We start from the raw sequence: 45824 nt of genomic DNA, 5'->3' as shown, positions 1-45824 counted from the left end.
TAGCGGTTGGTAGTTTTTTGTTGGGCCCCTTTAAGGGGCTTTTTGCGTGTGGCAAGCCCTTCTAGGGCTAATAAAAAGCCACCAGCTAAGCTGGTGGATATTTACTTTAAAGGCTTGCTTAATTGAAAAATCCTTACCATTTTGGTAAGATAAATTGTAACTAAAATGTGGCGGTGACTTACTATTAAGTTGAAATATGCAACCAAAAAAGTCGAGAAAATGTGTACAAACTTGAAAAAGTCCAGAAAAGAGTTAGGTGCAAGAACGGCTGAGGCGTTATTTGGATTAATAAATCTTCTTGAGAGTTCCGCTTCATTGGAAGATATTAATGCTTTAAGAATATACAAAGTTCATAAGTTGACTGGAAATAGAAATAACCATTATGCCTTAGATATTGATGGCAGAGCCAGTAGTTATCGATTGATTATACAGCCAATTGATTTAGATAATGAAGTGGTTATAAATAGAGAAAATCTTAATATTCAACTTTTTTATAGTAGTATTAATATTGTCAGAGTTGAGGAGGTGTCAAAACATTATGCTTAAAATAAGTAATGATAATTTAATTGCTTTTCATCCTGGATATTATGTTAAACGATATCTTGACGATCAAGATATGAAACAAAGTGAATTGGCAGATAGGCTCAATACTAACGAAAAAAGAGCTAGTGAACTGGTGAATGGTAAAATTGAATTAGATGATAATTTAATTGAAGGATTGGCATTAGTTTTTGGTACTTCTGAATCAATGTGGAAAAATCTTAATGACAAATATTTAAAAATAAAAGAACAGATTAATAGACAAAATCAACTGGAAGAAGAAAAGAATATTCAGAAGCAAATGGACTATAAGTTTTGGGAAAATTTGGGATTAGTTAAGCAAACAAGTAATACCATAGATAAGATTTCTGAATTAAGAAGAATCTTTCATATATCAAGTTTAAAAGTATTGGAGAATAGGGACTTTTTGGTTCAATACAAAACAGCTGTGCCAGAAGTAAAAAATAAAAATGTAATAAATTCTAATGCATGGGTACAAACGGCACTTAACATTGGACACTTAAAGGAAGTCTCATCAATTGATTTAGAATATTTGAGATCAAAGCTTCCAGAAATTAGAAAAATGACTAGGGATGATCCTGAGAAGTTTATGCCAAAATTGAATAACATTTTTAGTAAATCAGGAGTTGCTTTTGTAATTATTCCTAATTTAAAAAATTGTGGTGTAAATGGTGCGGTTAAATGGCTTGGAAAGGATAAGGTCCTACTTGCCATGAATGATCGTAGAAAATATGCAGATGTGTTTTGGTTTGCACTTTTTCACGAAATTAGACATGTCTTTCAACAGAAGAAAGGACATATAATTATATCATCTGATAAGAATATTGGACTTAGGAGTGTTTTAGACATAGATACTCTTGAATATGATGCAAATACTTTTGCACAAGACTATTTGATTAATCAAAAACAGTATGAGGAGTTTGTAGCGAAAAATAATTTTTCAAGTACCTCTGTTAAAGAATTTTCCGATAAAATTGATATCCATTCAGGTGTGGTTGTAGGTAGATTACAGCGTGACAATTATATTGAATATAATCAATTAAATAATTTGAGACAGAAATACAATATAATTGCAAAAAATAGTTAATGAAAAAGATAGTAGTTGTTATCAAAAATAGAAAACCAAAGACTGTACATGATATGCAGTCTTTTTTTGTGTACTCTTCAAAACCTCATTGCACTTTATACATGACTGTTTTACAATAAAGTTGTGATTGGAAACGTTTTCATAATATATTTAATTTATTTTTTTCAGACATAAAGGGAGGTAATTTCATGAGCGATCGTGATGAAGCAAATGTTCTATGGTTCAACGAATTACACCGCAAAGATGTTAACTTGGTTGGAGGAAAATCCTCTTCACTTGGAGAGATGACTTCTTCAATGGACTTGCCAGTACCATATGGTTTCGCAACTACTGCTAAAGCATACCGATATTTTATGAAAGAAACAGGATTAAATGATAAAGTTACTGATCTTCTTAATGGTATCAAAGATTATGAAGATTCAGACGAACTTGGATCAACTTGTAAGAAGATCCGTGACATAATTGTTGGCGCTAAGATGCCAGATGATTTAGCTGAGGATATTAAGAAGGCATACGCAGAACTTGCTAGTAAGATGGACCAAACAGATCCATTCGTTGCTATTCGTTCATCTGCCACGGCCGAAGATTTACCAGATGCATCATTTGCTGGTCAACAAGAGTCATATTTGAACGTTAAGGGTGCGGATGACGTAGTAACTAGTGTGCAAAAATGCTACGCTTCACTATTTACAGCTCGTGCAACATACTATCGTAACAAGCAACAATTCCCATATGACAAAGTTGCTTTGTCAGCAGCTGTTCAAATGATGGTATTCTCTAAGGCTTCAGGAATTATGTTCTCTGTTAATGTTTCTAACGGGGATGATACTAAGATTGTTATCGATGCAATTCGTGGATTGGGTGAGTATATCGTATTAGGTAAAGTAACACCAAATCACTTTGTAATAGATAAGAAGTCTCTAAAGATTGTTGAAAAGAATGTTGTTAAACAAACAATTCAATTATCTAGAATTCCTGGTGGTGGTACTAAAGAAGAGCCAGTCCCAGAAGAGTTACAAGACAAACAAGTTATTACTGATGAACAAGTAATTGAATTAGCCGGATATGCTAAGAAAATTGAAGAGCATTACGGCTGCTACATGGATATGGAATATGCTTTGGACGTTAATACCAACCGTCTCTGGATCGTACAAGCTCGTCCTGAAACATATTGGTCACAGAAGAATAAGAACCAAGATACTGATACTGGAGATGATAATGTGGTTGCAGAATCAGATGCTAAAGTTGTTGTTCGTGGATTACCAGCAAGTCCAGGTTTAGCTAGTGGAGTTGTTCATGTAATTGACGATCCAAAGGATATTGATCAATTCAAGAAGGGTGAAGTTCTTGTTACGTTGATGACATCACCTGATTGGGTTCCAGCTATGAAGAAGGCCGCAGCTATTATCACTAATAATGGTGGTATGACTTGCCACGCCGCAATTGTATCTCGTGAGATGCAGATTCCATGTATTGTTGGTACAAAGAGTAAGAAGGTTGCCGCAACAGATGCTCTTCACGATGGCGATGTAGTAACTGTTGATGCTAAGAATGGTGTTGTATATCAAGGTAAGGTAGCAAGTCTTCTTAAGAAACCAGAAGCAAGTGGTCAAGCAGCTGGTCAAGTTGTTGCCGCAGAAACATTTGCTCCAACAGCAACTGGAGTAATGATGAACTTAGGTGATCCAGACTTAGCTGACAAATATTCATCACTTCCAGCTGACGGAATTGGTTTGATGCGTGAAGAGTTCATCTGGACATCATACATTCATGAGCATCCACTATACTTGATCGAACAAGGTCGTTCGGACAAAGTCGTTGATATGCTTGCAGACGGAGTATCAAAGGTAGCACGTGCAATGGCACCAAGACCAGTTGTTCTACGTCTATCTGACTTCAAGTCTAGTGAATATCGTAACCTTAAGGGTGGAGATAAGTATGAACCACATGAGCCATCTGACTTGTTAGGTTGGCGTGGTGCTTCACGTTACTACGATCCTAAGTACATTGAAGCCTTCAAACTTGAGTTGGCAGCTGTAAAGAAAGTTCGTAACGAATTCGGATTGAAGAACTTAAATGTTATGATCCCATTTGTTCGTACAGTTGACGAAGCCAAGAAAGTTACTGAAATTATGAAGGGTCAAGGATTAGTTAGAGGTGCAGACTTCAAAGTTTACATGATGGCTGAAATTCCTTCAAACATTATTTTGGCAGATCAATTCAATCAATTCGTTGATGGATACTCAATTGGATCCAACGACTTGTCAATGTTGATTCTTGGTTGTGATCGTAATAATGATACTGTTGCTCCATTGTTTGATGAACGTAATCTTGCCGTTAAACGTGCAATTCGTCATTTGATCAAGGCAGCACATAAGGATGGAAGAACAGTTTCAATCTGTGGACAAGCACCTTCTGAGTTCCCAGAATATACTAACTTCTTGATTCAAAGTGGCATTGATTACGTATCTGTTAACCCAGATATGGTCAAAGAAACAAAACGTAACGTTGCTCACTTTGAACAAAGAATCATGTTGGACAGGGCTACTGGACGTGGATTACAAGATCCAACTAACTATGATTGGGAATAAGTTCAATTTAAGATCACACTTTAATGTGTGGTCTTTTTTTGTCAAAAGACACAATCGAGTACAAAACTATCTAATTATGGGATACTAATAATAAGAAGGAGTTAAATATGGCACTAAAATCTCATAAGATAGTTAAGTTATTAAAGCAAAATGGATTCATAGAAAAATCCCAAAATGGTTCACATTTAAAGATGTACAATCCGACGACTAATGTTACGTTACCTGTTCCAATTCATAATGATAAAGAGCTGGAACATGGTATTGAAAGTAAGATATTAAAGCAAGCTGGCATTAAGCAATCGTAAATTGACAGATTGTCCAAAGGGCAACTTTAGAATGTAAAAAAGACACATATCATGACATATGTGTCTTTTTTGCTGTTTAAACTATTATTTTTGAGATTTTTTTTGCAAAAAGTGAATTTTGTAGCTTTTATTTGTAGATAAAAAATGATTTTTACTATGCGAGTTATAGTTGGGATTATCGCAACTTGCTTATTTGCCATGATATATTGAATATAAAAATAAGACTCCTATAATTATATTTATGGAAAGGCTAAAAACACCTAGTTTAAAGTGATTTGGGGATTACATAAATAGTCTTTTTTATTTTGCGCGTTAACTTAGAGGTTAATGTTATGAATCAAGAATTTTTGAGCTCATCGTTATTAAGTAATGAGTCCATAATATGGAAAATATTAGATCACTAATTATCTAGTATTCAAGCAAAGGGGATTTTTGTTTTGAGGCAAAAAGTATCTAATTACGAAATCAAAAAGAGATTCATATTATATAAGGGACATACGGGATGGAAAATTAAAACTCGTATTTTTGGTAGCTTGATTATAGGTCTTTCGGCTTTTACATTTGCTGAAAATATTGGAACTATCAACGTTCATGCGGCAGATGCTACGTCGGTTGAAACTCAAGCTACAGGAGGTACACCGACGACGGTACCTGCCGGATCAACAACACCATCAAAGCCAACTGTTGAGACCAGTAATGGTGATGCAGCAGGGAAAGACCAATCTACAGATTCAACTGAAGATTCAATGGTTGATACAAATAAGGGTGATGCCGAACAAGAGCAACCGACAAATTATACAGCAGAACCAACAAAAACAGTTCAAGAAAAAGAATCAGCACCGGAACAAGGTCAACCAACATTAGCCAAGCCTGAATTAATGAGAGCTGCGGCTGTTCCAAATGCTGAATTAACAGCTCAACCAGATACAACTCAGACTGTAGATACTGCGGCTGCAACTGCTGATAAGTATCCAGTACTATCTCCAGATAAGGATGTTAATGTTGGGGTGGATACTACACAGGTAGAGTTGTCTGCAAAGGAAATAGCCAATCATTTTACAGCTAATGTTGAGAATCGTGACGGTGGAGATAATGATGATGATCCAGCCGATAATATTGTCAAAATACCCATTGGAGCTGACGGTACGGTTAAGTTAACAAGTAATGATCCACATACGTATTACACCTCACCAGGTAATCCAACTAGTATCACCGGCCATCAGGCGGCACATGTATCATTTGAGCACGAAATTGACTTCAATCATAATTTTTCTATGTCAGGAGCTTTAGGTATTGGTAGTAAAACTTCTGGTGGTGCAGATAGTGTTGGCTTTATCTTTGCGCCAGGTGATCCATCAAAAGCTACACAAGGTGGATCTGGCGGCAAGTTGGGGCTTCAAGGATTAGATGATGCTTTTGGATTTGTATTTGACGAATTTGATAATAGAAATGATTATAATGATCCTGAAGTATCATCAGGTGGGTTGTTTCCTAGATATAGTTTCTCACCATATGTTGGTTGGCGTACGACTGGTGCAGATGGAAAATTACAAAAGACAAGTGATAGTGACTGGAAAAAGACAAGTAATCTTACATTAAATCGCAGCCAAGGAAATACATTAAATGAGTTTACCTTGGATTATACTGAGAGTACTAAAACATTAACTGTTAAATTAGGTGGACAAACATTTACAAAAACTATCTCAGATGTAAGTTCAGGATATTCCATCTCTGTTGCGGCTTCTACTGGTGGTTCATGGAATGATTATTCAGCAAGAATTGATGACTTCAAGTACACGCCTAAAACTATTCCATTAAATGTGAACTTGGTTGATGATGCAGATCAAGATGCATTGTTGAATAAGGTAAATGTAAGTGCTGTTGCCAACATTGGTGATACTATTTCGATTTTCTCAACTCAAGAAGCAGCAGATCGTGCTGTTAAGGAAGACCATTTGGATCCTAGTCTTGTCGCAGTTATACCAACGGATTCAGCGGGCAATATTTATGTTATCGATGGTGACAAAAGTATCACAGATGAAACCGGTACGGTAAAACACATTGGTGGCGATACCACTGTTGGAGACGGAACATATTATAGCTATACCGTTAAGGATGGCGATGGCCAGAATATGATTGTTCCAGTTAGATTGGCTTATAAAGCAGTGGTAACTCCAGTTGATTCAAAAACTGGTCAAAAAATTGACGGTCTAGATCCAGTAACTGTCGTTGCTGTCGCAGGTAAACCATCATTAGTTCAGATTCCTGGATATACAACAACCAAAGTTACTTTGACTACTCCTGCTGAGGGACAAGCAGTTGCTCAGGATACTCTGGCAATAGATCAAGGAAATACGGTTAAAGATCCCACAACTACAACTGCAGACGAATCTAATCCAATAGGACATTATTATACGGGTAATGGTAAGACTGTTGATGGTCATGATGTGGTGACAAAAGCCACAGTTGGTACTGGCAAATCTGTTGCTGATGATTTGAATAAACAACCATTAGATGATCCTAATGGAAATCTAGCTGTGAGTGGGCAAGATAAAGATTCCAAGCCTATTACTAATACTGATTACTATTGGTCAAGTGTAGGAAATGCCACGGCAACTGATTCTACTGATGAAACAACACCTAAGGACAGTGGTAGTGTTCTAGTTCCAACGGCTTCCACTCTGGACTATTGGAAGGGTGTCGCCGCGGACAATCAAACTAAAGCTGATAAATATAAAAAGGATTCACAAGCCATGTATGACAAGTTTGTTGGTATAACTGGCTTAACGCAAGCACAAAAAGATGATGCCGATGCATTATTAAAATCAGTTGTTGATATTTATGCAAATGTTTCTGATAAAAATGGTAAGGCTAAGACGGCATTTGAAAATGCAGGTACAGCAACTGACGCCACAACTATATACAATGATGGTCAAGATGGTTATGCATCTTTGGAAGAGGTTCAAAATTTATTAGTTAAATTTAATGACGATTTAGGTGCGTTAACAACTAAGAATGATGATGTTAAAAGCAGTCTGGCAACTTTCAAGTCACCTGATAAGCATTATACATATGGGGATAAAATTGATTTTCCACCCGTAAGTTTTGGTGAAGGATTTGGAACAGTTACGGATGATCAAGTTAAAGGATTCGATAATCCAGATTATTACAAATATTACGATACTAATGATACTGGTGATAAAAATCCAATTCAAACACCTAAAGACGTTGGTTCTTATATTTTTAAATTAACTGATGCTGGTAGAACGTATTTGAAGAGTTTAACACCGGATAATTTACAAGCAGGTCTTTATGTTTCTGCCATTTTGACTATTGATCCTAAGAAAGTTACGGCAAGTGTTAATGATGCAACTGTAACTTACGGTGGGGATGAAAATAAGCAAATGCCTGCCTTTAGCGGAAGTATAGATGGTACAGCTGCTGATAGCAGTGATTTCGAAGTCACTGATGCTAGTGGCAAAACTGTTTCTGTTGATAAATTACAGGTCGGAGGCAACTATACTATAAGTTATACACAAGATGCCCAGACTAAATTAAAAGCCAATAAGAACTATGATTTCACAGATGAACAAGGTAAAAGTACATTTGGTACAGGTACATTAACAGTTGAAAAGAGAAAAATATCAGTTACTGCAAATGATCACAATAAAACATATGGTACAACTGATGATCCTACCCTTGATTTAACAAGTAAATCAGCAGATGGACTTGTTAATGGTGATGATATTAGTGATTTGAATGTTCATTTGACAAGAGCTGAAGGGGAAAATGCCGGCGAGTATAAAATTACTGGAACAGGTAGTAGTGATAATTATGATGTAACGGTTAATTCAGGTACGTTCACAATTGCTAAGAAACCAGTGTCTGTTAATGTAAAAAGTCAAACAATTACCTACGGTGATAGCATTCCAGATCCAACTTTTACTTATGATAATTCAAGCTTGGTAGGTAAAGATACGGTTGACGCGCTTGGAGTAAATTTGACCAATCCTACCGGTATTAAGGATGTTGGAACTTATCAGAATGCTATAACTGGAACTGCCAATGATTCTGGAAATTATGCAGTTACAATTAATCCTGGAATATTAATAATTAATCCAAAGGAAGTAACAGTAAAAGCATCCGATATTGATAAGACATATGGCAATGATGATCCTGCATTAACATTGGAGGATCCATCAAGTGTATTAGTAGGCGATGATAAGGTTGATGCTTTGCATGTCAAATTAACCCGCGAAGGTGGAGACACCGTTAAAGACGGCGGTTATCAAATAACCGGAAAACAAATTGAAACGGGTAATTATGAAGTAACAGTTGAACCAGGTACATTTACAATAAAAAAGAGACCAGTGACCGTTACTATAAATAATCCAGAAATTACTTACGGTGACGATATTCCAACACCGACGTTTAAGATTACCAATGGAAACTTGGTTGGTAATGATAAAAATACCGATTTAGGAGTAAAGTTATCTGATATTTCCAATATTAAAAATGTCGGATCTTATAAGATAACCGGTAGTACCTCAGATACAGGCAATTATGCAGTTAAAATTATTGACGGAACTTTAAAGATTGATCAAAAGAAAGTAACAGTTACAGCAAATAATGCAGGTAAGACATACGGCAATGAAGATCCAGAACTAACATTGAAGGATCCAACTGATGTGTTAGCTTCTGGTGATACAGTTGATGATCTCAATATCAAGTTGAAACGTACAATTGGAGAAGACCAGGGCGAGTATCCTATAAAAGGAATAATTGCGGATCCTACTAAGAGTAGTAATTATGACGTAACAGTTAATCCAGGTAAATTTAGTATTTCTAAGAAAAATGTGACTGTTACTATAGACGATTCTTCGATGACTTATGGTGATAAGAATATTCCAAAACCAACATTTAAGATTACTGACGGTTCATTAGTTAATGGAGACATTGAGGGTAAATTAGGTGTTACATTAATAAATCCTACAAATGTAAAAGATGCTACTGATTACAAGATAACAGGTACTACTACAGATACCGGTAATTACAAGGTTGAGATTATTGATGGAAAATTAACGGTTAATCCAAAAGCAGTAACAGTAATGGTAGACCCACAGACAAAAGTATATGGAGAAAAGGATCCTGAATTAACATATACAGTACCAACAGGATCAATAGTGGGAAACGATGATTTAGGAATAACATTGAATCGCGAAGATGGAGAGGATGTCGGAACTTATAAAATAGGTGGTACATCAAGTAATAAGAATTATTCAGTAACAATAAAACCTGAGAATTTAACAATAGCTCTAAAAGCAGCAACAGTAACGGTATATCCACAGGAGAAGGTGTATGGGGAAAAGGATCCTGAATTAACATATACAGTTCCAGAAGGATCAGTAGTAGGAGCCGATGATTTAGGAATAACACTAAGTCGAGAAAAAGGAGAAGATGTAGGCAATTATGAGATAAGCGGTACATCAAGTAATAAGAATTATTCAGTAACAGTAACACCGAATAATTTAAAAATAACTCCAAAAGAAATAACGGTAACAGCAGACCCGCAGACAAAAGTATATGGAGAAAAAGATCCTGAATTAACATACACAATACCGACAGGTTCAGTAGTGGGAACTGATGATTTAGGAATAATACTAAGTCGAGAAAAAGGGGAAGATGTAGGCACTTATGGAATAAGCGGCACATCAAGTAATAAGAATTATTCAGTAACAGTAACACCGAATAATTTAAAAATAACTCCAAAAGAAATAACGGTAACAGTAGACCCACAGAAGAAAGTATACGGAGAAAAAGATCCTGAATTAACATATACAATACCGACAGGTTCAGTAGTAGGAACTGATGATTTAGGAATAACACTAAGTCGAGTATCAGGAACTGATGTAGGGGATTATACAATTTCCGGCATATCAACCAATAAGAACTACACAGTGGACTTTAAAGATGGAAACTTTAGCATTATCAAACGTCCAGTAACGGTCAAAGCAAAGAGCTATAAAAAAACATACAATGACCCAGATCCAAAATTTGAACTTACTGATTATGCTTCTAAAGTTCTTGTTAATGGAGATACTTTAGATAAACTTGGTGTAAAACTAACTAGATTAAACAATGATCAAAATGTTGGTACTTATGATATATCTGGTACATCAGATAGCAAGAATTATAATGTTACGATTACTAATGGATCGTTGACCATTAAACCTGCTGCAGCAACACCAACAACTTCAACAACTGAAATAACATATGGAGATACACCTGAGATAACTAGAACTACAAATGCAGGTGCTAAGTCAATCAAACTCAATCCAGAAGATTTTAAGATTGTTAATCGAAATAGAGATACTGTAACACCAGCTGAGTTACAAGCTGGTGCTCCATACACAATCGAATTAACAAGTGATGCCGTTAAAAGATTGCAAGCTGCTAATCCAAACTATGATTTCTCTAAATTATCGTTTGGAAGATTGAATGTTCTAAAACGTAGCATCACAGTTCGTGTTAATGATCAGACTATGTATGCAGGAGGCAAAGCACCACAAAATACCGTCAAATTGGAAGATGGTACTAAATTACAAGATGGCGATAAGTTGAATGTTTCTTATCAAAATCCAAATTCTACGGATGTCGGAACTTATCAAATCGGTGCAACGATTAATAATCCAAACTACGATATTAAAATAGAACCTGGAGAACTGAAAGTTCTAGGCAAGGATGTTGATCCTGATGGAAATGTCACGATAACTGAAAAAGATAAAGATGGTAATGTTGTGAAAGTTACCAAAAAATGGAATGATGGAACCGATACTGTTTACACTGACGATCCAACCACTAACACTAAGGGTACAGATGAGTTGGACAAGGATGGTAAATCTTCGTCACATCAAACCATTGAGCCAGATTCTGCTAAGACGGTTTTGCCAAATTCTGATGGTTCAGCAACTGTTGTAACGATCGATGATTCTGGTCAACCAAAGTTCACACATTACGGAGTAGATCCAGATCACGATGGTATAACAAGTGCCGATGAATTGAAGAATGGTACGGATCCATTAGTTTATAATTCACGTGGTGGCAATCACGAAGGAGTAAATAATGGAACCGCGGTTAAGAAGGATCAAAATATTGCGACAACAACAAAGATAGTCAATCTCTATGATAAGAACGGCAAGAAGGTTAATAGTCAGGCCTTAGGTATCAATACTTGTTGGTATAGCGATGAGGAATATACCTTAGATGGTGTAATGTATTATCGTGTTGCTACTAATAAGTTTGCGAAGGCTAGCGATGTCTATCTGTATATTGATAAGAAGCCAGCGTTCATCAGAGTTTATAATAATAATCGAGGTGACTTGATCGATTATACTGGCGCCAAGTTAAATCGTGATTTATTGCCAAGTACAGAGTGGAGAACTGATAGAATTGCACTCATCAATGGCCAGCAATACTATCGTGTTGCAACAAATGAGTTTGTACCAGTTGATGAAGTGTATGAATACACATACGCTAATACTAATGTTGCAACTTATTCTGAAACTCCAATTTATAATGAACGTGATGAGAGATTAAATATTGCTTTACCAGCAAATCATAATTATATGGTCGATAGAATTGTCGATATTAATGGAATACAATACTATCGAGTAGCTACAAATATGTTTGTTAGAGTAGATGAATTAATGATATAAAATAAAAAGCAAGATTATGTACTCGATACATAGTCTTGTTTTTTTACGTAAAATGACATTATTATATAACTTGCTAATTAATTGCCCCTTTTAATCTGTCATTATTTAGACTAATATAGATTTTATTGTGTGAACAATTGTATAAATTAAATAATAAAGAGAGGTATGCTAATGACTTGGTCGACTTGGCAAATAGCACCATTTGTAACTAGTGTGTTCTTTGTCCTAGGAGTATTCACTCTTTATAGCGTTACTTTCAATTGGTTAACTTCAGGAACACACACGTGGAATATCAGTATTGATGATGATACTCTGAATTCTTGGTACGGTGTTTTGTATATGCTAGTGTTCGTATTCAGTATTCAGACATCAGTCGTAGGTACTAGCGTTTCCTGGGAGTTTATGAATTTCCAATTAATAGCAGTAACCTTTTGTGCGTACTTTTTAAATATTCATGTTCCGTATTATTCATTATTGCCAATAGTCCTTGTTTATATGGTGTTCAATCATTCGATTGGCTACTGGCAGTCGTGGGGACATGCCATTACCTTGATAATGTTTTTCTGGGCTCTCAATAAGATTCGTATGAAATATCGAGATGGACATAATGCTTTCTTTCAGTACATGTTAGTCGGTATCGTATTCGGCGGAATACTTTGGTTTTGGATGGTATTAAAATTTCATATTACATGGAGTACTTTTTGGCAAGAATGGATCTATCTAATTATCTTTGAGATTTTGCTGTATATGTACATCTCGATGCTTTCGCAGGATAGTGCTGTCAAGATTCGTTTAGCAAGGCTTGCTAGTCATGATACTTTGACTAATACTGAGAATTTTTCAGCCTATACTGGAGACATAGAGAAGTTATTTGATAATAATCGTAAGAATAATGTCCCACTGACAATGATGATGTTTGATATTGATCATTTTAAGTGGGTAAATGATACATATGGTCATCTGGCGGGTGATCGTGTTTTGCAACATGTCACTAAGGTTGTACAAGCAGTACTGGATGAAAATGATACTAATATTAGTCTGTATCGAACTGGTGGGGAAGAATTTAATATACTATTCCCTAACTATAAGTTGGAAGAAACAGAACGTGTCGTGTATCAGATCTTTTCAGCTATAAATCATATGGAAGTAAAATCTGATAATAATAAAATTAATATTTCAATTTCAGTTGGTGTGTCAGAAATAAATGACGATGACAAGTCTCCGTTAGACTTTTACAATCGTGTCGATCAGAACTTATATCGTTCTAAGCGTAATGGACGAATGCGGATTACTGTTGATTAAATAGAGCGCGACAAAGCACGTCTAACTTCTGAGTATAACCTAGAATGCCCCCGTATTTACGTAAGTAAATGCGGGGGTATTCGTAGTTAAACGGAAGAAGTTGTGCTTTGCCGCGCGTTTACGCTTTAAACATGCAGCATAAATGTGGAACCAAACATAGCTTTTTCCACTTAAAACAAATTACTCCAGCAATCCAAAATCGGATTACTGGAGTAATTTGCCTTAATGCTCGAAAGCTGCCCATGTTTTGTTCCGCTCTCTTGTTTGTCATAAAAATCATAATAGTTTACACTGACTTTGTAGTTTCACAACAAATGAGTTTCAGGAGGAATATAAAATGGCAAGTGAGAAAATTGAAGTTCCAGCATTAGGTCTTGGTACTAATAAAGTTGGTGGACATAATTTGTTCGACAACTTAAAGGATGAAGATGGCTATGCAGTAGTTAGGAAGGCGTTGGATTCAGGTATTAAGTTACTTGATACGGCATATATGTATGGCAAGGGTCGTTCTGAGGAAATCATTGGGGATGTTATTCAAGATTATGATCGCTCAAAAATCATGATTGCGACTAAATCAGCTCAAGATCCAGCCAATGACTTTAAGCCCAATAATGAGCCTGAGTTCTTGAAGAAGACAGTTGATGATGCTTTAAAGCGTTTGAAGACTGATTATATTGATATTTTTTACATTCATTTCCCAGATGAAACAACTCCCAAGTATGAATCAGTTGCTGCATTAAATGAGATGAAGAAAGCCGGTAAGATAAGAGCTATCGGTGTATCTAATTTTTCATTGGATCAAATCAAAGAAGCAAATCGTGATGGTCTTGTGAATATAGTTGAGGATAATTATAGTTTGGTTCATCGTGATGCCGAGAGGACGTTGTTACCTTACTTAGAGGAACAAAATATTGCTTTTGTACCATATTTCCCATTGGCTTCCGGATTGTTAACTGGTAAATATTCATTGTCTGATCATGATAAGTTCAAGCAATTCAATGATGATGAATTCAAGACTATTATTGATGCCTTAGCTGAAGTTAAGACTATTTCTGATAAGCATAATGCTACAATTGCTCAGATAATATTAGCTTGGTATATTGCTGATCCTGATATTAGTACCGTAATTCCAGGTGCTCGTATTGAGAAGCAAGTTGTATCTAATGCCGGTGCGATGAAGATCGACTTGAGTGATTCAGAGTTTGAGAAGATTGATGAATTGTTTGGTGGATTTAAGAATTAAAAAATGGTGATTTCAGTAATTTTGAACTGGAATCGCCATTTTTTAGTAAATATTAAGTATTTGTTCATGGATTCTTATTACTTCTGCAAATGAAGCATCATCTAGAATTGTGCTAGAACTTTGAATGTTTCTTCCTAAAATACTAAATGTGTGAAATTGTAGTGGATTCACGTAACCATCAACTTTATCATTATTATTAATTGGTATAAACATTGATTTTAACTTGTTATTTTTGCCATGGGTTATTGGAGAAACAGCAACCTGACCCGTTATCTTTGAATATCCGCTAGTACTTATAACTACAGCTGGGTGCCTACCACGTAATTCATTATCTTTGGAAGGTTGGAAATCTACCCAAACTATTTCTTGCTGTTCTGGGTAAAATTTCTTTCTTACACTAGAATTCATTATTCCTGATTTCTGTATCTACAAAGTCTGTATCTGATAAATCATTTTTATGATCTTTGATAAATTTAGAATCGGTAAAGGGATTTTTTTCTTGTGGTAAGAACACAATGGCACCATTTTTACCTGAAAAAACATCGTATTTTTCGTACTTTGCTTGAATACCTTTTGGAACGGTAAGGACCGTGGAAGTACCAACTTTTCTAGGTTTAACTGATAGCATTTTAATTCCTCCTTTAAATATATATTGAATATATATTTAAAACTTGTTTGTGTCAATTGTTTTGCAATTAAGCTAAATATAAGTTATAGTGTCCTAGTAAACTAATACACTATGTAGGAGGCAGTGAATTGAAGTTTGACGACAAAGTTCCAATCTATATTCAAATTAAGAATTATCTTTATCATCAAATCTTAACTGGCACCTTACAACCTGGAGATAAGCTGCCATCGGTAAGACAGTTGGCTCTGGATGTAACTGCTAATGTCAATACCGTTCAGCGAGCACTGACCGAGATGTTATCTGAAGATATTATTGAGTCTCAGCGTGGCAAGGGTAACTTTGTCACAACTGACGTTGATAATATTAAGCAATTGAGAAATAAATTAGTTAATGAACAACTAACTCTGGTATATCAAGAACTCCATGCTCTAAATTTGAGTAATGATGAGATATTATCCGAAATGAAGAGTTACATGGAAAGTAGGGATGAACAGCATGAGTGATTTATTAAAAATTGAAAATTTGATTTACAGTCATAGTTTAAAAAACATTTTGCACGATGTAAATTTGACGGTCAGTGATGGTAAGATTGTCGGTTTGCTTGGTGAGAACGGTGCGGGTAAGACAACTTTGATGCGTCTTATTACTGGTAGTGCTCATGGCAAGGGAACTATCACAGTTGCCGGAACTAGCAAACCGGCTGAGCGTAAGAGTCACGTCAGTTTTACAGAACACTTAGGTGGTCTCAGCAGTGGTATGAAGGTTGGTAAGGTTTTTGATTTTTATCAATCTGTCTATCCAGATTTCAATATTGCTCGTTCAAATTCATTGATTGAATTCTTAGATATTGATAAGAATTTGAAGCTATCAGCTTTATCAAAGGGTATGAAAGAGAAGCTTATCATTGCTTTGACATTGTCTCGCCAAGCTGATTTGTATTTGTTGGATGAGCCATTTGGTGGAATAGATAGTATGAGCCGCAAGAAGATAATTAATAGTATTTTGAAATGGAAACCAGAAGAATCAACGATGATTATTAGTGATCATTATGTGACAGAGATTGCTTCGATTTTGGATGAAATCGTTGTGGTTAAGGATAAGACTATCAATTGCCACAAACAAGCGGACGAAATCCGTGAAGATAATGATATGGGAATTGAAGAGTTCTACGAAAGTTTATATGAAGGAGGCAAACAAGATGACTAGTTTTGGAAGTTTGTTTAAAACTATGTTCAAAGAGAAGTTTCGTGATATGAACTTTTTCTTGATGATTAACTTGATAGCCATTGTAGTAAGTATTATTGTAACTGCATTTCAAGGTGGCATGAATCGGAGCGCATCATTGGCTATTACTATTGGTTGGTCAATGCTTGCCTATCTGATAGCTTTTGTGCGTTTGAGTATTCTTCAAGAACGTAAATTTGTGCGTGATAGTTATCGTCTGATTCCAATTAGTGATACGAAGCTCTATCTTGCTAACTTAGTAACATCATTGGTTAATTATATATATGTAGTTATTGCTCAGATTGTGTTCTATCTAGTTGCGGCAATACCTAACTGGTCAGAATACAGTGACGCGTTGAATATGATGGCAATGGTTAATGGACGTGCTACGTTCGATGCTCCAAATGCAATAATGGGTGTGATTGCTCTACTTTGCTTATCATTAGTGATTTTGATTTTGAGTTGGACGACCATTAGTTTGATTCATTTGGCATCACGTTCTGCAAGTAACTTCTTACCTTCAACTGGACGTAAGGTTATGAACATTGTTATTTATGTGGTAGTTATCTTGCTTGTGTTGAAAGTTGTAGGATTCGTTACGGATCAGTTGAACAATTCAGTTAATATGATATTTAACTCTAATTACACTGCCAACTTTGCCGTTACTATCTTGGTATTCTTAGTTGTTGCAGCAATTGAAGCAGCAATCAATATTTATTTGATGAGTAATTGGGTTGAGACTGTTTCTGAGTAAAAATCAAAATAGTTATAACTTTTCTATATTAAACGTATAATGACATTAATATGGAAGGAATGGTTTAAATGGCAACTATTTATGATTTTTCAGAAGTAGAAATGAACGGTGAGAAGATTGATTTCAACGACTACAAAGACAAAGTCGTTTTGATCGTTAACACCGCTAGTAAATGTGGACTAGCTCCACAACTTGAGGGTATCGAAGCGTTGTACAAGAAGTATCATGATCAAGGACTTGAAGTATTGGGTCTTCCTTCTAATCAGTTCCATCAAGAATTAGGATCTGACGAAGAAACAAGTGAATATTGTCAGATGCATTACGGTGTAACATTTCCAATGACTAAGCAAGTTAAGGTCAATGGTGATGATGAAGATCCATTGTTCACTTATTTGAAGGAAACAGCTGGTCACGGTCGTATCAAGTGGAACTTTACTAAGTTCCTGATTGGTCGTGACGGTCAGATAATCAGTCGCTATGCTCCAACTACTAAGCCTGATAAGGTTGAACCTGATATTGTTTCAGCACTTGGTAATTTATAATTTTAAATATTTTAAAAAAAGTTGTGCCTGTAAGAATTTTTTGATTCTTGTAGGTACAACTTTTTTGTTTAGTTAATAATATTCATTATTGATTTCTTTAGTTCAAAGAACGTTTTGGTGTCCAAAATATCAATATATTCGCAATGTCTTTTTTTATAATCGTAAGTAAAGAACTGAAGTGGATTAATAAACCCATTGATTTTATCGCTATTGTATGGAATGAAATAACCTTCTTTTTGCAAATTATTATTATTTGCGTGTGTAATTGGAACAATCACAACTAACCCAGTTAATTTGCTGTATCCTAAATTACTCATCACTACCGCTGGACGTCGTTTGGTTATTTCTTGACCTAGAGAGGGATCAAAATCAATGAACACTATATCTTGTTGTTGAGGAATGTATTTATTCATTGTCCAATTTTTCCTTACCAATTAGTGGTCCACCGAATTCTTCATCTTGAGTCCAGTCATGATTTTTAATGAATTCTTCATCGTGAAATGGATTCTTTTTTTTTGGTGAAAATACTATTACGCCGTCTCGCCCTTGAAATACATCGTATTCCTTTGCCATTGGTTTAATATTATTAGGAACAGTCAAAGTGTTAGAATTTCCAACTTTACGAATCTTTACGCTCATATTGTCAACCTCCTTACAGCTTTGTGTATACAAAGGATATACGGATTCGTTATTAATATCAAGCAAATTACATTGCCTCCTGTAGTTGTTATAGTTTATATTTGTAAATTACGCAAAAAATATATTTTTTTACGTTTAAATCAAAAAAGTCAGCAATCCAAAATGGATTACTGATCTTAATAAGTTTTATCCTTCGGCACCGTGAATGGCGTCTAGAATATTATCCTTTGAGAAATCATGCTTCATGTAATCTTTGTTGTCTGTAGGTAAGTGTTGTTCCAAACTATCGAACTGTTGGAAACTAACCATACCTGTGACTGATTCAAAGTCTAAGATGTGACCACCGAAGTCATGTTCATCTGACATGAAGTGGCTGTGGAATCCACCAACGGCAGCTCCATCGAAGATTTGTGGTGAATAGTAGCTTAATAGTGTTCCTTCAACAGAGTCTTTAGTGAAGATACTTTGTTTCTCAGCTGTTTCAGCTAATGACTTGTATGGCTGTGCAGATTTTTGAACAGCACGTGTTTTCATATTCTTAAAGGTACCAGTGACTTTGACCGAATAGAAGGTATTATCACTAGCGGCCGCCTCTGAAATTTGTTTTTTGAGATCATCACGACTGATATCTTCAACTTCTAGCATTTCAGCGTAGTCGGCAAAGTGGCTGTTAGCAAATGGTAGTGTAAAATCACTATCGACTAGATTGACATTGCCGTTGCTATCAACTTGATATGGTGTTCCATCTAAGATGATGAGTTCGCCGTCAAGTCCTTCTCCGGTACCAATTCCAGTGTCACCATGGTTTAACAATTCTTTCATTGTTAGTGTTCCATCCAGTAATCCGGGAACGAGTAATGCTAATGTTCCGTGTTGGTATAGTACATTTGAGTCTGACATAAATTTGAAAACATCCTTTCTAGATTAGTATTCTTCAAGAAGTGCTGATACGAATTTTGAGTTGTCACTGTAATCAACTGGGATATCGATTACTACAGGACCAGGTGTGGCGAAGGCCTTCTTCAAGGCATCTTTTAGTTCAGCGTTGGTTGTTGCATGCATACCTGTTGCTCCAAAACTTTCAGCATATTTGGCGAAGTCAACATTACCAATATTAACACCAGCATGACGACCGTACTTAGCTTCTTCTTGGAATTTAACCATATCGTAGTAACCATCATTCCAGATTAACTGTACGATATTTAAGTTAAGACGAACAGCAGTTTCGAGTTCTTGACCTGAGAACAAGAAGCCACCATCACCAGCAACTGATACGATTGGCTTTTCAGGACGTTCTAATGCGGCAGCAATTGCCCAAGGAAGTGCCACTCCGAGTGTTTGCATACCATTGCTAAATAGTAAGTGACGTGGTTTGTAACTTCTGAAATGACGGGCCATCCAGATGTACAAACTACCAACATCAACTGTAACGGTAGTATCGTCGTCAACTTGGTCTTGAAGTTCTTTGATGATTGCTAGGGGATGAACACCTTTTTCAGGGTTCTCGGCAGGTACTTCATCTTGAGATAGGAAGTTTACTTGCATTTCGTGGAGATGCTTCTTCATGTCGTCACTAAGTGAAATATCAGCAGGCAAGTTGTGAGCAATATCTCTCATAGTCTTAGCAATATCAGTTTGAACAACTAAGTCAGGTTGATATTCGTTTGAAATTTCTGGAGCAATACTGTCTAAGTTGACAACTTCGCCTTGACGATCAACGTTCCAAATTCTGGCTTCATATTCAACGGGATCGTAACCTACAGCGATAACAAGGTCACTTTCTTTAAGAATGGCATCACCAATTTGGTTTCTAAACAATCCTACACGTCCGTAGTAATTCTTTTCGAGATCACGTGAGATTACTCCAGCACCTTGGAATGTTTCAACAACGGGAATTGAGAACTTGTGTAGTAAGTGATGAATTGATTCAGTCACTTCTTCACTTGAAGAACGCATACCGGCTAAGATCACTGGTAATTTAGCATTCTTGATTTTTTCGATGATTGCGCTAACGATTTCGCTGCTAGCACTACCTTGCTTAATAGGAGCTAACTTCTTGATTTCGGGAACAGTTACTTCGTCGTCTAGGACATCCTTTGGAAGTGAAATGAATGTAGCACCAGACTTAGGAGCCATTGCTGTTTGGTAAGCATTCGCAAATGTTTCGGATAGGTTGTTAGAATCTTGAACTTCAACACTATCTTTTGTTGCGGATATCATTAATTCCTTACTTGGAATACTTTGGTGAGTTAATCTTGAAACGTCATTACGGGGAACTTGTCCACCTAATGCAACGACGGGGTCACCTTCAGATGTGGCTGTGATTAGGCCAGTGGCTAGGTTAGATACACCAGGGCCAGAAGTAGTTGCGACTACACCAGGTTTACCAGTTAAACGGCCGATACCAGATGCAATGAAGGCAGCGTTTTGTTCGTGATGAGTGATGATCAACTTAGGAGCCTTAGGATTATTGCTGTGCTCCATAAGATCGAATAATTTGTCTACCTTAGCACCAGGAAGTCCGAATACATACTTGACTCCTTGGTTGATCATTGAATTGAATAAAGCTTCAGAACCGTTTTTCTTCGTTGACATTAAGATGTCCTCCTTGAGATTCATTTAGTGTGATGTTATTGTTATTAACATAAATCGTTTGTGTTGATTTGTCAACACGTAAGACTTGGAGATAATTATGAAGAATATCGGATACCTTGCACAGGATATTTCTATCCTGCATAGACAATATTACAAAGATACAAGAGAACAATTTGATGAACTAAAACTCAATCCAACTGCTGCCTGTATCCTATTATCGATCGGTGATTATCCAGAAATAAGTCAGAATCAAGTTGCCAGATTATTGGTCGTCGATAAGGGATTAGCAACACGTGAGATTAACAAAATGCAAAAGTTAGATTACTTGAGTAAAATCGATGGAGCAGGAAAGGTTAAGAATTTGTTGCTAACAGAAACTGGCCATAAAGTTGTTGATAAGATTCAGCAGATTCGAATAGATTGGTGGGCTGAGAGATTCGCTGACACCGGCATTAGTGCTGACAGTCCTTTGGTTAGTGCAATTGAAACTGTTGTTGATGGAATAACTGATTCTAGGGATGAATGAATTTGTAGTGGTCCTTTGAGACAGATGTTAAAATATATTTATAGTAATTTACGAAATGCTAGATCAATTGAAATTTACTGAGAGGTGAATTTAATGGATAATACATTTGAAATCAATAAATCATTAAGAGAAAAAAGTAATCCTTGGAAAAATGGGGTATTAAAGAATCATGATTTTAGAAAAGATATAAAATTTCTGGAATCTGACATTAGGAATGAGAAATCAGTGGGAAAAGAAAAAATATCATGGACTTGTAATTCAGATATTTGACGAACAAAAAAATATCCTCTAGCCTTAATATATAAAATAGTTATTAAATCATATATAAATTAAGAATAGAGGAAATAAATTGACTGTTAAAATTGGTGTAATTCTTGGAAGTACTAGAACAAAATCTCTTGGTGGAAAGATCCTAAAATACTTACAAATAACGTTTAAGAGTGATAATGACGTAGAATATACTTGGTTAGATCTTCGTGATTATGAATTACCATTATATGATCACGAGGAGACACCTTTAGAAGAACACATACATGACTTGAACACAATTGAAGGTAAGTGGCTTGATGCTCTTGCCAAACAAGATGGCTATATTATTCTTGCACCTGAATATGATCGAGCAATTCCGGGTGGATTGAAGAATGCCCTAGATTTGGTAGGCCCAGAAACCGCTCGTAAACCGGTTCAAGTTATTGCTTATTCACATTTCAGTGATGGTGGAATCGTTGCCGCTAACTCCATCGTTGCAATATTGCAAATGTTGAAGATGATAGTATTACCTGATCCAGCTCTATTGTGGTTTGCGGATAACAACTTTGATGATAATGGTAAGTTGATTCCTTCAGATGATAATAGCGAACACTTTGCTAAGAGATTGGATGAGAAGTTCCATGAGGTTGAATTCTATAGTCGAGTTTTAAAAGAAAATCAGTATAAGTAGTAAAAAGCGTTACAAGAATCAAAATAAATTCTTGTAACGTTTTTTTTATACCAGTATACCTTCGAAATGATCCATCTCATGTTGAATTATTTCGGCCACGAAGCCATTGAATCTCTGTGTATGTGAATTAAAATTCTTATCAAGATACTTAACTTCGATATTTTGGTAGCGAACAGTTGAACGCTCACCGTCTAATGATAAGCATCCTTCTTCAGTAGTATATTTACCTGATTTTTTGGTGATAACCGGATTGATCATAGGAACTGGAATAGTACCGAGTTCGAAGACTAATATACGCTTATTGACACCAATCATATTGGCGGCCATACCCACGCAATGTTCCTTGTGGAATTCCAATGTATCTAATAAATCTGTAACGGTATTTATGTCTTGTTTAGTAGCAGGAGTGGATTTTTGCGATAGTAACGTTGTGTCACGATTGATCGGTTTAATCATAAGTTCACCTCATAAATTGATATATAGCAATGATACAATAACATTAATAACATAACGAGGGGGTACTACCATGAACCTACTATTCGCAATTGATGATAACGTGGTCGATCAACTGTTGACGACTTTGTATTCTATCCAAGAAAACACGCCTAAGGAATCACTATCCGTGTATGTGATTCAAAATCCTAAACTCAAACAGACTGATAAAATTAATGCATTTTGTGAGAAGAATAAGATTGAATATCATCCGATCATAATAGGGGATGAATTATTCAAGGATGCCCCAACAACGGATCGTTATCCTGCAACAATCTACTATCGATTACTGGCACAAGAATTCTTGCCCAAGGACATAGATAGAATATTGTATTTGGATGTCGATATTTTGGTTATTAACAGTTTACTTCCATTATATAATCTGAGCTTTGATGGTAATTTGTATGCGGCCGCTAGTCATTCCGCATTGACTAGTGATGTGACAGACCCTATCAATAAGTTGCGCTTGGGAAATTATGAAGCTGAGAGTTATTACAATTCAGGTGTTCTATTGATGAATCTTCCACTTATACGTGAGCAAGTACATGCAAAGGATATATTCAAATATATTGAAGATAATAAATTGGCATTATTCTTGCCGGACCAAGATGTATTAAATGGATTGTACGGACATCAATTCAAGCAGGTTCCTGATGAAATCTATAATTATGACGCTAGAATGAGCACTATCTATCAGGCACTTGGCGCTGGTGATTGGGACTTAGACTGGGTTATTAAACATACGGTAATACTACACTTTTGTGGTCGTGATAAGCCTTGGAAGCCAGAGTATCGAGGACGTTATTCTGGATTGTATAAACACTATGCTTATAAGGCTTCAAAAATATAGTTACATTTTTATAACAAAGATAATTATGTGGTCGTGTTGTGATAAGATTTAGGTAATTTGTATAATTTATAAATTATAAAAAAATGAATATAAGATACATATTATTCAAACTAATGTGTATAATATTACGTGTATGGTGACTGAATACATGCAATATTGCTTATTTTAATGTTTTTAAGACTGACTAACTTGGCAAACTGACAAATTTACCGTTGAGGCCATATTAGGTTGGTGATATTCTTAAACTAACACATTAATATTCATAATGTATATCGGGGGATTTCAGTGGGATCAGAACAAACAATAAGCATGGTGCAGATCATTGCCATACTTCGTAAACATATAAGAATGATTTTAGGGACAACGTTTGTTGTTACATTAGCGGTAGTATTCGTTACTTTCTTTGTGATGGCACCAAAATATCAGGCTACAACACAGCTATTAGTTAATAGGAAGTTATCTTCTGAAATGCAAGGTGCACAGTTGCAACAAACTCAAGCTGATGTGCAAATGATTAATACTTATAAGGATATTATTACAAGTCCGACTGTTCTTAAGACTGTGGACAAAGAAGTGAATAACTATCCAGGTTATCCTGGTTCAATGAGTGCTTTAAAGAATGAGATTTCAGTAAGTAGTCAACAGAATTCACAAGTGTTTTCAGTGACTGTTAAATCCACTGATCCATATACTGCTGCTGAAGTTGCTAATTTGACGGCGAAGACTTTTAAGAAAAAAGTCGGCAAGATTATGCGTATCGATAATGTTTCGATTGTTTCACCAGCCTCTATTAATAAGAAGCCAGTCAGCCCGCGTAAGACGCTCAATCTTCTAGCTGGAATTATAGTTGGGTTGTTATTAGGAATTGGGTTTGCATTTATTCGTGAAATTACTGATACAACAGTAACTTCAGAGAAGTTCTTAACAGATGAATTGGGTCTTACTAATTTAGGTATTGTTAATGAGATTGACCAAGAGGAAGTTAAGAAGCGTATTTACCGTAAGCAAGATCTTCATGGATCAAACAATTCTGGTTTGGCCACAGAATCTAGCCAAAGGAGAGTGTAGGCCATGACATTTAATTTGTTTAATCGTAAAAAACATAAAATTGATAATACCAGTTTGAAGTACGGTATCGGATTGGTCACATATACAGATCCTAAGGGTATGATTTCAGAACAATTCAAAACAATTCGTACTAATATTCAATTCTCATCAGTTGATAAGAAGTTAAAGTCATTGTTGTTCACTTCTTCTGATCCTTCTGAAGGAAAGTCGACGATTAGTAATAACGTTGCTGTGACTTGGGCCGATCAAGGATCAAAAGTTATTTTGGTTGATTCTGATTTGCGTCGTCCTACAGTACATAAGACCTTTGGCGTAAGTAATCGCAAGGGATTATCTAATTATCTTCTGGGTAATGCGACGTTAGATGAGATTATCCAATCTACTGTGGTCGATGGATTGTACGTAATAACGAGTGGACCAGTACCACCTAATCCCGCTGAATTGCTGGGAAGTATGCGTACACAAGATTTGATAGTTAGATTAGTAGACAAGTTTGACTTACTGGTACTCGATGCACCACCTGTAAATACTGTGACTGATGCACAAGTTCTAGCTGCACAAGTAGACGGTACGATTCTAGTAGTTCCACAAGGAATTGCGGATAAAGCTGGAGTACTTCATGCCAAAGAAGCACTAGAAACAGTCAATGCTAATATCTTGGGAGCAATAATGAATCGAGTAACCGAACAAAAATCCGGTGGATATTACGGCGGTAGTTATTATGGAGGTTACTACGGTGGATATTATGGAGCTGATAATAAGAAATGAAACTAATTGACTTACATTGCCATATTTTGCCAGGAGTAGATGACGGTGCCAAAGACCGGACGATGGCTCTTAAGATGGCCGAAGCGGCTGTAAATCAGGGTATTAGTCATATCTTATTGACGCCACATCATATGGATAGCCATTATACCAATCATAAGATTGATGTAATTAAAGAAACTGGAGCTTTTCAACAGGATCTAATTGACAACAATATTCCATTGAAGGTATTTCCAGGGCAAGAAGTACATCTAACAGGTGAATTGCTGAAGGCTATCTTCGATGAAGATATTTTGTTCATGGATTCAGGTAATAGGTACTTATTGTTAGAGTTTCCACATAACGAAATACCCGAATATACCGAAAACATGATATTCGAGTTAACATCACGTGGAATAACACCAGTGATAGCCCATCCAGAGCGTAATCAAGGATTCCAAAAAAATCCAGATAGATTGCATTCTTTCGTTGAAATGGGATGCTTAACGCAACTAACCAGTAGTAGTTACTTAGGAGTGTTTGGTAAGAACGTCCAATCACTCACTGAAAAAATAATAAAGGCAAATTTGGGATTTGTCTTTGCATCAGATGCTCATAACTTTAAGGGCCGTCGGTTCATGATGCGTGAAGCTTTTGATAAGCTTGCAAAGCAAGAAGGATCTGAAGTTGCCGAGAGATTTAATCAAAATGCTAAGAATATTTTGAATGGGGATAGCGTCGAAATTGGTGATATAAAACTGATTTCTGATGTTAAAAAGAAAAGATTTTTTGGGCTTTTTTAAAATTCTCTGTGTAAGCGAAATCACATATTAAGTAGTAAAAATAATGCCAGTTATTTTGATTGTGATTTCATAAATTCGTGTGTTTTCTGAGGGGGAAGCAAATAATGGAGTATTGGGATGATCGGGTTGATACCAAGTATCAACAGAGTCGCTATATTTATCGAAGTATTAAACGAATATTTGATTTTGTGGCAAGCTTAATTGGTTTGATATTGTTGTCACCATTGTTCTTGATTGTCGCCATTGCTATAAAAATTGAAGATCCTCATGGACCGATATTTTATACGCAGACTCGATTGGGTAAGCGGCAGGAACCATTTGAAATGTATAAGTTCCGTTCAATGGTGGTTAATGCTGAAAAACTAAAGAAAAAATTATTGAATAAGAACGAAGTTGAAGGTGCCATGTTCAAAATGAAGCATGACCCACGTGTAACTAAGGTAGGTAGTTTCATTCGTAAATATAGCATCGATGAGTTGCCACAATTAATGAACGTATTAACAGGTGAAATGAGCTTGGTTGGACCACGCCCACCCTTGCCTGATGAAGTAAAAAAATATTCAAGTTATGACAAACAACGATTAACTGTTAAACCGGGATGTACCGGACTATGGCAGATAAGTGGTCGTAATGATGTTGGATTTGAAGACATGGTTCGTTTGGATCTTGATTACATCAATCATCGTAATGCCAGTTATGATGTTTTAATTTTATTTAAAACTGTTGGTGTATTTTTGTTTCCGAATGGAGCTTATTAATAGAAATTTATTTATGAGGAAGTTTAGTTAATGAAGGTATGTTTAGTTGGTTCTAGCGGGGGTCATTTAACTCATCTGTATCTCTTGAAAAAATTCTGGTCAAAGGAAGATCGGTTTTGGGTGACTTTTGATAAAGAAGATGCAAGAAGTATTTTAAAAAATGAAAAGATGTATAACTGCTATTTTCCTACTAATAGGAATATCAAAAATCTAATTAAGAATACCTTCTTAGCCATAAAGATTTTGAGAAGAGAAAAACCAGATGTTATTATCTCGTCTGGAGCTGCAGTAGCAGTTCCTTTTTTTTATATAGGTAAACTTATGGGAGCTAAGACAGTATATATCGAAGTGTTTGATCGAATGGACAGACCTACCTTAACAGGTAAGCTTGTTTATCCAATTACGGATTTGTTTGTAGTTCAGTGGGAAGAAATGAAGAAGGTTTATCCTAAAGCAGTTAATCTTGGGGGTATATTTTAATGATATTTGTTACTGTGGGTACACATGAACAGCCATTTAATAGATTGATCAAAAAAGTTGATCAACTTATTGGAGATGGCAGTATAAATGATGATGTATTTATGCAAATTGGATATTCAACATATAAACCTCAAAATTGCAAATGGTCTGATTTCATTAGTTATAGTGATATGACTAAGTATATGAGGATGTCGGATATTGTCATTACACATGGGGGTCCTGCAACATTTATGCATTCATTATCGATGGGGAAAAAAACAATTGTTGTTCCAAGACAAGAAAAGTTTCATGAACATGTAAATAACCATCAATTTGAATTTGCAAATAAAGTTTCAAATATTGGTTATAAAATACATGTTGTGGATGATATTGATCAACTATTGGGTGCTTTAAACAGCAAATCAAGTTCAATAAATAGGATCAACTCAAACAATGCTCGCTTTGTAAATAAATTAGAATATCAGATACAAAATCTTTAGAACTTTATATTAGTAATGAGGATGAAATATTGAAAGTCGGCATATTATCAATGCAACGTATTGTAAATTACGGATCATTTCTTCAAGCTTATGCACTAAAAAAGATTCTTGAAGAAGAAGGAGCAGATGTTGAATTTGTTGATTATCACGTTGATCCTCCTGTAATCGGTAATAAAAATCAAAAAGGTAACAATTATATACGTAAGATAAAAAAGGGATTAGGTGTCTTCAAATATGATGCACCATTACTGCATAAAATAAAATTTATCTTGTATAAGAAGAACTTCTCAAAGAAGAATCTTCCAATTTTAGGTATTTCTAATAGTAAAAACTATAATCCTAAATTGGATTGTTTAGTTATCGGGAGTGATGAAGTATTTAACTGTATACAGAGAAATCCTGATGTTGGTTACTCTCTTGAATTATTTGGAAAAAATAATAATTCTAGTAAGCTAATAAGTTATGCTGCCTCTTTTGGAAATACAACTATTGATAAATTAAAAAACTATGGGAAATGTAAGGAAGTTGGTGAATTACTAGATGGATTCGATACTATATCTGTTCGTGATAGTAATTCTGCCAATATTGTCAAAACAATATCAACTAATTCACCAGTTTATAATGTTGATCCAGTACTTGCTTATGATTATTTAGGTTGTAACGATTTAGTCCCTAAGATTAAACAAAAAGAAAAATACCTACTTCTATATGCATATTCAGGAAGAATAACTAATATTGAAGCAAATTGGATATCAGTTTATGCGAGAGAGAAGAATCTAAAGGTCTATGCAATTGGTGGAATCCAAAAATGTGCGGATAGATTTATCTCATGTTCTCCATTTGAAGTATTGTCATATTTCGAAAATGCAGATGAAGTTATTACTGATACTTTTCATGGAAGCATATTTTCAATCATTACTCATAAAAGATTTACAACACTTATACGTAAAAGTGTGGGTAGTTCTTATGGTAATGAAGAGAAACTTACAGACTTATTACATGTGTTTAACCTTGAAGAGCGAATGACTACTTCGATTGAAGATGTGGGTATAATTAATAGGAAAAAAATTAATTATGATACTGTGGATAAAATCTTGAATGTTGAGAGAAGAAGAACGAGAAATTATTTGAGAAGGGAAATCTAATAAGATGTATACCGAGCTTAAGGCATATCAAATTATAATAGCATTACTAAAAAAGTGGGGAATTAGTCATTGTGTTTTATCTGCCGGAAGCCGAAATGTTCCGTTTGTACATTCAATTGAAAAAGATCCATTTTTTCATTGCTATTCGGTTGTAGATGAACGAAGTGCTGGATACTTTGCATTGGGACTCTCTCAAGAACTAAATGAACCGGTGGTTATTTCATGTACATCTTCTACCGCAACAGCTAATTATTGGCCACCAATGGCAGAAGCCTTTTATCAAGGTGCACCTATTATAGCTTTGACGAGCGATAGAGATCCTGCAATGCTGGGCCAATGGGAAGATCAAATGATTGATCAAGTTGGGATGTTTGACAGGCATGTAAAAAAATCAGTCAATTTACCAATTGTGAATAATAAAGATGATGAAATATTTTGTCAGAGATTAGTTAATGAAGCACTTTTAGAATTAGATCATAATGGTACTGGACCAGTTCATATTAATGTACCAATGAAATCTTATAATAATTCGTTTAATGTAAAAAGGTTACCTGATGTTACAAAGATTGATCGAATTAACATTATTGGTGATAAATCGTTATGGGATAAAAAAGTAAAAAAACTAGAACAAGCTAAAAAAATATTAGTTGTTTGTGGGCAAAATGTGCATGTATCTAAAAAACTAGAAGATAATATTTCTAATTTCTTTAATATTTTTAATTCAGCGGTAACAGTAGAGTACACATCAAATATTCAGTTTGGCAAGGCTATTAATTCTTCTGTAATTATGGATTCAAGATATGTTACTCGCAAAAAAGTTAAGGAATTACTTCCCGATATTGTGATTTCATTTGGTGGAAATATAATGTCTGGAATAAAGGAACAGCTGCAAAAGTTTGCTGGTGATTTTGAACATTGGTCAATACAACAAGATGGAAGAGTTGTAGATGTGTTCAAAAGCATTACAACCATATTCGAGTGTACCCCAGAGTATTTTTTTGAATACTGTAACAAAACATCCGCCAGTAAAAAAAATGATTTATCATATTATAGTTTGTGGTCCACTTATGAAAATAATATTGTGATTCCAGAATTTCCGTACTCACATGTATATGCAATTAAAAATGTTGTTGAGAGAATACCTAGCAATTCATTATTACATTTAAGTATCAATGATAGCATTAGAATAACTAACTTCTTTAAGTTGGCGCCTAATATTAAAATTTATGCAAATATTGGTACGCACGGAATTGATGGATGCTTATCATCTTTTCTTGGGCAAGGTATTGCTTCACCCAAAAAACAAAATTATTTGATTATTGGTGATTTATCATTTTTTTATGGAATGAATGCGATGAGGCTACGTAATATTGGTAAGAACTCGCACATATTATTGATTAATAATGAAGGTGGATCTGAATTTTATTTCAATAAAATGTGGAAAGATGAAGCTAGTGATTTGCACACAACTGCTAGACACCACTCTACTGCCGAAGGATGGGTTAAATCGAATAATTTTGAATATTTGTGTGCTCACGATAAGGATTCTTTTGATCGTGGATTAACAGATTTTATGAGCGAAGACACAAGTAAACCTATATTTTTTGAAGTATTTACTGAAATGAAACATGATGCAGATGTTATTTATGATTTTTTTGATTTAAGTCGTCCACGTGATTTAAAATCAGAGTCCATTCGTAGAAGTAAAAAAATTATAAAATCTACGATTGGGGAAGATAGGGCTAAGAAATTAGCAAGTAAATTTAAATTCAAATTTTAAGAGGGTTTACTTAATGGGAGTAAAGAGACTTATAAGAAAAATTGCCAAATTTATTTTAACTTCTCAACCTGAAACTGCAACTTATGTTAATATATCTCAAATTAATTACGGTGGAATACTTAATAATAAGAATATTGTGATAACTGGTGGTAGTAAAGGCTTAGGATTCGAAATGGCTAAAAAGTTTCTACATGAAGGTGCTCGAATAGTTATATCTGGTAGAAATGAAGCTACTTTAAAAAAGGCTGTTTCTGAATTAGGAAATGGAGTTCAGTATATTGTATCTGATGTTTCCAAAGTAGAGTATGTAGGGCCATTTTTGAAAAAATGTGAAGATCTGTTTGAAGGATCTATTGATTGTCTAGTTAGTAATGCTGGAATCTCGTTACATGAAAATAATTTTGAAAACGTTACTGTTGAAGGCTTTGATAAACAATTTAATACTAACTTTCGAGGTAGTTATTTTTTGGCTCAAAGCTATTTAAAAATGAAATTATCAGAAGAAAATTCATCAGGTCAATTGCTTTTTATATCTTCGGAAACTGGTGATCAAATGTATGACATACCATATGGACTTACTAAAGCTGCATTAAACAGTCTTACAGGTGCATTAAGCAGAAGAGTCTACAGATCAGGTATAAGAGTAAATGCTATTGCACCAGGAGTGACATTATCTGACATGACAAAAGATTATGCTGAACCTTTAAATGGTAATCTTTCTAGAAATTGTGCATCAGGAAGACTTTTTTTACCTGAAGAAATAGCTGAAGTAGCTTGTTTTTTGTTGAGTGATGCTTCTAAATGTATTTCAGGAGAGGTTATTCATTGTAATGTCGGAAATCATTTAAAAACATTTTGGGATAAAGTGGACTAGTTTAATGCAAAGGGTTGAGGATGGACGAATTATGAATAAACCTATTAGAATATTACATATTCTTCAAAGAATGGAAGCCGGCGGAACCCAAGCTTTTTTGATGAATATTTATAGAAATATAGATAGAAGCAAAGTACAATTTGATTTCTTGGTTGAATATAATGAAAAGCAATTTTATGATGACGAAATAAAATTGCTAGGTGGTAAAATATTTTATACTTCTTTTAGGGAAGATTTTAATATTTTTAAGTTTAATGAGTATCTAAATTCCTTTTTTCAATCGCATCCTGAATATAAAATAATACACGTGCACACGTATAGTATTGGATATTTTTGTCTTAAGGCTGCTAAAAAGGCTGGGGTCACAGTTAGAGTAGCACATTCACATAGTAATGAAACAGTACATGATTATAAGTATTTACCTAAATTGTTAATGCAACGAGTTTATACAAAGTATGCAACAAACTTGTTTGCGTGTTCTAATGATGCAGGGAAATATCTATTCAAGCATCGAAAATTCGAAGTTGTTAGGAATGCGATTGATTCAAGAAAATTCAAATTTAATGCATGTAAGAGAAATAATATTCGTAAAGAATTAAATTTAGATAATAAATTTGTTGTTGGTCATGTTGGAAGATTTCATAAATCTAAAAACCATATGTTTTTAATAGATGTATTTAAAGAAATAAAAAAATATAATAACAATTCTGTTCTTTTATTAGTAGGCTCTGGACCGGAAGAGCAAAGAATTAAGGAAAAAGTTGAGAAGCTAAATTTATCTGATTCAGTGATTTTTTTGAGTAATAGAAGCGATATGGACTATATTTATCAAGCTATGGATGTTTTCGTGTTTCCATCCTTATTTGAAGGGTTAGGAATAGTTACAATTGAAGCCCAATGTTCGGGTATACCGACTCTATGCTCGGAAAGAATTCCAGCAGATGTAAATATAACACCATTGTATAATGAATTGAGTTTGGATTTGAGCCCAAATTATTGGGCCAAATGTGCAATACAAATTTCAAAAGATAGTTATGCTCATCATGATATGCAGAAGCTAGTCATAGATTCTGGTTATGATATTGTAGAAGTGTCTACAGCAATGCAAAATTTTTATATAAAGAGTTATATTGAGTCGACTTTATAGCTTTAATTTATGGGGGATAATACTATCTTAAATAATCCATTTTTTTCAATAATTGTACCGGTTTATAATACCGGTAGGTATTTAGAATACTGCATTAATTCTGTAGTCAATCAAAAATTTTGTGATTATGAACTAATACTTATAAATGATGGTTCGACAGATAATTCTATGGATATATGCAATTACTATTCTGATAATTATGATCAAATAATTGCTATAGATAAGATGAATAGTGGTGTTTCTGAAACTAGAAATGTAGGTATTGATGCCGCCAAAGGAAAATATATTGTTTTTTTGGATTCTGATGATTTTGTTACAAGAGATTTTCTTAACATTTTATATAATAATATTGTTGTATCTTGTGCAGATGTTCTTTTTTTCAATTTTTATATTTCAAAAGATGGTAATAGTTATGAACATAAATTATCACATTATTTTTCAGTTCCTAGAAAATTAAATAAGGAGCATTCGTTTAGAAGCATTTTTGATAAAATGGGTTTTGGCGGATATTCATGTAATAAAGTTTATTTAAAGTCATTAATTAGCGGAATTAGTTTTGATAGAAATATATATTTTTTGGAGGATGAGGTGTTCAACGCTGAAGTTTTAAATAGGGCGGATAAAATTTATTGTATTCCGGATTCTATATATATATATAGACAAAGAAAGGACTCTATGGTCAATTCAGGATTAACAGAAAAAGGGTTAACTTATTTCGACGCACTTGATATGTTAGAAAAAATTGTCCCTTATGAATTTAAGAAGAATGTTTATTTATTAAGGAAGATAGCTCTGATAAGTTTTGGAAGTAAATCATTTTTACACAATAAAGAATATTTTTATAGAATGAAAAAAAAATATGCAGAGCAAGCGAATATTTATGATAATTGTCAAATAATTGGCGCATTTGAAAAGATTGTGATAAAACTTGCAAACAAAAGCTTTATTAGTGCTGTTATTTTATTTAAAGCTAAAAGTAGCATTGTTAAAACTAGAATTTACTATCTTTATAAAAATGAATTGTAAGAAAAGTTTGAGGAATATCTTTATGGGAATGTATACTGATAAAATTTGTGCGGTTGTGGTTACTTTTAACAGAATTACCTTACTAAAAGAATGTCTGTTTGCATTGGAAAATAGCAAACATGTTAATCATATTATTATTGTCAATAACAATAGTTCCGACGGTACGTCTAGCTATTTAGAAAAATTGTCATTAAGTAAATATATAATTATTAATTCGAGCGTTAACTTAGGAGGAGCCGGCGGGTTTGCACTAGGTGTAAAAAAAGCTTATGAGTGTACGACTGATGATTATTTTTGGATCATGGATGATGATACAATTCCAAATTTGGATGCATCTGATATTTTATTAGAAAAGGCAAACTTTTTAAATAATAGATTTGGTTTTTTATGTAGTAATGTTAGATGGACAGATGGATCTGCATGTAATGTGCCTAGGGTTGAAAAAAAATGGTCAGAGATGATTTCTGATGGATTAGTAAAGGTAAGTCATGCAACTTTTGTTTCTGTGTTTTTTAGAAGGCAATCAGTAAGGAAATACGGTATTCCCACTAAGGAATTATTTATATGGGGAGATGATACAGAGTTTACGATTAGAATATCTCAACATATATCTTCATATTTTGTGATTAACAGTATTGTCACACACAAAACTGAAAATAATGTATCAGACGTTACGTTAATTGATGATACGTCTGACAGAATTAGTAGGTATTATTATTTATATCGAAATTTAGTTTATATCAGTAAAAAGTATAAAAATAAAAGGAATACATTGAAGATGATTATTAGTAATATGATGTATGCTCTAAAAGTGATTGTTAAATCTAGAGATAATAATGTTAGTAGATTTTGTGCCATAATTAAGGGCACTATTTCTGGATTGATTTTTAATCCTAAAATATCTCGTATTAATTAAGTAGTATCATATTTATTAATGGGGCAAATAATATATAAGTTCGGTGTGAGGATAGATTTATGGAAGATAATTACTTAATCGTAGGATCGGGATTGTTTGGTTCAACCTGTGCATATGAGATAGCCAAAAATGGACTCAAAGTAAAGATTATTGAAAAACGTAATCATATAGGTGGTAATATATACACCGAAGAAATTAAAGGTATTCAAGTTCATAAATATGGTGCACATATTTTCCACACAAGAATGAAAAATGTTTGGGATTATGTTAATCAATTTGCTGATTTTAATAACTACATCAATAGTCCAATAGCAAATTACAATGGTGAAATTTACAATATGCCATTCAATATGAATACTTTTAACAAATTGTGGGGTGTTATAACTCCTGATCAAGCTAAGAAAAAAATTGAAGAACAGAAAAAAAGTCTAAATTTAAATGGTTCACCTAAAAATTTAGAAGAACAGGCATTATCACTTGTTGGACCCGATGTCTACAAGAAGTTAGTCAAAGGATATACTGAGAAACAATGGGGACAGTCAGCTACTGTTTTACCGGCATTTATTATTAGACGATTACCTGTCAGATTTACATATGATAATAATTATTTTAATGATCCTTATCAAGGGATTCCAATTGGCGGGTATACACAAATTGTTGAAAAAATGCTTGATAATAAATTAATTGATGTTGAAACGGGAGTCGATTTTTTTGACAATAAGGATGAATATCTCAATTCAGATTGTAAGATTATTTACACTGGTATGATTGATCAATTCTTTGATTATAAATTAGGTGAGTTAGAGTATCGTAGTTTACGTTTTGATACTAAAATAAAGGATACCGATAACTATCAAGGTAATGCAGTTGTTAATTATACTGATGCAGAAACACCTTACACTAGAATAATTGAGCATAAGCACTTTGAGTTTGGTAATGGTAATAAAAATAAAACAGTTATTACTTATGAGTATCCACAGACTTGGCATCGCGGTGACGAACCGTATTATCCAATTAACAATAGGCGGAATAAGGATCTTTATATGAAATATGTAGAGTTGTCTAAGACAGAGGCACCAAATGTCATATTTGGCGGCAGATTGGGACAATATAGGTATTACAATATGGATCAAACAATTATGTCCGCGTTACAAGTAATACGTAAGGAATTTGGAGAATAGTATTTTATGAAGGTTGTAAGAAATTACCTTTATAATGCATTTTATCAAGTATTTATACTACTAGTACCGTTAGTAACAACACCATATCTAGCAAGGGTTCTAGGACCAAAAGGGGTCGGAATTAATTCTTATACTAACTCGATAATTCAATATTTTATATTATTCGGTAGTATAGGAGTCAGTATGTATGGAAATCGTCAAGTTGCATATGTTAGAGGCGACAAAAAAGAACTAACACAAACATTTTATGAAATATTTATTATGAGAATGGTTACTATTTTATTGGCATGTTCTGTGTTTGGAATATTTTTGTTAAGTGTTACTGAATACCATATTTACTATTTAGCACAGGCTGTTTCTATTATTGCTGCTGCGTTTGATATTTCGTGGTTTTTTATGGGAGTTGAGAATTTTGCAGTTACCGTATTCAGAAATTTGATTGTTAAAATTATTACTCTTATAAGTATTTTTACATTTGTTAAATCATATTCGGATTTAACAACATATATTTTGATATTATCTTTGTCTTTATTATTTGGTAATTTGACTTTGTTTCCTAGTTTGCGAAGGTATATTGGTTTCCCAGATATAAAGAAACTAAGTGTATGGAAACATCTTTTACCATCTTTAGCGTTATTTGTTCCGCAAATTGCTACACAAGTGTATTTAGTGTTGAACAAGACCATGCTTGGATCGATGATATCGGTTCAAGCAGCAGGATATTTTGATCAGTCAGATAAGATGGTTAAAATGATTCTAGCCGTGGTCACGGCTACTGGAACTGTCATGTTGCCGCATGTTGCTAATGCGTTTGCCAATGGGGAACATGAAAAAACCAAACAATATTTGTATAAAAGCTTTAATTTTGTTACAGCCTTGTCAATTCCAATGATGTTTGGGTTGATTGCTGTAACACCTAAATTTGTGCCGCTATTTTTTACAATCAAGTTTATTCAAGTTGTACCCGTAATGATGATAGAATCAGTCGTAATTTTACTGATTGCATGGAGTAATGTTATTGGAACGCAGTTTTTGTTACCCACACAAAAAACTAAGGAATTTACAAAATCAGTTATGTTAGGTGCAATTGTTAACTTGATATCCAATATTCCACTTATAACGGTATGGGGAGCTATTGGAGCTTCTATTGCAACTGTTATTTCTGAGCTTTCGGTAATGTTCTATCAGTTATTTATTGTTAGAAATTTGGTTGATTATCAATCGTTGTTTTTAGATTTCTATAGATATCTTTTTTCTGGGTTAATGATGTTCTTGTTACTAAAATTAGTAGATCCTATTTTGCCGATGTCTTGGGCTTCTATTATCATAGAAATTATTATGGGATTGATTGTTTATATTATTTTTCTTATTATTTTGGGTGTTCATTTGATTGATGATTTGATTAAAATTATTAATAAGGTTTGAGTGACTAAAGGTGGGCCATTTCCCCAAAAAGACCCTTACTCATGAATGAAATACTTTTTAAAATCTTGAATCGATAATTTATTAATGAGGTTAAGTTCTATGGAAAATAAATATAAACGAAGTAGTTTGATGGTTTGTTTGGATTATTTATTGGGATTTTTTTTAATAATGGAATGTAATACTTTATATTCTTCTTCACATAGTAATTTATTTACAGATACCATTATTTTATTGCTCTTGGTATTAGATTTTGATAGTCTGGTTTATCTTTATAAAAAAAGAATAAACGTAGTTCCATTATTTAAGAGTATGATTGTTTTTTTATTGATGATGTTTATTTTTCTGATTTTTAGTTATCAGATATATCCTTTTAGTTATGGGATACTTAAAATATATTTGATTATTCCAGTTTTAAGTGGTGTATATTTATATGGACTTTTGAAAATGGAATATGGCGATAATTTGTTAATGATAATAAAAAAAATCATTTTTTTATTATCATTGATTTCACTTTTCTTTTGGTTATTATCAATTATAAATGTTCCCACTAATTCGTCCGTAATTAATGAGTGGTCTGGTGGTAGAACGATACTCGGTTATTTTGGATTGCATTATATTGCACAGGGTAGTATTGATTTTTTTGGTATGAATGTTATAAGAAATACTGGTATTTTTGTTGAGGCTCCAATGTTTTCTTTTATTTTAAGTGTTGCATTATTAATATCCGTATTTTTAAATTCAAAAAAACATTTTTTAAATTTTGAAAGAATTATTTTGATTTTAACTATTATCTCTACTACGTCTACGACTGGATTAGTAATGATAATACTGTTATTGATTTATTACTTGTTTTTTATAAAGAGTGTAAGAATACCGATAATTAAGTTGTTTTTTACTGGAATAATTGTGCCAGTTTTAGTGATATTGTTAATCTTTGTACTTTCTGATAAGTTGGATAATTTTTGGTACTCATCATTCAGTATTAGAATAGACGATTTTAAGGCAGGGTATTTGGCGTGGAAACATTCGTTGCTTTTGGGTAATGGGATTGGAAATGATTCATTAGTAAGCGGTTATATGGATCCGCGTAGAATAAATAATGCACTTTTATTAAATGATACTTCTTGGCTGGGTGTTTCCAGTGGACTAATGAGAGTATTATCCTATGGTGGTCTTTACTTATTAACGTTTTATTCATTTTCAATTATATTTGTGCTTAAATTGTCTAAAAAATATTTTGGAATGGCTTTTATGTTGTTTGTATTATTTACATTTACAGTCATTGATAATACGTATATTTATATTTTTCTACAGTGCTATTTATGTATTTCCGCTGTTTTGAGTAAAGAAAAGGATTATGAAAATATAGTTATATCTTCACAATAGTTGAAAGTTTAATATTCAATGATAGGAGAAATTTAAAATTTTTATTTTAAATATTTTTATACAATGAAGATTAGAAATTCTGCAATTGAATGGTTAAGAATTTTAAGTATGTTTTTTATAGTATTAGGACATTTTGCATGGCAAACAAATTGGTCTTTTAATGCTACAAATTTGTTTTTAAAATCTACTATTGAAATTCTGTGGATTGGTGGCAAACTTGGTGTTAATATTTTTGTGTTGATTTCAGGCTATTTTTTAGTCAATTCTAGGTTCAAATGGAGGTCTTTTTTTAATGTTTGGTTTGTTTCATATTTTTATGCAGTTATTATATATATAATAACTTTAGTTTTTAAAATTGAGAAATTCAATGTTAAAAACCTTGTTAAAACATTGTTTTTATCTAGTACGGGATACCTTAATTGGTTTGTTACGGCATACCTAATAATGTATATTCTTAGTCCGTTTTTGAATATAGCTTTTAGAAATATTGATAAGTATCAATTTAGATATTTATTGATTATAATGATGACCATATTTTCCTTTTTTACTACTGTATTCAAAAATCCGTCTGTCGGTACTAATGGAAATGATGCAATGTGGGTTATGGTTGTTTATAGCTTTGGATCATATATAGGCTTGTATGAAGAAGACTTGAAAAGGTTCAAAAAATCAATTTATGGACTGTTACTAGTTGGATCATTACTACTATCTGTAATCTCCATTTATATGATAAATATAGTGAGATCAAATTTATCGTTATTTAGTGGTACTCAATCGTATGCGGATTTTGTAAATGGAACTAGTCCTTTACAGCTTCTGTCTGCAATAAGTCTTTTCATTCTAGTGTTGTATGCTAAGCCATATACTAACAATATTGTTAATAAAATTGCATCTACATCATTTGCTGTTTATCTAATACATGCAAATTTATTAATAGTAGATTGGTTATGGATTACTGTCGTTAATGGTAGTAAATATAGTAATAGTTATTTTGCAATTTTTTATGGATTGGGCGTTTCTTTAATAATATATATTTCTTGTAGTTTAATTGATTACATGCGGCAATTTATATTTGGAAAATTTCAAAATCGTATAGTTACTTCTCTTAGCGAAATTGCAAGGGAGCTCATGAATAAATTTAATATTAAAATTTGATCATAATATAACATTAGTCAAAGGAGGCGGATAAAAAAAATATATTAATTTCTTCATAAACGGTATAAAATCCGTAATAAAAACGTATAATGGAGATATGAATTTGAAGTTCATTATCAAAAATTGTATTTTGTAAATGAAGAATATGATTTTTGAATCATATAGGGGGAAAACATATGCAAAATAGACACAAGAACAAAAAGAGTCGCAACTTAAGAACATTGCTAATTGCATTTCTTCTTTTGTTTGTGTTCGGCGGTGCAGCTATGGGTATGTCAAAATACCGTAGTGTAAAAGAATCTGTTAATAGCTCATTCCAATCATCTGGAGTTAGTGCTCATGATGTTGGCACTAAGCTTAGTTCAAAGAGACCTATTTCCATTTTGATTATGGGTACAAATTCTGGTTCAGCTAAGTTAAACAGAGACTATAAGGGTCATACAAATAGTATGATGGTTGTTACTATTAATCCTAAGACTAACAAGACAACCGTTAATAGTATCTCAGGTGAAACAGCAGTTAATATTCCTGGATATAAGAGTGCTTCACCAGCACCATTGAACAAAGCTTATGAATTAGGACAAGCTGGAGCAAGTGTTAAAACTGTTCAAAGCATGTTAAATGTTCCTATCGATTTTTACGTATTACTCAATGTTGGTGGCTTGAACAAGGTTATCAATGAAGTAGGTGGAATTGATGTTACACCTTCATTATCATTTAGCTTCAATGGTTATAGCTTCACTAAGGGTGTTAAGACACATATGAATGGTGCTAAGGCATTAGCATATGCAGGTATGAACAGTAATAATCTTGATGGTGATTACGGTCGCCAAAGTCGTCAACGTGATGTAATGACTGCTATTGCTAAACAATCAGGTTCAATTTCAACATTGTTGAATCAAGACTTCATTAACTCATTAACTGATCAAGTTCTAACTGATCTAACATTCGATAACTTGAAGACAATTGGTACTGATTATCGTGATGCAACTAAGAATGTTACTGAGGATCACTTACAAGGTACAGCTAAGACAGTTAATGGCAAGAGTTTACAAGTTGTAACTAAGAGCGAACTACAACTTGAAACTGATGCTTTGCGTAAGAGCTTAGACTTAAGCAGTGCTAAGACTGGTACCATTGAATATGTACCAAGTACTACTACAACAACTAACTCAGTATATTAATATTTGAATTATAAACGGCGTCTCTGCAAAAGCAGGACGCTATTTTTCTACCCAAAAATTCATTTATAAAAGTAACCATCAAATAAAAATACAAATATTAATGTGATTGAAATATATCAAAATAGCCATTGTATCAGTGGTTAGAGGATGATAATATGCTGACAGAAAAAATATTGTCCATGAGGTATAGAACTACAATTTAAAACTTCATGACAGTACGTGAAAGAGGTAGTGATGACTAAAAGAAATCTATTTTCTATGTCATTTAATATGTTCTTCTTAGCTCTTACGATGATTTATTTTTTTGTTAGTAGAAATATTTTTCCAAGTTATTTTTTCATTGATAATTTAACTATTAAGAACTACATGAACAATGTTTATTTAAGTGACGATAAGAACTTTATTAATACCGCTAAGTTCTTTTTGTTTTTCCATTTTGATCCGAATACATCAGTTTTGATAGAGACATTTTTTTCGTGGTGTATTTTTGCGGCTTTACTTTTGATATTAGCTTTGAAGTACAAGATTAATTTTTTAGAACTTAAGAATTTTATTTTACTAGCTATGTTTGCTTTGTTATTCGGAGCATATGCTGCTCAATTTTCTAAGGAATTAGTTGTTTTCTTCTTCTTAAGCATTATCTTCATGTTTTCACCAGCAAAGCTGCTTAATAAGAACTTAGCCTTATTTGTTTTGGGATACGGGATTTTTTTCAGATCATATTGGATATTAATATTTTTGATTTCAGTTCTATTTACTTATGTAGTTAATTCCTCACATTTGAATAAGTTTATGAAGTTACTTTTGTATTTGGCAACAGTACTTTCTATGGAAATAAGTTATAACTTAATGACTGGTAATTTTCTATCAGATGCAAGATACAGCATTAACAGCGTGAGAGATGTGAGCTTGGCTAACACGATGATCAATAATCCATTGTTCAACACATCGATCTTCACTGATTTTTTTAATTTTTTGTATGGTCTAGTTAATGTTTTTGTACCGATAGATGGCATTAATTCATCTAATGAAATTCTTTATTACGTTTGGATTTGTACGATTTTATTCCTTTGTATTAAGTACTTAAGAAGTAATGAAGACAGAGTAGATTATAAGTTTTTATTCATTTTATCTGTTTTTACCATCCAGTCATTCTTTGAACCCGATGCAGGGTCAATGTTGAGACATCAAATAGTTTTAGCACCGATGCTTTTGTTGTTAATAAATAATAAAAAGAAAGAAGACTTTAATGCCGAATAAAAATGTATATTTTGTAGCCAGTAACCCTTTTAATCCTGACCCTAGAGCAGAGAAACAAATGATTACTTTGCGAGAAGCAAATTATAATGTCAGTGGAATTGGTTGGGATAGGGAGTCTAGTAAAGATTATATATATGAGATGTCTAATTCTATTCGTATACAAGAAATTGGTGTTAAAAGTAGCTTTGGCAGTGGGTTAAAAAACATTCTTCCATTAATTAAATTCAACATAAAATTGTTCATGAAATTGCTTAAGAATAGAAAGAAAATAGATATCATTCAATCTGTGAATCTCGATACAGGCTTTACGAGCTTGATTTTTTCTAAGTTGTTTAGGAAAAAGTTAGTTTATGATATTTACGACTATTACGCTGATGCTTTTCCTGTTCCTAACAAGGCTAAGGGAATAGTTAAAAAAATCGAAAATGTGATTATTAGTCAGAGTGATTTGACTATTTTACCGATTGATTGTCGAAGGGAACAAATAAGTGGATCAAAGCCAAAAAAATTAGAAATCATTTACAATACTCCTAACTATCAAAATAATGGAGGATTGGATAAGTATTTTAGTAAATATGTTCCAGGTAAAATAAACATTTCATTTGTAGGAGCATTAGTACCTGATCGTTTTCTTGAGCAGATAGTAAATGTCGCTCAAACCCGTGATGATATTGTTTTACATATTGCAGGTTTTGGATCGGAGTCGATTGTCAATTCTATAAAGAATAGTGATTCCGTAAATGTTAATTTTTATGGGAAAGTTCCTTATTGTGATGGTTTGGCCATTTCTAATATTTCTGATTTGATGATAGCTATTTATAATCCTGAAGTAAGTAATCATAAGTATTCAGCCCCAAATAAGTTCTACGAATCATTATTCTTGGGTAAGCCAATTGTTGTAGCAAATAACACTGGAATCGATACTTTAGTACGAGATAACGGTGTCGGATATGCCATCGATTATTCAGTGGAGTCATTCCAAAAACTTATTTCTTCGCTCGATAGTTCAGTACTAAAGAATTTTAAATCAGGTAATCAAAAGTTATATAACGATGAATTCAGTTGGGAAAAAATGACAAAAAGAATATTAAGTGCATATGAATGTCTTTAATTAGTTGGTTGGAGAAAATACTGGATGAAAATTGTTAAAAATTATTTGTACAATGCGTTTTATCAAATCTTCATATTATTAGTTCCAGTTATAACGATTCCATATCTGTCTATGGTACTTGGACCTGAGAAGGTAGGGATAAATTCGTTTACTAATTCAGTTATCCAATTATTTATTTTGTTTGGTGGAATTGGAACTAACTTGTATGCAAGCAGACAGGTCGCATTTGTTAGGGATGATAGGCAGAAGCTAAGCAATCTATTTTGTGAGATAGTCATTTTAAGAATAACTATTTTTGTTGTAACGGGTATTTTCTTTGGAATCTTTATGATTTTTACGCGTGAATATCGAGCATTTTATTTAGCACAAGCCATTTCTATAATTGCAGCAATGTTGGATGTTGCTTGGTTCTTCGTGGGTATGGAGAACTTTGCAGTTACAGTTTTGAGAAATATAGTCGTTAAAGTGGCCACTTTGATATGCATATTTATTTTTGTTAAATCAGCCAATGATTTGATGAGTTATATCTTAGTTATTTCTTTATCGCTGGTGTTTGGTAATTTGACACTGATTCCTAGTTTAAGAAGATACTTGGTCAAACCCAAATGGAAAAAATTAGCCATTTGGAAGCATTTTTTACCTTCGTTAGTATTGTTTATTCCTCAAGGTTCATCCCAAATATACGTCCTAATTAATAAGGCGCTTTTAGGTGCTATTGTTGGTGTGACAGTTTCAGGATACTTTGATCAGTCGGATAAGATTATTAAGATGATTCTTGCGATTGTAACGGTAACCGGTGCGGTAATGATGCCACATGTTGCTAATGCCTTTGCTAAAGGTGATCACAATAAAACTAAAGAATGTCTTTATAATAGTTTTTCATTTATTTCGGCGATATCTATGCCAATGGTGTTGGGATTAATAGCCATTTCAAACAAATTTGTGCCGTTGTTTTTTACTAGTAAGTTTATTGCGGTGGTTCCGATTATGATGATTGAGTCTGTGGTGATTTTGCTTGTTGGTTGGAACAATGTTATAGGAATGCAATATTTATTACCGACTAAACAGACTAGATCTTACAACGAATCCGTTTGTTTAGGTGTATTGATTAATGTAGTTCTTGATATTCCAATGATTATTCTATGGGGTGCCATTGGTGCAGCAATTGCAACAGTATTATCAGAGACAACCGTTACAATCTATCAGTTGTGGTCAATTAAATCACAAATTGTCTTCAAGAAGTTATTTAGAGATAATCTCAAGTACATGCTGTCAGGATTCATTATGTTTGTAGTTATATGTTTATTGAATGAAGTATTGAGTGTTTCATGGTTATCAATAATGATAGAGGTCTTTGTAGGTTTGATGATCTATACTCTGATGTTATTTGTATTTAAAGTAGAAATAATCAATAAAGCAAAAGGTTTCTTAACAAAATAATACCCATTGTAAATGAACTTTACACTTCAAAATGTTACCATTAAATACGGAGCCATTGATTTGAATATGCGACTTGAAAGGATGTTTCAATTGAGAACAAATGATTTTTCAACTTCCTCAATATTTGCAGACAATGAGTATTTGAAGAGGGCAATGGGATCTAAGCAATTTGATTTATCTCTGGAGATAATCAAGTTGGAACGTGAAATGCACTTGTCACAAAAAGAAGCTGCCGCTGCATTGAATCTACCTTTGGATAGGTTCTTAAAGTATGAAGCTGGGGACAGACGAATCCCTGAAGACAGATTTCAAAAAATAATTGATGAATTATCTGATTTACGTGACGATCGAAATGGAGTACTTAACTAAAATTGAATATTATTAGCGACTTTGAAGTGCCCTACAATTGTTAGACAAGAAATCTAACGATTGTAGGGCATTTTTTATGACAAAATATGATCCAATCTT

Annotated in this window: 43 protein-coding genes; 36 read left to right on the top strand and 7 right to left on the bottom strand. The window is 33.7% G+C overall.

All coding sequences use genetic code 11. The annotated features are described in order from the left end of the window. Nucleotides 1-231: 231 nt before the first annotated feature. The 7 genes from EKM79_RS07640 to EKM79_RS07610 all read left to right on the top strand — a co-directional run bounded on the left by EKM79_RS07640 (nucleotide 232) and on the right by EKM79_RS07610 (nucleotide 14804). Nucleotides 232-546 carry a type II toxin-antitoxin system RelE/ParE family toxin gene (locus EKM79_RS07640; protein WP_125567527.1) on the top strand — a complete coding sequence of 105 codons (315 nt, stop codon included), beginning with the start codon at nucleotides 232-234 and terminating at the stop codon, nucleotides 544-546. After that, nucleotides 539-1648 carry an addiction module antidote protein, HigA family gene (locus tag EKM79_RS07635; protein ID WP_125567525.1) on the top strand — a complete coding sequence of 370 codons (1110 nt, stop codon included), beginning with the start codon at nucleotides 539-541 and terminating at the stop codon, nucleotides 1646-1648. The genes EKM79_RS07640 and EKM79_RS07635 overlap by 8 nt, the downstream gene beginning before the upstream one ends. Nucleotides 1649-1836: 188 nt before the next feature. Beyond that, nucleotides 1837-4239, top strand: coding sequence for a phosphoenolpyruvate synthase (gene ppsA / locus EKM79_RS07630; RefSeq protein WP_125567523.1), 2403 nt, complete (start codon nucleotides 1837-1839; stop codon nucleotides 4237-4239). A 107-nt stretch (nucleotides 4240-4346) separates the two neighbouring features. Further along, complete coding sequence (locus tag EKM79_RS07625; protein ID WP_125567521.1) at nucleotides 4347-4544, top strand: type II toxin-antitoxin system HicA family toxin; 198 nt, start codon at nucleotides 4347-4349, stop codon at nucleotides 4542-4544. A gap of 437 nt (nucleotides 4545-4981) precedes the next feature. After that, nucleotides 4982-12259 (top strand): MBG domain-containing protein, encoded by a 7278-nt coding sequence (locus tag EKM79_RS07620; protein WP_125567519.1) that lies wholly within the window; start codon nucleotides 4982-4984, stop codon nucleotides 12257-12259. A 171-nt stretch (nucleotides 12260-12430) separates the two neighbouring features. Continuing rightward, complete coding sequence (locus EKM79_RS07615; RefSeq protein ID WP_125567517.1) at nucleotides 12431-13561, top strand: GGDEF domain-containing protein; 1131 nt, start codon at nucleotides 12431-12433, stop codon at nucleotides 13559-13561. A 337-nt stretch (nucleotides 13562-13898) separates the two neighbouring features. Beyond that, on the top strand, nucleotides 13899-14804 hold the full coding sequence (locus EKM79_RS07610; protein WP_125567515.1) for an aldo/keto reductase: 906 nt from the start codon (nucleotides 13899-13901) through the stop codon (nucleotides 14802-14804). A gap of 42 nt (nucleotides 14805-14846) precedes the next feature. On the opposite strand, the gene EKM79_RS07605 is transcribed toward EKM79_RS07610, so the two are convergent. Both EKM79_RS07605 and EKM79_RS07600 read right to left on the bottom strand, forming a co-directional pair. Then, a complete protein-coding gene (locus tag EKM79_RS07605) occupies nucleotides 14847-15212 on the bottom strand; it encodes a type II toxin-antitoxin system PemK/MazF family toxin (RefSeq protein ID WP_125567513.1) in 366 nt (121 codons plus the stop codon). Next, nucleotides 15202-15432, bottom strand: coding sequence for an antitoxin of toxin-antitoxin stability system (locus tag EKM79_RS07600; protein ID WP_125567511.1), 231 nt, complete (start codon nucleotides 15430-15432; stop codon nucleotides 15202-15204). Before EKM79_RS07600 ends, EKM79_RS07605 begins: the two co-directional genes overlap by 11 nt. Nucleotides 15433-15560: 128 nt before the next feature. Here EKM79_RS07600 and EKM79_RS07595 point away from each other — a divergent pair, with 128 nt between their 5' ends. The 4 genes from EKM79_RS07595 (at nucleotide 15561) to EKM79_RS07580 (ending at nucleotide 17952) form a co-directional block, all read left to right on the top strand. Further along, complete coding sequence (locus tag EKM79_RS07595; RefSeq protein WP_125567508.1) at nucleotides 15561-15935, top strand: GntR family transcriptional regulator; 375 nt, start codon at nucleotides 15561-15563, stop codon at nucleotides 15933-15935. Then, nucleotides 15928-16638, top strand: coding sequence for an ATP-binding cassette domain-containing protein (locus EKM79_RS07590; protein ID WP_125567506.1), 711 nt, complete (start codon nucleotides 15928-15930; stop codon nucleotides 16636-16638). Before EKM79_RS07595 ends, EKM79_RS07590 begins: the two co-directional genes overlap by 8 nt. After that, complete coding sequence (locus EKM79_RS07585) at nucleotides 16631-17410, top strand: hypothetical protein (protein WP_125567505.1); 780 nt, start codon at nucleotides 16631-16633, stop codon at nucleotides 17408-17410. Before EKM79_RS07590 ends, EKM79_RS07585 begins: the two co-directional genes overlap by 8 nt. 68 nt (nucleotides 17411-17478) lie before the next feature. Then, entirely contained in the window at nucleotides 17479-17952 is a 474-nt protein-coding gene (locus EKM79_RS07580) for a glutathione peroxidase (protein ID WP_125567502.1), read from the top strand. Between the two features lie 68 nt (nucleotides 17953-18020). Here EKM79_RS07580 and EKM79_RS07575 read toward each other — a convergent pair whose 3' ends face one another. From EKM79_RS07575 to alsS, 4 genes are all read right to left on the bottom strand, one after another. After that, nucleotides 18021-18365, bottom strand: a complete 345-nt coding sequence (locus tag EKM79_RS07575) for a type II toxin-antitoxin system PemK/MazF family toxin (protein ID WP_125567499.1) — start codon at nucleotides 18363-18365, stop codon at nucleotides 18021-18023. Then, nucleotides 18358-18591, bottom strand: coding sequence for a type II toxin-antitoxin system PemI/MazE family antitoxin (mazE, locus tag EKM79_RS07570; protein ID WP_125567497.1), 234 nt, complete (start codon nucleotides 18589-18591; stop codon nucleotides 18358-18360). Before mazE ends, EKM79_RS07575 begins: the two co-directional genes overlap by 8 nt. Nucleotides 18592-18777: 186 nt before the next feature. Beyond that, nucleotides 18778-19491 carry an acetolactate decarboxylase gene (gene budA, locus EKM79_RS07565; protein ID WP_125567495.1) on the bottom strand — a complete coding sequence of 238 codons (714 nt, stop codon included), beginning with the start codon at nucleotides 19489-19491 and terminating at the stop codon, nucleotides 18778-18780. A gap of 24 nt (nucleotides 19492-19515) precedes the next feature. Continuing rightward, a complete protein-coding gene (gene alsS / locus EKM79_RS07560) occupies nucleotides 19516-21186 on the bottom strand; it encodes an acetolactate synthase AlsS (protein ID WP_125567493.1) in 1671 nt (556 codons plus the stop codon). A gap of 97 nt (nucleotides 21187-21283) precedes the next feature. On the opposite strand from alsS, the gene EKM79_RS07555 reads away from it, so the two are divergent. The 3 genes from EKM79_RS07555 (at nucleotide 21284) to EKM79_RS07550 (ending at nucleotide 22652) form a co-directional block, all read left to right on the top strand. Then, a complete protein-coding gene (locus EKM79_RS07555) occupies nucleotides 21284-21712 on the top strand; it encodes a MarR family winged helix-turn-helix transcriptional regulator (protein WP_125567491.1) in 429 nt (142 codons plus the stop codon). Between the two features lie 93 nt (nucleotides 21713-21805). Further along, the gene (locus EKM79_RS12245) at nucleotides 21806-21982 is read left to right on the top strand and encodes a hypothetical protein (protein WP_164506040.1); all 177 of its coding nucleotides are present in this window, start codon (nucleotides 21806-21808) and stop codon (nucleotides 21980-21982) included. Nucleotides 21983-22061: 79 nt separating this feature from the next. Further along, nucleotides 22062-22652 (top strand): NADPH-dependent FMN reductase, encoded by a 591-nt coding sequence (locus EKM79_RS07550; protein ID WP_125567489.1) that lies wholly within the window; start codon nucleotides 22062-22064, stop codon nucleotides 22650-22652. Nucleotides 22653-22697: 45 nt separating this feature from the next. On the opposite strand, the gene EKM79_RS07545 is transcribed toward EKM79_RS07550, so the two are convergent. After that, nucleotides 22698-23108: a peptide deformylase gene (locus EKM79_RS07545; RefSeq protein ID WP_125567487.1), complete on the bottom strand. Its 411-nt coding sequence runs from the start codon at nucleotides 23106-23108 to the stop codon at nucleotides 22698-22700. A gap of 70 nt (nucleotides 23109-23178) precedes the next feature. Between EKM79_RS07545 and EKM79_RS07540 the strand changes: the two genes are divergently transcribed. The 22 genes from EKM79_RS07540 (at nucleotide 23179) to EKM79_RS07435 (ending at nucleotide 45725) form a co-directional block, all read left to right on the top strand. Then, a complete protein-coding gene (locus EKM79_RS07540) occupies nucleotides 23179-23994 on the top strand; it encodes a glycosyltransferase family 8 protein (protein WP_125567486.1) in 816 nt (271 codons plus the stop codon). A 285-nt stretch (nucleotides 23995-24279) separates the two neighbouring features. Then, a complete protein-coding gene (locus EKM79_RS07535) occupies nucleotides 24280-25062 on the top strand; it encodes a YveK family protein (RefSeq protein ID WP_125567483.1) in 783 nt (260 codons plus the stop codon). Nucleotides 25063-25065: 3 nt separating this feature from the next. Continuing rightward, nucleotides 25066-25830, top strand: coding sequence for a CpsD/CapB family tyrosine-protein kinase (locus EKM79_RS07530; protein ID WP_125567481.1), 765 nt, complete (start codon nucleotides 25066-25068; stop codon nucleotides 25828-25830). After that, a complete protein-coding gene (locus EKM79_RS07525; protein WP_125567479.1) occupies nucleotides 25827-26609 on the top strand; it encodes a tyrosine-protein phosphatase in 783 nt (260 codons plus the stop codon). Before EKM79_RS07530 ends, EKM79_RS07525 begins: the two co-directional genes overlap by 4 nt. Nucleotides 26610-26713: 104 nt before the next feature. After that, nucleotides 26714-27367, top strand: a complete 654-nt coding sequence (locus EKM79_RS07520) for a sugar transferase (RefSeq protein WP_125567477.1) — start codon at nucleotides 26714-26716, stop codon at nucleotides 27365-27367. Nucleotides 27368-27397: 30 nt separating this feature from the next. Continuing rightward, nucleotides 27398-27847 carry a PssD/Cps14F family polysaccharide biosynthesis glycosyltransferase gene (gene pssD, locus EKM79_RS07515; protein ID WP_125567475.1) on the top strand — a complete coding sequence of 150 codons (450 nt, stop codon included), beginning with the start codon at nucleotides 27398-27400 and terminating at the stop codon, nucleotides 27845-27847. Next, nucleotides 27847-28326 (top strand): PssE/Cps14G family polysaccharide biosynthesis glycosyltransferase, encoded by a 480-nt coding sequence (gene pssE / locus EKM79_RS07510; protein ID WP_125567473.1) that lies wholly within the window; start codon nucleotides 27847-27849, stop codon nucleotides 28324-28326. Before pssD ends, pssE begins: the two co-directional genes overlap by 1 nt. A 50-nt stretch (nucleotides 28327-28376) precedes the next feature. Further along, entirely contained in the window at nucleotides 28377-29471 is a 1095-nt protein-coding gene (locus tag EKM79_RS07505) for a polysaccharide pyruvyl transferase family protein (RefSeq protein ID WP_246005651.1), read from the top strand. Between the two features lie 4 nt (nucleotides 29472-29475). Then, nucleotides 29476-31251, top strand: coding sequence for a 2-succinyl-5-enolpyruvyl-6-hydroxy-3-cyclohexene-1-carboxylic-acid synthase (gene menD, locus EKM79_RS07500; RefSeq protein WP_125567469.1), 1776 nt, complete (start codon nucleotides 29476-29478; stop codon nucleotides 31249-31251). Between the two features lie 13 nt (nucleotides 31252-31264). Then, the gene (locus EKM79_RS07495; protein WP_125567467.1) at nucleotides 31265-32125 is read left to right on the top strand and encodes an SDR family NAD(P)-dependent oxidoreductase; all 861 of its coding nucleotides are present in this window, start codon (nucleotides 31265-31267) and stop codon (nucleotides 32123-32125) included. A gap of 31 nt (nucleotides 32126-32156) precedes the next feature. Further along, entirely contained in the window at nucleotides 32157-33272 is a 1116-nt protein-coding gene (locus EKM79_RS07490) for a glycosyltransferase family 1 protein (RefSeq protein WP_164506039.1), read from the top strand. Nucleotides 33273-33281: 9 nt separating this feature from the next. Further along, nucleotides 33282-34298, top strand: coding sequence for a glycosyltransferase family 2 protein (locus EKM79_RS07485; RefSeq protein WP_125567463.1), 1017 nt, complete (start codon nucleotides 33282-33284; stop codon nucleotides 34296-34298). Then, on the top strand, nucleotides 34288-35214 hold the full coding sequence (locus EKM79_RS07480) for a glycosyltransferase (RefSeq protein ID WP_246005650.1): 927 nt from the start codon (nucleotides 34288-34290) through the stop codon (nucleotides 35212-35214). Before EKM79_RS07485 ends, EKM79_RS07480 begins: the two co-directional genes overlap by 11 nt. Nucleotides 35215-35273: 59 nt before the next feature. After that, on the top strand, nucleotides 35274-36395 hold the full coding sequence (gene glf, locus EKM79_RS07475) for a UDP-galactopyranose mutase (protein ID WP_125567461.1): 1122 nt from the start codon (nucleotides 35274-35276) through the stop codon (nucleotides 36393-36395). 6 nt (nucleotides 36396-36401) lie between these two features. After that, nucleotides 36402-37820: an oligosaccharide flippase family protein gene (locus EKM79_RS07470; RefSeq protein ID WP_125567459.1), complete on the top strand. Its 1419-nt coding sequence runs from the start codon at nucleotides 36402-36404 to the stop codon at nucleotides 37818-37820. A gap of 99 nt (nucleotides 37821-37919) precedes the next feature. After that, nucleotides 37920-39206, top strand: a complete 1287-nt coding sequence (locus tag EKM79_RS07465) for a hypothetical protein (RefSeq protein WP_125567457.1) — start codon at nucleotides 37920-37922, stop codon at nucleotides 39204-39206. Nucleotides 39207-39269: 63 nt separating this feature from the next. Then, nucleotides 39270-40361, top strand: coding sequence for an acyltransferase family protein (locus EKM79_RS07460; protein ID WP_125567455.1), 1092 nt, complete (start codon nucleotides 39270-39272; stop codon nucleotides 40359-40361). 176 nt (nucleotides 40362-40537) lie between these two features. Then, complete coding sequence (locus EKM79_RS07455; protein ID WP_125567453.1) at nucleotides 40538-41545, top strand: LCP family glycopolymer transferase; 1008 nt, start codon at nucleotides 40538-40540, stop codon at nucleotides 41543-41545. Nucleotides 41546-41779: 234 nt separating this feature from the next. Next, the gene (locus EKM79_RS07450; RefSeq protein ID WP_125567451.1) at nucleotides 41780-42805 is read left to right on the top strand and encodes a hypothetical protein; all 1026 of its coding nucleotides are present in this window, start codon (nucleotides 41780-41782) and stop codon (nucleotides 42803-42805) included. Further along, nucleotides 42795-43916, top strand: a complete 1122-nt coding sequence (locus tag EKM79_RS07445) for a glycosyltransferase (RefSeq protein WP_125567449.1) — start codon at nucleotides 42795-42797, stop codon at nucleotides 43914-43916. The genes EKM79_RS07450 and EKM79_RS07445 overlap by 11 nt, the downstream gene beginning before the upstream one ends. 24 nt (nucleotides 43917-43940) lie before the next feature. After that, the gene (locus EKM79_RS07440) at nucleotides 43941-45356 is read left to right on the top strand and encodes an oligosaccharide flippase family protein (RefSeq protein WP_125567447.1); all 1416 of its coding nucleotides are present in this window, start codon (nucleotides 43941-43943) and stop codon (nucleotides 45354-45356) included. A 66-nt stretch (nucleotides 45357-45422) separates the two neighbouring features. Next, nucleotides 45423-45725, top strand: coding sequence for a helix-turn-helix domain-containing protein (locus EKM79_RS07435; protein ID WP_211331278.1), 303 nt, complete (start codon nucleotides 45423-45425; stop codon nucleotides 45723-45725). The last annotated feature ends 99 nt before the right edge of the window (nucleotides 45726-45824 follow it).

The sequence above is a fragment of the Companilactobacillus insicii genome, from assembly GCF_003946015.1.
GTDB lineage: Bacteria > Bacillota > Bacilli > Lactobacillales > Lactobacillaceae > Companilactobacillus > Companilactobacillus insicii.
Note: the sequence above shows the minus strand (reverse complement) of the source record. Positions and strands in the feature narration are given on the sequence as shown.

Excerpts from the sequence above, each read along its gene's own strand:
- EKM79_RS07505 (WP_246005651.1), top strand. The coding sequence starts at position 28,377 with ATGCAACGTATTGTAAATTACGGATCATTTCTTCAAGCTTATGCACTA.
- alsS (WP_125567493.1), bottom strand. The coding sequence starts at position 21,186 with ATGTCAACGAAGAAAAACGGTTCTGAAGCTTTATTCAATTCAATGATC.
- EKM79_RS07465 (WP_125567457.1), top strand. The coding sequence starts at position 37,920 with ATGGAAAATAAATATAAACGAAGTAGTTTGATGGTTTGTTTGGATTAT.
- budA (WP_125567495.1), bottom strand. The coding sequence starts at position 19,491 with ATGTCAGACTCAAATGTACTATACCAACACGGAACATTAGCATTACTC.
- EKM79_RS07485 (WP_125567463.1), top strand. The coding sequence starts at position 33,282 with ATGGGGGATAATACTATCTTAAATAATCCATTTTTTTCAATAATTGTA.
- EKM79_RS07600 (WP_125567511.1), bottom strand. The coding sequence starts at position 15,432 with ATGCTATCAGTTAAACCTAGAAAAGTTGGTACTTCCACGGTCCTTACC.
- pssD (WP_125567475.1), top strand. The coding sequence starts at position 27,398 with ATGAAGGTATGTTTAGTTGGTTCTAGCGGGGGTCATTTAACTCATCTG.
- EKM79_RS07590 (WP_125567506.1), top strand. The coding sequence starts at position 15,928 with ATGAGTGATTTATTAAAAATTGAAAATTTGATTTACAGTCATAGTTTA.
- EKM79_RS07605 (WP_125567513.1), bottom strand. The coding sequence starts at position 15,212 with ATGAATTCTAGTGTAAGAAAGAAATTTTACCCAGAACAGCAAGAAATA.
- pssE (WP_125567473.1), top strand. The coding sequence starts at position 27,847 with ATGATATTTGTTACTGTGGGTACACATGAACAGCCATTTAATAGATTG.
- EKM79_RS07575 (WP_125567499.1), bottom strand. The coding sequence starts at position 18,365 with ATGAATAAATACATTCCTCAACAACAAGATATAGTGTTCATTGATTTT.
- EKM79_RS07460 (WP_125567455.1), top strand. The coding sequence starts at position 39,270 with ATGAAGATTAGAAATTCTGCAATTGAATGGTTAAGAATTTTAAGTATG.
- EKM79_RS07615 (WP_125567517.1), top strand. The coding sequence starts at position 12,431 with ATGACTTGGTCGACTTGGCAAATAGCACCATTTGTAACTAGTGTGTTC.
- EKM79_RS12245 (WP_164506040.1), top strand. The coding sequence starts at position 21,806 with ATGGATAATACATTTGAAATCAATAAATCATTAAGAGAAAAAAGTAAT.
- menD (WP_125567469.1), top strand. The coding sequence starts at position 29,476 with ATGTATACCGAGCTTAAGGCATATCAAATTATAATAGCATTACTAAAA.
- EKM79_RS07445 (WP_125567449.1), top strand. The coding sequence starts at position 42,795 with ATGCCGAATAAAAATGTATATTTTGTAGCCAGTAACCCTTTTAATCCT.
- EKM79_RS07455 (WP_125567453.1), top strand. The coding sequence starts at position 40,538 with ATGCAAAATAGACACAAGAACAAAAAGAGTCGCAACTTAAGAACATTG.
- ppsA (WP_125567523.1), top strand. The coding sequence starts at position 1,837 with ATGAGCGATCGTGATGAAGCAAATGTTCTATGGTTCAACGAATTACAC.
- EKM79_RS07450 (WP_125567451.1), top strand. The coding sequence starts at position 41,780 with ATGACTAAAAGAAATCTATTTTCTATGTCATTTAATATGTTCTTCTTA.
- EKM79_RS07545 (WP_125567487.1), bottom strand. The coding sequence starts at position 23,108 with ATGATTAAACCGATCAATCGTGACACAACGTTACTATCGCAAAAATCC.
- glf (WP_125567461.1), top strand. The coding sequence starts at position 35,274 with ATGGAAGATAATTACTTAATCGTAGGATCGGGATTGTTTGGTTCAACC.
- EKM79_RS07470 (WP_125567459.1), top strand. The coding sequence starts at position 36,402 with ATGAAGGTTGTAAGAAATTACCTTTATAATGCATTTTATCAAGTATTT.
- EKM79_RS07610 (WP_125567515.1), top strand. The coding sequence starts at position 13,899 with ATGGCAAGTGAGAAAATTGAAGTTCCAGCATTAGGTCTTGGTACTAAT.
- mazE (WP_125567497.1), bottom strand. The coding sequence starts at position 18,591 with ATGAGCGTAAAGATTCGTAAAGTTGGAAATTCTAACACTTTGACTGTT.
- EKM79_RS07490 (WP_164506039.1), top strand. The coding sequence starts at position 32,157 with ATGAATAAACCTATTAGAATATTACATATTCTTCAAAGAATGGAAGCC.
- EKM79_RS07435 (WP_211331278.1), top strand. The coding sequence starts at position 45,423 with ATGCGACTTGAAAGGATGTTTCAATTGAGAACAAATGATTTTTCAACT.
- EKM79_RS07520 (WP_125567477.1), top strand. The coding sequence starts at position 26,714 with ATGGAGTATTGGGATGATCGGGTTGATACCAAGTATCAACAGAGTCGC.
- EKM79_RS07480 (WP_246005650.1), top strand. The coding sequence starts at position 34,288 with ATGAATTGTAAGAAAAGTTTGAGGAATATCTTTATGGGAATGTATACT.
- EKM79_RS07635 (WP_125567525.1), top strand. The coding sequence starts at position 539 with ATGCTTAAAATAAGTAATGATAATTTAATTGCTTTTCATCCTGGATAT.
- EKM79_RS07530 (WP_125567481.1), top strand. The coding sequence starts at position 25,066 with ATGACATTTAATTTGTTTAATCGTAAAAAACATAAAATTGATAATACC.
- EKM79_RS07580 (WP_125567502.1), top strand. The coding sequence starts at position 17,479 with ATGGCAACTATTTATGATTTTTCAGAAGTAGAAATGAACGGTGAGAAG.
- EKM79_RS07525 (WP_125567479.1), top strand. The coding sequence starts at position 25,827 with ATGAAACTAATTGACTTACATTGCCATATTTTGCCAGGAGTAGATGAC.
- EKM79_RS07625 (WP_125567521.1), top strand. The coding sequence starts at position 4,347 with ATGGCACTAAAATCTCATAAGATAGTTAAGTTATTAAAGCAAAATGGA.
- EKM79_RS07555 (WP_125567491.1), top strand. The coding sequence starts at position 21,284 with ATGAAGAATATCGGATACCTTGCACAGGATATTTCTATCCTGCATAGA.
- EKM79_RS07585 (WP_125567505.1), top strand. The coding sequence starts at position 16,631 with ATGACTAGTTTTGGAAGTTTGTTTAAAACTATGTTCAAAGAGAAGTTT.
- EKM79_RS07495 (WP_125567467.1), top strand. The coding sequence starts at position 31,265 with ATGGGAGTAAAGAGACTTATAAGAAAAATTGCCAAATTTATTTTAACT.
- EKM79_RS07540 (WP_125567486.1), top strand. The coding sequence starts at position 23,179 with ATGAACCTACTATTCGCAATTGATGATAACGTGGTCGATCAACTGTTG.
- EKM79_RS07440 (WP_125567447.1), top strand. The coding sequence starts at position 43,941 with ATGAAAATTGTTAAAAATTATTTGTACAATGCGTTTTATCAAATCTTC.